Annotated in this window: 42 protein-coding genes (2 of these 42 running past the window's edge); 26 read left to right on the forward strand and 16 right to left on the reverse strand. The window is 60.7% G+C overall.

Going from position 1 to position 41,788, the window contains the following annotated elements; all coding sequences use genetic code 11:
- Positions 1-307, forward strand: the 3' end of a protein-coding gene (locus AFERRID_RS07875) for an ADP-ribosylglycohydrolase family protein (protein WP_126604799.1). 791 nt of this gene lie to the left of the window's left edge; 307 of the gene's 1,098 nt are visible here — the last part of the coding sequence; the start codon falls outside the window, past its left edge; its stop codon occupies positions 305-307.
- Here the strand turns inward: AFERRID_RS07875 and AFERRID_RS07880 are convergent.
- From AFERRID_RS07880 to AFERRID_RS07895, 4 genes are read right to left on the reverse strand one after another with little or no spacing between them, the layout of a single operon-like run.
- On the reverse strand, positions 277-1,191 hold the full coding sequence (locus AFERRID_RS07880) for a CorA family divalent cation transporter (RefSeq protein ID WP_126604801.1): 915 nt from the start codon (positions 1,189-1,191) through the stop codon (positions 277-279). The two genes, AFERRID_RS07875 and AFERRID_RS07880, sit on opposite strands and share 31 nt — an antisense overlap.
- Before the next feature lie 15 nt (positions 1,192-1,206).
- Positions 1,207-2,106: a CorA family divalent cation transporter gene (locus AFERRID_RS07885; protein ID WP_126604803.1), complete on the reverse strand. Its 900-nt coding sequence runs from the start codon at positions 2,104-2,106 to the stop codon at positions 1,207-1,209.
- Between the two features lie 7 nt (positions 2,107-2,113).
- Complete coding sequence (locus AFERRID_RS07890) at positions 2,114-3,055, reverse strand: magnesium transporter CorA family protein (protein ID WP_113527586.1); 942 nt, start codon at positions 3,053-3,055, stop codon at positions 2,114-2,116.
- 30 nt (positions 3,056-3,085) lie between these two features.
- Positions 3,086-4,021 (reverse strand): magnesium transporter CorA family protein, encoded by a 936-nt coding sequence (locus AFERRID_RS07895; RefSeq protein WP_126604804.1) that lies wholly within the window; start codon positions 4,019-4,021, stop codon positions 3,086-3,088.
- 148 nt (positions 4,022-4,169) lie between these two features.
- Here AFERRID_RS07895 and moaB point away from each other — a divergent pair, with 148 nt between their 5' ends.
- The 20 genes from moaB to htpG all read left to right on the forward strand — a co-directional run bounded on the left by moaB (position 4,170) and on the right by htpG (position 23,278).
- Complete coding sequence (gene moaB, locus AFERRID_RS07900; RefSeq protein WP_126604806.1) at positions 4,170-4,712, forward strand: molybdenum cofactor biosynthesis protein B; 543 nt, start codon at positions 4,170-4,172, stop codon at positions 4,710-4,712.
- 6 nt (positions 4,713-4,718) lie between these two features.
- Positions 4,719-5,261, forward strand: a complete 543-nt coding sequence (locus AFERRID_RS07905) for a class I SAM-dependent methyltransferase (protein WP_225981866.1) — start codon at positions 4,719-4,721, stop codon at positions 5,259-5,261.
- Positions 5,255-5,452 carry a copper resistance protein NlpE gene (locus tag AFERRID_RS07910; RefSeq protein ID WP_225981865.1) on the forward strand — a complete coding sequence of 66 codons (198 nt, stop codon included), beginning with the start codon at positions 5,255-5,257 and terminating at the stop codon, positions 5,450-5,452. Before AFERRID_RS07905 ends, AFERRID_RS07910 begins: the two co-directional genes overlap by 7 nt.
- Before the next feature lie 41 nt (positions 5,453-5,493).
- Entirely contained in the window at positions 5,494-7,368 is a 1,875-nt protein-coding gene (mnmG, locus tag AFERRID_RS07915; RefSeq protein WP_126604808.1) for a tRNA uridine-5-carboxymethylaminomethyl(34) synthesis enzyme MnmG, read from the forward strand.
- Between the two features lie 4 nt (positions 7,369-7,372).
- Complete coding sequence (gene rsmG / locus AFERRID_RS07920) at positions 7,373-8,038, forward strand: 16S rRNA (guanine(527)-N(7))-methyltransferase RsmG (RefSeq protein ID WP_126604810.1); 666 nt, start codon at positions 7,373-7,375, stop codon at positions 8,036-8,038.
- 47 nt (positions 8,039-8,085) lie between these two features.
- Complete coding sequence (locus tag AFERRID_RS07925) at positions 8,086-8,868, forward strand: ParA family protein (protein WP_113527591.1); 783 nt, start codon at positions 8,086-8,088, stop codon at positions 8,866-8,868.
- The gene (locus AFERRID_RS07930; RefSeq protein ID WP_113527592.1) at positions 8,865-9,749 is read left to right on the forward strand and encodes a ParB/RepB/Spo0J family partition protein; all 885 of its coding nucleotides are present in this window, start codon (positions 8,865-8,867) and stop codon (positions 9,747-9,749) included. The genes AFERRID_RS07925 and AFERRID_RS07930 overlap by 4 nt, the downstream gene beginning before the upstream one ends.
- A gap of 27 nt (positions 9,750-9,776) precedes the next feature.
- Complete coding sequence (locus tag AFERRID_RS07935; RefSeq protein ID WP_225981864.1) at positions 9,777-10,175, forward strand: hypothetical protein; 399 nt, start codon at positions 9,777-9,779, stop codon at positions 10,173-10,175.
- Positions 10,176-10,177: 2 nt separating this feature from the next.
- Positions 10,178-10,927, forward strand: coding sequence for a F0F1 ATP synthase subunit A (gene atpB, locus AFERRID_RS07940; protein WP_113527593.1), 750 nt, complete (start codon positions 10,178-10,180; stop codon positions 10,925-10,927).
- Between the two features lie 41 nt (positions 10,928-10,968).
- Complete coding sequence (gene atpE, locus AFERRID_RS07945) at positions 10,969-11,223, forward strand: F0F1 ATP synthase subunit C (RefSeq protein WP_009561114.1); 255 nt, start codon at positions 10,969-10,971, stop codon at positions 11,221-11,223.
- A gap of 42 nt (positions 11,224-11,265) precedes the next feature.
- Positions 11,266-11,745, forward strand: coding sequence for a F0F1 ATP synthase subunit B (gene atpF, locus AFERRID_RS07950; protein ID WP_113527594.1), 480 nt, complete (start codon positions 11,266-11,268; stop codon positions 11,743-11,745).
- A gap of 10 nt (positions 11,746-11,755) precedes the next feature.
- The gene (locus AFERRID_RS07955) at positions 11,756-12,295 is read left to right on the forward strand and encodes a F0F1 ATP synthase subunit delta (RefSeq protein ID WP_113527595.1); all 540 of its coding nucleotides are present in this window, start codon (positions 11,756-11,758) and stop codon (positions 12,293-12,295) included.
- 16 nt (positions 12,296-12,311) lie between these two features.
- The gene (gene atpA, locus AFERRID_RS07960) at positions 12,312-13,856 is read left to right on the forward strand and encodes a F0F1 ATP synthase subunit alpha (protein WP_113527596.1); all 1,545 of its coding nucleotides are present in this window, start codon (positions 12,312-12,314) and stop codon (positions 13,854-13,856) included.
- A 9-nt stretch (positions 13,857-13,865) separates the two neighbouring features.
- Entirely contained in the window at positions 13,866-14,732 is an 867-nt protein-coding gene (gene atpG, locus AFERRID_RS07965) for a F0F1 ATP synthase subunit gamma (RefSeq protein WP_113527597.1), read from the forward strand.
- Between the two features lie 41 nt (positions 14,733-14,773).
- The gene (atpD, locus tag AFERRID_RS07970) at positions 14,774-16,183 is read left to right on the forward strand and encodes a F0F1 ATP synthase subunit beta (protein WP_113527598.1); all 1,410 of its coding nucleotides are present in this window, start codon (positions 14,774-14,776) and stop codon (positions 16,181-16,183) included.
- Between the two features lie 3 nt (positions 16,184-16,186).
- Positions 16,187-16,612: a F0F1 ATP synthase subunit epsilon gene (locus tag AFERRID_RS07975; protein ID WP_009569104.1), complete on the forward strand. Its 426-nt coding sequence runs from the start codon at positions 16,187-16,189 to the stop codon at positions 16,610-16,612.
- 129 nt (positions 16,613-16,741) lie between these two features.
- Positions 16,742-18,109, forward strand: coding sequence for a bifunctional UDP-N-acetylglucosamine diphosphorylase/glucosamine-1-phosphate N-acetyltransferase GlmU (gene glmU / locus AFERRID_RS07980; RefSeq protein ID WP_126604812.1), 1,368 nt, complete (start codon positions 16,742-16,744; stop codon positions 18,107-18,109).
- Positions 18,110-18,154: 45 nt separating this feature from the next.
- Entirely contained in the window at positions 18,155-19,990 is a 1,836-nt protein-coding gene (glmS, locus tag AFERRID_RS07985; protein ID WP_126604814.1) for a glutamine--fructose-6-phosphate transaminase (isomerizing), read from the forward strand.
- Between the two features lie 241 nt (positions 19,991-20,231).
- Complete coding sequence (locus tag AFERRID_RS07995; RefSeq protein WP_126604818.1) at positions 20,232-21,227, forward strand: 2-hydroxyacid dehydrogenase; 996 nt, start codon at positions 20,232-20,234, stop codon at positions 21,225-21,227.
- Positions 21,228-21,388: 161 nt separating this feature from the next.
- A complete protein-coding gene (gene htpG, locus AFERRID_RS08000) occupies positions 21,389-23,278 on the forward strand; it encodes a molecular chaperone HtpG (RefSeq protein WP_126604820.1) in 1,890 nt (629 codons plus the stop codon).
- Between the two features lie 65 nt (positions 23,279-23,343).
- On the opposite strand, the gene polX is transcribed toward htpG, so the two are convergent.
- Genes polX through AFERRID_RS08020 form a run of 4 tightly spaced genes read right to left on the reverse strand, consistent with a single transcriptional unit; the run spans position 23,344 to position 26,999 of the window.
- Positions 23,344-25,074 carry a DNA polymerase/3'-5' exonuclease PolX gene (gene polX / locus AFERRID_RS08005; protein WP_126604822.1) on the reverse strand — a complete coding sequence of 577 codons (1,731 nt, stop codon included), beginning with the start codon at positions 25,072-25,074 and terminating at the stop codon, positions 23,344-23,346.
- Between the two features lie 3 nt (positions 25,075-25,077).
- Entirely contained in the window at positions 25,078-25,746 is a 669-nt protein-coding gene (locus AFERRID_RS08010; RefSeq protein ID WP_126604824.1) for a phosphoribosyltransferase, read from the reverse strand.
- Entirely contained in the window at positions 25,743-26,039 is a 297-nt protein-coding gene (locus AFERRID_RS08015; protein ID WP_113527646.1) for a chaperone modulator CbpM, read from the reverse strand. The genes AFERRID_RS08010 and AFERRID_RS08015 overlap by 4 nt, the downstream gene beginning before the upstream one ends.
- Before the next feature lie 24 nt (positions 26,040-26,063).
- Positions 26,064-26,999 (reverse strand): DnaJ C-terminal domain-containing protein, encoded by a 936-nt coding sequence (locus AFERRID_RS08020; RefSeq protein WP_126604826.1) that lies wholly within the window; start codon positions 26,997-26,999, stop codon positions 26,064-26,066.
- Positions 27,000-27,115: 116 nt separating this feature from the next.
- Between AFERRID_RS08020 and AFERRID_RS08025 the strand changes: the two genes are divergently transcribed.
- Both AFERRID_RS08025 and AFERRID_RS08030 read left to right on the forward strand, forming a co-directional pair.
- The gene (locus tag AFERRID_RS08025) at positions 27,116-29,245 is read left to right on the forward strand and encodes a UvrD-helicase domain-containing protein (RefSeq protein ID WP_126604827.1); all 2,130 of its coding nucleotides are present in this window, start codon (positions 27,116-27,118) and stop codon (positions 29,243-29,245) included.
- A gap of 18 nt (positions 29,246-29,263) precedes the next feature.
- Positions 29,264-29,671, forward strand: coding sequence for a ComEA family DNA-binding protein (locus AFERRID_RS08030; RefSeq protein ID WP_126604829.1), 408 nt, complete (start codon positions 29,264-29,266; stop codon positions 29,669-29,671).
- Positions 29,672-29,681: 10 nt separating this feature from the next.
- On the opposite strand, the gene AFERRID_RS08035 is transcribed toward AFERRID_RS08030, so the two are convergent.
- Positions 29,682-30,284 carry a cytochrome b/b6 domain-containing protein gene (locus AFERRID_RS08035; protein WP_113527650.1) on the reverse strand — a complete coding sequence of 201 codons (603 nt, stop codon included), beginning with the start codon at positions 30,282-30,284 and terminating at the stop codon, positions 29,682-29,684.
- Positions 30,285-30,485: 201 nt separating this feature from the next.
- Between AFERRID_RS08035 and AFERRID_RS08040 the strand changes: the two genes are divergently transcribed.
- Positions 30,486-30,809: a hypothetical protein gene (locus AFERRID_RS08040; protein WP_113527651.1), complete on the forward strand. Its 324-nt coding sequence runs from the start codon at positions 30,486-30,488 to the stop codon at positions 30,807-30,809.
- 37 nt (positions 30,810-30,846) lie between these two features.
- On the opposite strand, the gene AFERRID_RS08045 is transcribed toward AFERRID_RS08040, so the two are convergent.
- From AFERRID_RS08045 to AFERRID_RS08055, 3 genes are read right to left on the reverse strand one after another with little or no spacing between them, the layout of a single operon-like run.
- Positions 30,847-31,779: a homoserine kinase gene (locus AFERRID_RS08045; protein WP_126604832.1), complete on the reverse strand. Its 933-nt coding sequence runs from the start codon at positions 31,777-31,779 to the stop codon at positions 30,847-30,849.
- A gap of 42 nt (positions 31,780-31,821) precedes the next feature.
- Positions 31,822-32,157: a DUF2782 domain-containing protein gene (locus AFERRID_RS08050; protein ID WP_113527653.1), complete on the reverse strand. Its 336-nt coding sequence runs from the start codon at positions 32,155-32,157 to the stop codon at positions 31,822-31,824.
- 20 nt (positions 32,158-32,177) lie between these two features.
- A complete protein-coding gene (locus AFERRID_RS08055; RefSeq protein WP_113527654.1) occupies positions 32,178-32,897 on the reverse strand; it encodes an LOG family protein in 720 nt (239 codons plus the stop codon).
- Between the two features lie 69 nt (positions 32,898-32,966).
- Between AFERRID_RS08055 and polA the strand changes: the two genes are divergently transcribed.
- On the forward strand, positions 32,967-35,666 hold the full coding sequence (gene polA, locus AFERRID_RS08060; RefSeq protein ID WP_126604834.1) for a DNA polymerase I: 2,700 nt from the start codon (positions 32,967-32,969) through the stop codon (positions 35,664-35,666).
- Positions 35,667-35,668: 2 nt separating this feature from the next.
- Here the strand turns inward: polA and kch are convergent, their stop codons facing one another.
- The 4 genes from kch to panD form a co-directional block, all read right to left on the reverse strand.
- Complete coding sequence (gene kch / locus AFERRID_RS08065) at positions 35,669-36,931, reverse strand: voltage-gated potassium channel protein (protein WP_113527656.1); 1,263 nt, start codon at positions 36,929-36,931, stop codon at positions 35,669-35,671.
- A gap of 65 nt (positions 36,932-36,996) precedes the next feature.
- Complete coding sequence (gene yihA / locus AFERRID_RS08070) at positions 36,997-37,683, reverse strand: ribosome biogenesis GTP-binding protein YihA/YsxC (protein ID WP_113527657.1); 687 nt, start codon at positions 37,681-37,683, stop codon at positions 36,997-36,999.
- Positions 37,684-37,841: 158 nt separating this feature from the next.
- Complete coding sequence (locus tag AFERRID_RS08075; protein ID WP_113527658.1) at positions 37,842-39,035, reverse strand: MFS transporter; 1,194 nt, start codon at positions 39,033-39,035, stop codon at positions 37,842-37,844.
- A 48-nt stretch (positions 39,036-39,083) separates the two neighbouring features.
- The gene (gene panD, locus AFERRID_RS08080; RefSeq protein WP_113527659.1) at positions 39,084-39,467 is read right to left on the reverse strand and encodes an aspartate 1-decarboxylase; all 384 of its coding nucleotides are present in this window, start codon (positions 39,465-39,467) and stop codon (positions 39,084-39,086) included.
- A gap of 240 nt (positions 39,468-39,707) precedes the next feature.
- Between panD and AFERRID_RS08085 the strand changes: the two genes are divergently transcribed.
- Positions 39,708-41,788: the 5' portion of a plasma-membrane proton-efflux P-type ATPase gene (locus AFERRID_RS08085; RefSeq protein WP_126604835.1), read on the forward strand. The gene runs 211 nt beyond the window's last position; only the first 2,081 of its 2,292 coding nucleotides appear in the window; the start codon lies at positions 39,708-39,710; its stop codon lies off the right edge, out of view.

Here is a 41,788-nt window from a genome sequence, read left to right on the forward strand (position 1 = left end):
TCTGGTTTACGGCATGCCCTGCGCCATTTACCACCAACTGCCTGCGGCTTACTACCTGGCCAGTCGTTTCCGGGAAGATTATGAATCAGCCGTACTGCACGCCATCAACGGGGGCGGACAAAATATGTCTCGCGCGATGTTGACGGGCGCGCTCGTGGGCGCCCAGGTAGGTCTGCAGGGAATTCCTCGTCGTTTCATCACCGGGCTGCGTGACGCCCAGCGCTATCTGGCGCTGGCGGCGGAACTGGAGCAATCGGCGGTCAGACAGGAAACGTCTCAATCCAGCTTTAGCCACCCCATGCGGTAAAACACCCCGGCCGTCAGCATCTCCACCAGCACCAGCCCGCCGGTCACCGCCGCAAAGCCGTAACGCCAGTGCGGCAAAGGTCCCAGGGGCACGTTCATGGCGACCGCTCCGGGAATGAAGAGCGGAATCGTCGCGAGAATGATCAATGCCGCCATGAATTTGAACAGGTGATTGACATTGTTGTGCACCACATAGGCATAAGATTCCAGCAGTTCGCTGAGGGTCGCCTGATCACTGTCCACCTGGTCCCGTACCTGGGACAGTTCAACCCTGGTGTCTTCGTGGAGTTCCATCAGGAACGTGTCTCCGGCGGGGAGAAAATGCGCGATTTCACTGACCACGTATTCGAGTTGCAGTAGTCCCAGATCCAACGCCAGCAGACGGTCGTTGATATCCAGTCCGCGGTACACCACATCATGGCGCTGGGCCTGGCGCAGGTCCCGCTCCACTACGGTCATCTCCCGAGTTACCGAGCGTGCGGTGGGCAGATAATTACGTGTGACTTCGGCAATGATGCGCAGGACCAGTTCCCAGCGCTTGCGCGGCTTTTGCGGATCGATCAGCCGGTTCAGGAAGGGAATCTCGCGCTCGGCCAGGGTGACGAAATAACCGGGTACGAAATACAGGCTCAGGGGCACCAGGGTAAATTGTCCTGCCGCACCCGCTTCCGGCATGGGTACCTGGAACTGCAGAGAAATCAGCCGCTCCTCCTTGATCAGGGGACGGGATGCTTCGCCCTCCAGGCGTTTGCGCAGAAAGCTCTCGGGGATGTCCAGAGTCGCTGCCGCCTGCGTCAGTTCGCTGGTGGAGGGATCGGTCAAAGCCATCCAGCTCCGCCGGTTGGCGTTCCCGGACAGCAGGGAATCGCGGATGATACGCATCATGGAGCTATCCTCCCCTTACATGGAAAAAAAGCCGTGCTTGCCGGCCCAGCGCGCGAAGAGCCAAGTCACGCCAAAGACGTAGGCGAGCAGTCCAAACCAGAGATAATGCCAGTGCTCCAAAGGCAAAGGCGTCATCATGTGCCAGGGCATAATGAAAGCGATGGGCATCATGAGCAGGGCCAGCCATACGGTCATGACCTTCATCACGGTATGGGCATTGTTCTGGATGATGCCGTTATAGGCGTTCGTCACGGCCAGATAGCGTTGGTGAATCAGATTTACGCCATCCTCTATCCGGCGTTGCTCACGTAACGCCGCGTCCAGCAGGGGGTAGACCGGTGACTCGCCGGCGGTGGCGCGCAACGCATCGCGCAGAATGAGGCCAGTTTCCCGCAGGGCAATAACCAGTTCACCAAGGTCGCGATTGAGAACCACAATTTGGCGTAGTTCCGCGTTACCCATGGCGGTTTTGAGCGCCATGCGCAGCACCTGCAGGCGTTCCACCAGCACCCGCGCCACTCGCTCGTGACTATAGATGCTGCTCAGTAGCACGCGCTGCAGCAGTTCGTCCATGGCGCTATGCCGCAAGTCCCCGAGCCAGTCCCGTTGCAGTGTAGGGATCAACGCTTCTTCACCCAGAATGGCAAGACTCCGGGGAGTATAATGCAGGGTCAGGTGCTCCATCCGTGCCACCGTACCAAACCGTGCGTCCTGCTCCAGCAACGCCACGGGCAGGCGCAGGGTGATCTCGGTGTCCCGGCAGTAAAGACGTTGTTCCGAGCAGTGCTGCAGCACCGCTTCCAGTTGCGGGCAGCGATAAACGGCTTCCGGTGTCAGCAGAAATAGGCCGTCCGCCGTATAGTGTTCGGCGGCTGTCCAGGCGCCTGCGGCCTTGTCGTAAAACTGGCAGCCCATGGCGCGCTCAGATCCAGTCTTTCTTGCGGAAAATCATGAACAGCATGCCGGATACCACAAATCCTCCCCCCATGAGCACGGGCCACGCATAGGCCCAGTGCTGCAGGGGCAGGGGCACGTTCATTCCGTAAATACTCGCCACCGTCGCGGGCGCGGCCACGACCACGGTCCAGGCTGTGATGATTTTCAGGGTGTTGCTGATGTTGTTCTGCAGCACGCCGACGTAGGCATCCATCATGTTGGTAATGGTGGAGGCGTAAATTTCGGTCATGTCCCGCGCCTGCTGCAGATCGATCAGGGCATCGGCGATATCTTCCAGATCGCCTTCGTCCTGTTTCAGCAGCGGCAGCCGCAGGGTTTGCTGGGCCACCGAGATGTCGCCTTTGAGTGCCGAAGAAAAAAGGATGAGGCTTTTGTTGAGGGCGAGGAGCCGAAAAAACTCATTGTTATTCTGGGAGTCGCGCAGTATTTTTTCGGTGGCGGCGATTTCGGCGTTGATCAGGCGCAAGGCGCGCAGATAGTCCCTGGCGATGGCCTGAAAAATCTCCGCCAGCAGCCCCCGTACGTGCAGTGCCTTGCCCCGCTGGCGCTGCCCGCGCAATTCATCCCAAAGCGCCAAGGGCTGGGTGCTCGCCGTCACCATCTGGTGGGGCAGCAACCAGAGTCCCACGGGCAGTGTCCGGAAGCGCAACTCGGCGTCGGCCTGCATGGGAGCGGGCACCTTGAGAATGATCAGCGCAATATCTCCTTCCCGCTCCAGGCGCGGGCGCTCGTCCTCATCGGAAACGTCCTGAAACAGGTAGTCGGGCACCTGCAAGTGCTTTGCGACAAAATCCAGCTCCGCAGTCGTGGGGGCCACCACCTGAATCCAGGTTGCGGTCGGCGGCCAGTGAAAATCCGCCGTGACTTCCAACGGAGCATCCGTTTTTTCGTCAAACCAGTGCAGCATCCCGATCCCTCCGTGCGCCCGTCAGTCTGTTCATATCCAGCCCTTCCGCCTGAAAAACAGTGTCAGTCCGACAGACACGCTTGTCCCCAGACCCACTATCACCCAGAATATCCAATGGGTGTTCTGAAAAGGCAGGGTCGTATTCACCCCGTAGAGGGTCGCGAGCAGGCTGGGCACGTAAAAGATCATGGCCAGCACCGTCACCACCTTCAGACCATGGTTGATATTGTTCTGTACCATGCCTGCGTAGGCGTCCATCATGGAGGTGCTGGTCCCGGCATAAACCCGCGCCCGTTCATGGGCTACCTGCAGTTCCAGCAGGGCGGTGTCGATCTGGCGGGTGGCGGGCAGGTCGTCGCGGATTTCCGGCAGACGGGAAATCTTGAATGCCGTTGCAATATTGCCGACCAGCGCGACCTCGAAGCGGGTCAGGCTCTTGCTGATCTCCAGCAGGGTAAAAAAGTCGCCGTTGCTCTGGGTCCAGTCCAGTTGCTGCTCGTTATCGTGGATGGCGGCATTGAGCTCGTGCAGGGCGTCTTCGTAACTTTGCGCCAGAATCTTGAGGATGGCGGCGAGAATTTCGACGCTTTCCGGTGGGCTGGAAAGGTGTTCCATTTGCCCGAAAAAGGGCGACAGCGGGGCAAGTTCCCGCGCCAGCACCGTGGTAATCCGGGGCCCCTGCAGGATGACGCCCAGGGGCCGTTGTTCCCAGCTATCCGCATCTGCGTCACCCCCTTTCACGGGGAACTGCAAGGTAATGAAGACGCGCCCGCCATCGCGGCGCAGCCAGGAGCGTTCATCGGGATCGAGGATATCCTGGGCAAAGTCCCAGTCATCCGCCAGTTGCCCCGCCCGTTCCCAGTCTGTCGGCCGCGGCGCCGTGAGATGCTGCCAGCCGCTCCCGTTCACCAGCGCGGAGCTCGATGCGGGGGGATGGTACGGATCTGCTGGCAGGGACACATCCATGACGCTCTCCTGGTCAGAAGCGGACTGTTTCGGGGCTGAGGTCCGGAAAATCAACGCCTATGATGATCGCCGCACGCCGTGCCCCTTGGACCGTAGGACGGAGCCTCTTATACTGGACTTTCCGTCATCCTGTAAAGGGAATACCGCCGTGAGCCGTGCGCAGCAGTCACCCGAAGGCAAAGCCTTTTTACCTCTCGCCATCGCCATCCTCACGGTTTCCGACAGTCGCACGCCGGAAACCGACAAATCCGGCGACAAAGTTGCCGAACTCGCCAGCCATGCCGGACACCAGATCGCCGCCCGTCAGATCATCGCCGATGACGCCGAAACCCTGCGCACGCAAATGCGCGACTGGATCGCCGACCCCGCCATCGACGTGATCATCGCCACCGGTGGTACCGGCATCACGGGTCGCGACGTCACTCCCGAGGCCCTCGCGCCTCTCATCAGCAAGCCCATCCCCGGTTTTGGCGAACTTTTCCGCATGCTCTCCTTTCAGGAGATCGGCACCAGCACCATCCAATCCCGTGCCGAAGCCGCCATCTGCGATGGCACCATCGTCTTTCTCCTCCCTGGTTCCACCGGCGGCGTCCGCCTCGGCATGGAGGCCATCATCATTCCGCAACTGGACATCCGGCACGGCCCCTGCAATCTGAGCGAACTGCTGCCGCGCATCCGGTACGAGCACTGAGCGGGTATGATGGCAGAGGACGAGAAGCGGGCGCGCTGGCACGCGTGCTACGCGCAGGCAGAGACACTGGCGCCGGAACCGCTGCCTTTTCTGGCGGCGCATGCGGATTGGCTGCCTGCCGGCGGTCGGGCGCTGGACCTCGCCTGCGGCCGAGGCGGGAATGCGCTGTTTCTGGCGCGACGCGGGCTGGAGACCTGGGCATGGGATTACGCGGAGAGTGCGGTGGCCGGGTTGCGGCAGCGGGCGGATGCCCTACCCTTGCGGGTGGAATGCCGGGACGTGGTCGCTCATCCTCCGGAGCCGGAATCTTTCGATGTAATCGTCGTCGCGCATTTTCTGTACCGGCCATTGTTTCCGGCCCTGGCGGCGGCATCGCGGTCGGGCGGTCTGCTGTTTTATGAGACTTGGGCGGGGGCATACGCTGGGCGCGGGCCGCAAAATCCGGAGTACCGTCTGAAGCCTGGGGAGCTGGCCGGGGCATTCCCGGCGCTGACTTTGTTGGAATTGCAGGAGGATGTGGATCGGGCGGCAGGGGTATGGCGATGCTGAGGCCGCACACCGTGTTTCTCTCTGTTGCCATCCTTCGGGGAAACGAATTCTCCTGGGTCGACGGCAACACTATTCGGCTGGAAGGCATGCGCGGTGGGACGACTCTCCACCGTGTCGGTGAAAACCAGCTCACCCAACTGGGCATGGATGGCAAGCCTTCACGGGTCCGCTGGCTGCCCGTTTTATCCTGAAAAAATTGCCAAAACCCCGGTGAAACGCAGATAATCCCGCCATGCAAAACTCATTTGACGTTATCGTGGTCGGCGGCGGTCACGCCGGGACGGAAGCGGCTGCCGCAGCCGCCCGTCTCGGTGTGCGCACGCTGCTGCTTACCCAGAATCTCGATACCATCGGCCAGATGTCCTGCAACCCGGCCATCGGCGGCATTGGCAAAGGTCATCTGGTCAAAGAAGTCGACGCGCTCGGCGGCATCATGGCGCTCGCCATCGATCAGGCGGGCATCCAGTTCCGCACCCTCAACGCCAGCAAAGGTCCGGCGGTGCGCGCCACCCGCGCCCAGGCCGATCGCAGCCTATACAAGCGCGCCGTACGCCGTTTGCTCGAAGACCTACCCGCCCTGCAACTGTTCCAGGGCATGGTCGGCGATCTGCTCATGGAAGGCGACCGGCTGGGTGGCGTCATCCTGGAAACCGGCCAGGTGCTGCGTGCTGCACAGGTCGTTCTGACCACAGGTACTTTTCTGGGTGGCAGGGTGCACATGGGTGATCAGAATTACCCCGCCGGCCGCGCCGGCGATCCGCCGTCCAACGCTCTGGCGCAACGCCTGCGGGAGATGGCCTTCCCAGTGGCGCGGCTGAAAACCGGTACCCCGCCGCGCATCGACGGCCGCAGCATCGACTATGGGGTGCTGGAGGCACAACCCGGTGATACGCCACCGCCCGCTTTTTCCTTTATGACCCGGCGCATCGACGTGCCACAACTAGCCTGCCACATCACCCACACCAACGCCCGTACTCATGAAATCATTCAGACGAACCTGCACCAGTCGGCCATGTACGGCGGTCATATCCAGTCGGTAGGGCCGCGTTACTGTCCCTCCATCGAGGACAAGGTCGTGCGCTTTGCCGATAAGGCGTCGCATCAGGTTTTTCTGGAACCGGAAGGCCTTGATACCCACGAAGTCTACCCCAACGGTATCTCCACCAGCCTGCCTTTCGGTGTCCAGGTCGAAATGGTGCGCAGCATGCGCGGTCTGGAAAACGCCGTGTTGCTGCGCCCTGGTTACGCCATCGAGTACGACTACCTCGATCCCCGCGAGCTCCGCCCCAGTCTGGAAAGCCGACGCTTGCCGGGTCTGTTCTGTGCCGGCCAGATCAACGGCACCACCGGCTACGAGGAGGCTGCGGCCCAGGGATTGCTCGCTGGTCTCAACGCCGCCCGCCGCGCGCGCGAACTCGCGGCGTGGACGCCCGGTCGCCACGAAGCCTATCTGGGGGTGATGGTGGACGATCTGGTTACCCGCGGACTCGACGAACCCTACCGCATGTTCACCAGCCGCGCCGAATATCGCCTGCAACTGCGGGAGGACAATGCCGACCTGCGTCTGACGCCACATGGCCGGGCATTGGGGCTGGTGGATGAGCGGCGCTGGACGGCTTTCAGTGCCAAGCAGGACACAGTGCAGGCGGAGCGCAGCCGCCTCGAGGGCTTGCGCATCCATCCCGGCAGCGCCATCGCCGGGCGTATTGCGGCGAAGACGGATCAACCCCTCTCCCGCGATGTCACTGCCCTTGAACTCCTCCGCCGCCCCGACTGGGATTACGCCAGCCTGCTCCAGGTGCTCGACCTCGTTCCGTGCAGCGATGCGCAGGCCCGCGAGCAACTGGAGATCGAGTGCAAGTATGCCGGCTATGTCGCCCGTCAGCACGATGAGATCACCCGCGCCGCACGCTGGGAGGGAATGGATATCCCTGCCGACATGGACTACGCAGCGGTGCGGGGTCTCTCTACCGAAGTGATGCAGCGCCTCGCCCGTCAGCGACCGCAGACCATCGGTTTGGCCAGCCGTATCCCTGGTGTGACCCCGGCTGCCGTCTCCCTGCTGCTGATTCATGTGAAACGTCGCGGTCTGCAGCAGGTAGGCTGATTCGATGGCCAAGCCGGAGGTCTCCTCGCAAGAGCTGCGTGCCCGTCTGAATGCCGGACTGGTGGCTCTCGGCCTCGACAACACGGTCGGCGCCGAGCAGCGTAACCTGCTGATCCACTATGTCGCCCTCCTGCAGCGCTGGAATGCCACCCACAACCTGACGGCGGTGCGCGATCCCCTGGAGATGGTGCCCCGCCATCTGCTGGACAGTCTGGCGGTGCTACCCTATTTGCCGGAGGGTGCGGTGGTGGATATCGGTAGCGGTGCCGGATTACCCGGCATCCCTCTCGCCATCTGCTGCCCAGCACAAGCGTTCACCCTGGTGGAACCGGCGGCCAAACGGGTCGCTTTCCTCCGTTACGCCATCGCGGATCTTGGGCTGACCAACGTGCAGGTGGCCCCACAGGGCAGCGAAGATTATCACCCCGATCTCCTGCCAGACGTCATCATCAGCCGTGCCACCGCGCCCCTCGCTCGTCTCGACGCCATGACCAGGCACCTCCAGGGTCCGCACACCTGGGTGCTCGCCCAGAAAGGTCCGGGCGTCGGGGAGGAGTTGACCGACTGGCCCCGCGCCGCAACCCTCCACATCACCCGCCAGGACCTCGCCGTTCCCGGCCTGCCGCCGCGTTTTCTGCTTTCCTGGCGCATCCCGGTCGCCACGCCCTAGCCCCCCGCACCGCTACGGGGTATCCTACGCCAAGTTATCGTCGAAGAATGGAATTCCGCCCAGTCGCCATGCGCACCGTCGCTATTGCCAATCAAAAGGGGGGGGTGGGTAAGACCACCACCGCCGTCAATCTGGCCGCTGGACTCGCCCAGAACGGCAAGCGCGTTCTCCTGATCGACCTCGATCCCCAGGCCAATGCGACCACTGGTCTGGGTCTCGGCAGCAGTGCCACGGCGACGATCTACCACGTCCTCCTTGGCGAACTGCCCCTGAGCGCGGTGTTGTTGAATGCGTTTCCGGAGGGTCTTTCCCTTGCGCCCTCCAGCCCCGATCTTGCGGGTGCGGAGGTGGAGCTTTATGGCCGGCCCGATCGTGAGCGGCGCCTGCAGGATGCCCTCGCACCGGTCGCGGGCTTCGACTATGCCCTGATCGACTGCCCGCCTGCCCTCAATATGCTCACCATAAACGCGCTGGTCGCCGCCGATAGTGTCCTGATCCCCATGCAGTGTGAATACTATGCACTGGAGGGGCTGACCCAATTGCTTGGCACGGTGCGCCGGGTCCGCGCCCAGTTGAATCCCCGTCTGGAGGTGCATGGTCTGCTGCGGACCATGTTCGATAACCGCAACCGGCTGGCTTCCGAAGTGGCACTGGAGCTGGAGCGGCATTTTCCCGACAAGCTGTACCAGGCTGTCGTCCCTCGCAATATCCGCCTCGCCGAGGCGCCCAGCTTTGGCCGTGCCGCTCTGGTCTATGATCCTGCCTGCGCCGGTTCGCGGGCTTATCAGGGCGTTGCCACCGAATTTTTGCGCCGCGAGTGGTTGAAATGAAGCGGGTCGGCCTGGGCCGGGGTCTGGACGCCCTTTTCGCCAGTGAAGGTGGTGCGGGCACGGCCATGCGCGAGGTTCCCCTCGACGTACTGCAGCGCGGGCGTTATCAGCCGCGCGGCCTGATCAGTGCCGAGTCTCTGGAAGAACTGACCGCATCCATCCGCAGTCAGGGGGTGGTGCAGCCCATCGTCATTCGTGCCATCGGTGGCGGCCGTTATGAGATCGTCGCCGGCGAGCGCCGTTGGCGCGCGGCGCAATTGGCGGGCCTCAGCCACATCCCCGCCGTGGTCCGTGAGTGTAGTGATGAACAGGCCCTTGCCATCGGCATCATCGAGAACATCCAGCGCCAGGCTCTGAATCCGCTGGAAGAAGCGCAGGCCCTGCAACGCCTGCTCGACGAGTTCGGCCTCAGCCACGAAGCGCTGGCCGAATCCCTCGGCCGTTCCCGCGCTGCGATCAGTAACCAGTTGCGCCTGCTGCGCCTCTGTCCGGACCTCCATCCCCATGTCGAAAATGGCGCGCTCAGCGCCGGTCACGCCCGTGCCCTGCTGACCCTGCCGGACGGGCGCCAGGTGCAGATTGCGGAAAGGGTGGTGCGTGAGGCCCTGAGTGTGCGGGCCACCGAGCGACTGGTCCAGGCCGAAGGCCGGATCAAGGCCCCCAAGGCGGAGCCCGACGCCAATATTGCCGCACTTTCCGCCCGGATCGCCGCGCGCCTGGGGCTGCCCGTCGACCTGCGTGCGCAGGGGCGGGGCGGTGAATTGCGGATCCGCTGGGAGGATCCGGAACAGGAGGCGGCACTTTTTCAGTGTCTGGGCGTGTCTCTGGATGATGACGAAGGTGGATATTCGGCGCTTGACGGGCTGCATCGGCGTGTTTAGACTCACCGCGTATTCAAGAATTGTCTGTTGAAGGCGCTAAAAAAACAAACCGCGATGGTCAATTTTTCGTCGTATGTGGGGCGGGTGACCGCCACTGTACTGACGTTAGCGCTGCTGATGGCTGCGGTAGCGGCCTGGGGCTGGGGGCGTGAAGAAGCCTACGCAGTGCTTTTTGCAGCATTTTTGAGTGTGGTCAACATGCTTATTTTGGGTGGTCGCCTGATCGCGCTCCCCGCCTCTGCGCAACGCGCTGCACAGCGCTTGGGTGGAGCGGTGTTGCAGCGCTGGACGATCACCATCCTCGGACTGATTTTTGCAATATTCTGGCTGCGCCTGCCGGTCATCGGGCTGGTCGCCGGATTCTTGCTGACCCATTTCGTATTTTTGGCATTTCTGGTGCGGGAACGTTCCAGACAAAGGAGTTAAGCGTGGCATCAGGCGATATCGCCCATCACCTCGTAAACTGGACGATTGGTTCCGGTTTCTGGACGTTTGATCTCGACACCATCGTCATGGGTTGGGTCCTGGCCGCCATCCTGGTGATTACCGCCATGGTGGTGGGCTCCCGTTTGCAGGCCAGCGCCCCCAGCGGGATGCAGAACTGGCTGGAGGGGGTGGTGGATTTCATCGACGATCTGGTACAAGGCAGCTTCCCGGTCAAGGATCCACTGATTGCCCCGGTCGCCATGACGGTGTTTCTCTGGATTCTGTTGATGAACAGCATGGACCTCATCCCCGCGTACCTGCCGGGGATGGTTGCACACGGGTTCGGGCTCACGGAGTTCCGCATTACCCCCACGGTCAACCTGAATACGACTCTGGGTGTCGCCGTCGCCGTGTTTCTGTTGATGATCGCCACCAATCTGCGCGTCAAGGGATTCTCCTATTTCAAGACCTACCTGACCCATCCTTTCGGTATCTTCCTGGCGCCGATAAATATCATCATGTCGCTGATCGAAGAGATCACCAAACCGTTGAGCCTGGGTCTGCGACTTTTTGGCAACATGTTTGCCGGCGAACTGGTCTTCCTGCTGCTGGCCATGCTGCCCTGGTGGGGCGGGCTGGTCATGGGCGAAGTCTGGTCACTGTTTGAGAGTTTGATCATCATCCTGCAGGCATTTATTTTCACCGTGCTGACGGTGGTTTATCTCGGCATGGCGAACATGCAGGATCACTAAGAGTTTATTATTTCACTTTGCGACACTTGTAAGGAGTTACCATGGACGCACATACCATCATTGTTGCTGCTACTGCCATTGCCGTAGGTATCATTTTCGGCGCCGCCGGTCTGGGTTCCGCCATCGGTTGGGGTCTGATCACCTCCAAGACTATTGAAGGTATCACCCGTCAGCCGGAAATGCGCCCACAGTTGTTGGTGAATACTTTCATCTTTGCCGGTCTGATGGAATCTTTCCCCTTCATTATTCTGGCCTTCGGTTTCTGGTTCCTCTTCGCCAACCCGTTCCTGGGCTGATGCTGGACCGGCTGAGCCGGCCCACTTGCAAGTGAGGTAGTCATGAATCCAGTAGGTATCAATGGAACGCTGATCGTACAGTTCGTCACCTTCGTCATCTTGGTGGCCTTGCTGTACAAGTATATGTATGGTCCTTTGCGTAAGGTCATGGATGACCGTCGCGCCAAAATCGCCGACGGCCTGGCGGCAGCGGAACGCGGTAAGGAAGAGATGGCTCTGGCGCAGAAGCGTGCGACGGAACTGCTCCGTGAAGCCAAGGAAAAGGCGGCAGAAATCATCGCCAATGCCGAGCGTCGTGGTGTGGAGTTGCGTGAAGAGGCACAGGGTAAGGCGCGCGAGGAAGCCGATCGGATCATCGCCAGCGCGCGCGCCGAAATCGACGTCGAAACCAATCGGGCGCGCGAAGTGCTGCGTGGGCAGGTGGTGGAGCTCGTGGTGAATGGCACCCAGCGCATTCTGCATCGCGAAATCGACGATCAGGCCCACCGCGACATCATCGACCGTATGGTCGGCCAATTGTGAGGAGCCTCCCATGGCGGATCTGATCACGGTGGCGCGTCCCTACGCAGAGGCGCTTTATGGGCTGGCGAAAGAGAGTGGCCAGGAACAGGCCTGGGCGGATGCGCTGCAGGCGCTTGCCGCCATGATTGCCGATGTTCAGGCGCAGGCCTTTCTCACTGATCCGGAGCGTGCTGACGCCGAAAAGGTGTCCTTGCTGACTGCGGTTCCTGTGGCGGTGGACGGCGAGGCGTGGAGGGCATTCCTGGCGCTGTTGATCCACAATGATCGCTGGCCCGCGACGGCCGAGATCGGCACGCTTTTCGCGGACGCCGTGCGCCGCGCGGAAGGCATTGTCGATGTCCTGGTCACCAGCGCCGTCGCCCTGGACGCCGGGCAGAAGACGGCTGTGCAGTCCGCGCTCGAGCGCCGCTTTACCGGCCACAAGGTGGCATTCCGGGAAGCGGTCGATGCCGCGCTGATCGGTGGCCTAGTTATTCATACGGGTGATCTCACCATAGATGCTTCCGTGCGTGGACAAGTGCAGCAGCTTGCCCGAACCCTTCGCAGCTAAGTCTTGAGGAAATGGTATGCAACAACTGAATCCATCGGAAATCAGTGAACTGATCCGCGCACGGATCGCCGGCTTTGAAGGCCGTGTCGAAACGCGCTCGCAGGGCACCATCATCAGCTTGAGTGACGGCATTCTCCGCATTCACGGTCTGGAAGACGTAATGTACGGCGAGATGCTGGAACTCCCCGGCGGCCGCTTCGGGCTGGCCATGAATCTGGAACAGGACAATGTCGGCGCAGTCGTGCTCGGCGAGTTCTCCGGTCTCCAGGAGGGCGACGTCGTCAAGTGCACCGGCAGAGTCATGCAGGTGCCCATTGGCAAGGCGCTTCTCGGTCGTGTCGTCAATGCCCTGGGCCAGCCTGTCGATGGCAAGGGTGCCATTGACGCCGAGGAGTTCGACGTCCTTGAAAAAATCGCCCCTGGCGTAATCGACCGGCAGAGTGTCGACGAGCCCATGCAGACCGGCATCAAGTCCATCGACGCCATGGTGCCGATTGGTCGTGGTCAGCGCGAACTCATCATCGGCGACCGCCAGACCGGCAAGACGGCCGTCGCGATCGATGCCATTCTCAATCAGAAAGGCAAGGATGTGCAGTGCATCTATGTTGCCATCGGCCAGAAGGCTTCCACCGTTGCCAGCGTGGTGCGCAAGCTCGAAGAATACGGCGCCATGGAGTACACCACGGTGATTGCCGCCAACGCCTCCGAATCTGCCGCCATGCAGTATCTGGCGCCCTATGCCGGTTGCACCATGGGGGAATATTTCCGCGACCGCGGTATGAATGCGCTCATCGTGTATGATGATCTTACCAAGCAGGCTTGGGCCTATCGCCAGATTTCCCTGCTGTTGCGCCGTCCGCCGGGCCGTGAAGCGTATCCGGGGGATGTGTTTTATCTGCATTCCCGTCTGCTGGAGCGCGCCGCGCGTGTCAATGCGGATTTCGTCGAGAAGTTTACCAAGGGCGAGGTGAAGGGCAAGACCGGTTCGTTGACCGCCCTGCCCATCATCGAAACCCAGGCGGGTGACGTGTCGGCCTTCGTGCCCACCAACGTGATCTCCATCACTGACGGCCAGATCTATCTGGAAACCGATCTTTTCAACGCCGGTATCCGTCCCGCCATCAACGCCGGCCTGTCGGTATCGCGGGTGGGTGGCGCGGCGCAGACCAAGCTCATCAAGAAGCTGGGCGGCGGTATTCGTCTGGATCTGGCCCAGTATCGTGAGCTGGCAGCCTTTGCGCAGTTTGCCTCCGATCTGGATGAAATTACCCGCAAGCAGATCGATCGCGGCAAGCGGGTCACGGAATTGCTGAAGCAGGATCAGTTCTCTCCGATGTCTGTGGCAGAGCAGGGCGCGGCGCTTTTTGCGGCCAGCAGTGGTGCGCTGGACGATGTCGAAGTGGCCAATGTACGACCCTTCGAGAAGGCGCTGCTCGCTTATTTGAACAGCAACTACAAAGACTTGATGGCCGGAATCGAAGAGAAGAAGGATCTGACGGACGACCTCAAGAAGCAACTCGACGCGGCGGTCAAGCAGTTCAAGTCCGGCTCGACGTACTAGGAGAGTAGCATGGCCAACGCCAAGGAAATCCGGGGGCAGATCAAGAGCGTAAAGAATACGCGCAAGATCACGCGCGCCATGGAGATGGTGGCTGCGAGCAAGATGCGGCGCGCTCAGGAGCGGATGCGCGCCGCCCGTCCCTACGCGGAGAAAATTCGCGAGGTATTGGGACATCTGGCGCAGGCCCATCCCGAGTATGAACACCCGTTGATGCAGGTGCGCCCCGTCAAAAAGGCAGGCTTTCTGGTGGTGACCACGGATCGAGGGCTTTGTGGCGGGCTCAACGTGAATGTGCTGCGTAGCGTCGTCCAAAAGATGCGCGAGCTCCACGATGGGGGGGTCGAGTCGAATCTCGCGGTGGTGGGCAACAAAGGGTTGGGCTTTTTGCGGCGCCATGGTGCGCATCTCGTGGCGGAGCTGAACGGATTGGGTGACAGCCCGCATCTGGGCGACATGATCGGACCCATCCGGGCGATGGCGGATGCTTACGCCAAGGGCGAGGTCGACGTGGTCTATCTGGTTTCCTCCCGTTTCGTGAATACGATGTTGCAGCGAGCAACGGTCGAGCAATTGCTGCCGGTCGAAAAACCGACGGCGTCCGCAGAACCGCGTGCGGAGTTGTGGGATTACATCTATGAGCCCGAAGCCCGTCCGGTGCTGGATCGTCTGATGCAGCGCTATGTGGAATCAGTGGTGTACCAGGCGGTTATCGAACACCTTGCCTGCGAACAGAGCGCGCGCATGGTTGCCATGAAAAGTGCGTCGGACAACGCCAAACGTATGGTGGATGACCTCCAGTTGGCCTACAACAAGGCGCGCCAGGCCGCCATTACTCAGGAAATCGCCGAGATCAGCGCCGGTGCGGCGGCGGTTTGACGATGTGCACAGCATTTTTTGGAATTTTTGAGGGTTAAATCATGAGCGAAGCGGTTGCTAAAGAAAACGCCGTCGGCCATATCGTCCAGGTGATCGGGCCGGTGATCGACGTCGCCTTTTCTCGTGGGCAGGTCCCCGAGATCATGGAAGCTATTGTGGTCGACGAAAACAATCTGACCATCGAGGTGCAGGCCCAGTTGGGTGACGGCGTGGCGCGCGGTATCGCCATGGGGTCCAGCGAAGGCCTCAAACGCGGGTTGGCCGTCACCCGTACCGGTGCGCCGATCAGTGTGCCGGTAGGGCATGCCACTCTGGGCCGGATCATGAACGTCCTGGGTGAGCCGGTAGATGGCAAAGGACCCGTACAGACGGAAGATCGCCAGGCCATCCATCGCCCGGCGCCGGCCTTTGACGAACTCGCGGCAAGCACCGAGGTGCTGGAGACCGGTATCAAGGTCATTGATCTGGTCTGTCCTTTCGCCAAGGGCGGTAAGGTCGGCCTCTTCGGCGGCGCCGGCGTGGGCAAGACGGTGCTCATGATGGAGTTGATCCGCAACATCGCTATCGAGCATACCGGATATTCGGTGTTCGCAGGCGTCGGCGAGCGGACTCGCGAAGGGAACGACTTTTACCATGAAATGACCGACTCCGGCGTTTTGGACAAGGTCGCCCTGGTATACGGGCAGATGAACGAGCCGCCTGGCAACCGTTTGCGCGCCGGGTTGACCGGCCTGACCATGGCGGAGCACTTCCGTGACGAAGGTCGCGACATTTTGATGTTCATCGATAACATTTTCCGCTATACGCTGGCCGGCACTGAAGTCTCGGCGCTGCTGGGGCGCATGCCTTCTGCGGTGGGCTATCAGCCAACGCTGGCTGAAGAAATGGGCCAGTTGCAGGAACGTATCACTTCCACCAAGGTAGGGTCCATCACCTCTGTGCAGGCCGTTTACGTGCCGGCGGACGATCTCACCGATCCTTCTCCGGCGACGACCTTTGCCCACTTGGACGCCACGGTGGTGTTGTCGCGGCAGATTGCGGAACTGGGCATCTACCCCGCGCTCGATCCACTCGATTCTTTCAGCCGTCAGCTCGATCCGCAGATCGTTGGCCAAGAGCACTATGATGTGGCTCGTTCCTGCCAGAAGACGTTGCAGCGCTACAAGGAATTGCAGGATATCATTGCCATTCTGGGCATGGATGAATTGTCCGAGGACGACAAACTGCTGGTGTCGCGGGCACGCAAGATTCAGCGCTATCTGTCCCAGCCTTTCTTTGTCGCTGAAGTGTTCACCGGCAGCCCCGGTACCTATGTCTCCCTGAAGGAAACGATCCGTGCGTTCAAGGCGATCGTGGCAGGAGAGTATGACCACCTGCCCGAGCAGGCCTTCTACATGGTCGGCACCATAGATGAAGCCCTTGCCAAGGCGCAAAAGCTGCAGCAAGGCTAAATCATGGCGATGACCATAGATGTGCGGGTAGTCAGCGCTGAAGGCAGCATCTACGCGGGGGTCGCCGATATGGTGGTGGCCCCCGGCGAGATGGGCGAGCTTGGCATTCTGCCCCGCCACGCGCCGTTGCTGACCGGGCTGCGCCCCGGTGAGTTGCGGATCATTCACGGCGCGGAGACGGAATATCTCTTCGTCAATGGCGGGATTCTGGAAATTCAACCCGACATGGTGACGGTGCTGGCTGACTCGGCGGAACGCGCGACAGATATCGACGAAGCCAAGGCTTTAGCGGCCAAGCAGGCTGCGGAAGCTCGGATGGCGGGACACACGGATCAGATGGAGTATGCGGCGGCCCAGGCGGAATTGCTGGAGCAGATTGCTCGCCTGAAGACGGTGCAACGCCTGCGGGAGCAGGGATTGCTGCGCTGACCGTCGCGCAATGTGTGCAGGCGCGTCGTGTAACACCACACAGACCCCAGCGGCTGAAGAGTCCCTGGGGTCTGTGTATTTTGTGGTCTGGCGTTTATGCTGACAGACAACGCAAGGCATGGAGACATCATGTTGACGGATATCGTAATCCTCGCTGCCGGGCAGGGCACGCGCATGCACTCGGCTCTACCCAAGGTGCTGCAACCGCTTGGGGGAAAACCAATGCTTGCCCACGTACTGGCTACGGCGACAGATCTGGCGGTGCGGCGTATCCACATTGTGGTCGGTTTCGGCGGCGATGCCGTGCAGGCCGTCTTCCCGGACACGCCGGCGAGCTGGTGGACTCAGGCACGGCAGCTCGGTACCGGCGATGCGCTGAAATCGGCGTTGCCGGGTTTCATGGGAGCGGACCGGGTACTGGTACTGTATGGCGACGTGCCCCTCTTGACGGCAGCGACACTGCGCGAATTTCTCCAACAAACCCCGGCGACAGCACTTGGATTGATGACGGCATCGGTAAGCGAGCCCCACGGCTACGGCCGGATTCTCCGTGATACGGACGGCCAGGTGCAGGCTATCCGTGAGCACAAGGATTGCCAGACGGACGAACAGGCCATCTGCGAGATAAATCTTGGGATGATGGTACTGCCGGTACAGCCGCTGGCGGGCTGGCTACAGGGACTGTCTGCACGCAATGCCCAGGGCGAGATGTACCTGACGGATGTGGTGGCGGCAGCGCGGGCGGACGGCTATGTCGTTTGGCCCTTTACACTGGCTGATGCGACCGAGGCTCTGGGGGTGAATGACCCCTTGCAGTTGGCGATTCTGGAGCGTGTGTTTCAGCGGCAGCAACTGCGCGCGCTGCAGATGCGGGGATTACGGGTGGCGGACCCGGCGCGGGTAGACATTCGTGGCGAGCTTACTTGCGGTCAGGACTGTTGGGTGGATGCCAACGTGTTGTTTGTCGGCGAGGTGCATCTGGGGCATCGCGTCCGCGTAGGAGCTGGCGCCGTTTTGCAGGATGCGCAGATTGGCGACGACGTGGAGATTCTACCCTACAGCCTTATCGAAGGCGCCCAAATTGGGGCCGGGGCGCGGATCGGACCTTTCGCGCGGATTCGCCCCGGAACGGAGATCGGCGAAGCCGCTCATATCGGCAACTATGTCGAGGTGAAGGCTGCCAAAATCGGCGCGGGCAGCAAGGCCAACCACCTGAGTTACATCGGGGACGCGGAGATCGGTACCGGAGTGAATGTGGGCGCCGGGACGATTACCTGCAATTATGACGGAGCGAACAAACATCGGACCATCATCGGCAATGACGTGTTCATCGGCTCCGACAGCCAGTTGGTGGCGCCAGTGCACATTGGCGACGGAGCGACCATCGGCGCGGGCAGCACCATTACCAAAGAGGTACCTCCGGGAGGACTGACGCTGAGTCGCAACCCGCAGCGTACCATTCCTCATTGGCAGCGGCCGCGGCGTGACAAAAAGTAATTCCCGATAACGCGGGATGGTCTTCGATGACAGGAGAACAGGATCATGTGCGGTATTGTCGGTGGGGTGAGCAAAACAGATCTGGTCCCGATGATTCTGGAGGGGCTGCAGCGCCTGGAGTATCGTGGCTATGACTCTGCCGGGCTGGCGATATTGGGGACCAATGCGGATTTGCTGCGGGTGCGCAGCGTCGGGCGCGTCGCCGAGCTGACTGCCGCCGTTGTCGAGCGTGGCTTGCAGGGTCAGGTGGGCATCGGCCACACGCGCTGGGCCACCCATGGCGGCGTCGCCGAATGCAATGCGCATCCCATGATCTCCCATGAACAGATCGCAGTGGTCCATAACGGTATCATCGAGAACTTTCATGCCTTGCGCGCCCGCCTGGAAGCAGCTGGGTACACCTTCACCTCCGAGACCGACACGGAGGTCATCGCGCATCTGGTGCACCATTATCGGCAGACCGCGCCGGACCTGTTCGCGGCGACTCGCCGGGCAGTGGGCGATCTGCGCGGCGCCTATGCCATCGCGGTGATCTCCAGCCGCGATCTGGAGACCGTGTGCGTGGCACGGATGGGCTGCCCGCTGCTGCTGGGCATTGCCGATGATGGGCATTACTTCGCTTCGGACGTGGCGGCCCTGCTGCCGGTGACCCGCCGCGTGTTGTATCTCGAAGACGGCGATGTGGCCATGCTGCAGCGACAGACCCTGCGGATTACGGATCAGGCCGGAGCGTCACGGCAGCGGGAAGAACACTGGAGCCAGCTCAGTGCGGCGGCTGTCGATCTGGGGCCTTACCGCCACTTCATGCAGAAGGAAATCCACGAACAGCCCCGCGCAGTTGCGGATACCCTGGAAGGTGCGCTGAACAGTCAACTGGATCTGACGGACCTCTGGGGAGATGGTGCCGCGGCCATGTTTCGCGATGTGGACCGGGTGCTGTTCCTGGCCTCTGGCACTAGCCACTACGCGACATTGGTGGGACGCCAATGGCTGGAAAGCATTGTAGGGATTCCGGCGCAGGCGGAGCTGGGGCACGAATATCGCTACCGGGACTCCATTCCCGACCCGCGCCAGTTGGTGGTGACCCTTTCGCAATCCGGCGAAACGCTGGATACTTTCGAGGCCTTGCGCCGTGCCAAGGATCTCGGTCATACGCGCACACTGGCCATCTGCAATGTCGCGGAGAGCGCTATTCCGCGGGCGTCGGCGTTGCGTTTCCTGACCCGGGCCGGCCCAGAGATCGGAGTGGCCTCGACCAAGGCGTTCACCACCCAGTTGGCGGCGCTCTATCTGCTGGCTCTGTCTTTGGCCAAGGCGCAGGGGCGTCTGAACGAAGTGCAGCAGGCTGATCACCTGGATGCCTTGCGGCAACTGCCGGGCAGTGTCCAGCAAGCCCTGAACCTGGAGCCGCAGATTCAGGGGTGGGCGGCACGTTTTGCCAGCAAGGACCATGCGCTTTTTCTGGGGCGCGGCCTGCACTACCCCATTGCGCTGGAGGGCGCGCTCAAACTCAAGGAAATCTCCTATATCCACGCCGAGGCTTATCCTGCGGGCGAATTGAAGCATGGCCCCTTGGCCCTGGTGGACCGCGACATGCCCGTGGTGGTGATCGCGCCCAATGACCGCCTCCTCGAAAAGCTCGCTGCCAACATGCAGGAAGTCCACGCCCGTGGCGGTGAGCTCTATGTTTTTGCCGATTCGGACAGCCACTTTAACGCCAGTGAGGGCGTGCATGTGATGCGTTTGCCCCGTCACGCCGGTCTGCTCTCCCCCATCGTCCACGCTATCCCGGTGCAGTTGCTGGCCTATCACGCGGCGCTGGTGAAGGGCACCGATGTGGACCGGCCGCGTAACCTCGCGAAGAGCGTGACGGTGGAGTAATGGGGCGGTTCGGTGTACCGGGTGTTGTTAACGGACAATAGAGTATCATCCCGGCGTTTCCCTGAATTTCGGGCGGCCGGACCTGCTTGGCAGACGCAGCGAACTGGGCTGTGAATGGCGCAGGCATGGTCACGGCGTGCCGGGGGAGATCTGTGAAGAGGCGCCGGCTATAGTCCGTGTCACGGGCAGCTACTTTTGCTGATCCCCCGTGTGCTGATGAATACAGAGAAGGAGAGGTGCTATGCGTTGTCTGGTTAGCAGTGCTCGCCCTTACGATGAGCAGTTCCTCAGCGCCGCTAACCACGGACGCCACGAATTGGTATTTCTTGAAACCGCATTGAGCGCGGATACGGCCTTCATTGCCCAGGGATACCCTGCCATTTGCCCCTTCGTGGATGACACGCTGGACGCAAAAACCCTGGAAACCATAGCGCGCTTGGGGACTAAACTACTGGTGTTGCGCAGCACCGGGTTCAACCATGTGGACATCCCTGCTGCCGAGAAGTATGGCATCACCGTCATGCGGGTGCGCGATTATTCTCCTTATGCGGTGGCTGAATATGCCGTCGGCCTGATGTTGACCCTGAACCGGCATTTGCATAAAGCTTATAATCGAGTGCGTGACGGTAATTTTCTCCTCGACGGCTTGCTTGGATTTGATATGCATGGCAAAACTGTCGGTATTGTTGGCACTGGAAAAATTGGTCAGGCACTCGCCCGGATTCTGCATGGTATGGGCTGCCACCTGTTGGGCTATGACACAGTCGTCAATCCCGCGTGCCTGGAACTCGGCGTTGCGTATGTACCGCTGGAAGAATTGCTCGCCAAAAGCCAAATCGTCAGCCTCCATGTGCCGCTTCTCCCGGAAACCCGGCATCTGATGAATGCGGAACGGTTCGCCTTGATGCCCGATGGTGCCGTGCTGATCAATACCAGCCGCGGTCCGCTCATCGACACCACGGCACTCATTGCGGCGCTGAAAAGCCGCCATCTGGGTGCAGTGGGTCTGGATGTCTATGAAGAAGAAGCGGAATTATATTTTAAGGATCATTGCGACGACATTATCTGCGATGACAGCTTCGAACGGTTGCTTACCTTCCCCAACGTTATCGTTACCGGCCATCAGGCCTTTTTTACCCGCGAGGCCCTAAAAACCATCGCGGACACCACGATCCAGAACCTGGATGACTACAGCGATGGAAAGGATAATCCAAATTGCGTTCGCAGCAAGGGGTGAGAACAGTTCCGATATTCCATTCGCGAGGAATCCCCATCGGCGCCAGCCTTGGATGAGGCACCTGCGGCCTTGATTTTTTCTTTGGCAGGCACCACTTTCAGCGTGCTTACATTCAACCGTTCGCTCGCTGCGCGAACCCCGTTACTTCATCAGGAGAGATAATGGCCACCGGCAAGGAAACCATGCAATTTCAAACCGAGATCAATCAGCTATTGCAGTTGATGATCCATTCGCTGTACTCCAACAAAGAAATCTTTCTGCGCGAGTTGATCTCCAATGCCTCCGACGCTTGCGACAAGCTACGTTTCGAGGCATTGGCTGACCCCGCCCTCTTGACAGGTGACAGCGAGCTCAAGGTAGAGGTGGACTTCGATCCCGAAGCCGGCACCATTACCGTGCGGGACAACGGTATTGGCATGAACCGCGACGAAGTGATTGCTAATATCGGCACCATCGCCAAATCCGGAACGCGAGAATTCTTTGAACGCCTCAGCGGCGATCAGACCAAAGACGCCAAGCTGATCGGCCAGTTCGGAGTAGGTTTTTATTCGGCATTCATCGTTGCAGATCGCGTTAGCCTGAACACTCGTCGCGCCGGCATGGAGGCCGAGCATGGCGTTCGCTGGGAGTCGGATGGTACCGGAACCTACACCCTGGAAACCCAGGATCTGCCCGCGCGCGGTACCGAAATCGTCTTGCACTTGCGTGAGGAAGAACGCCAGGACCTGCTCAGCGCATGGCGCTTGCGCAGCATCATCAACAAGTATTCGGATCACATACCCCTGTCGATCCGTATGCGCAAAATAGGCGAAGATGGCAAACCTGGTGACGAATGGGAAACGGTCAATAAGGCCTCCGCTCTCTGGCAACGATCCAAGTCCGAGATCAGCGACGACGAATACAAGGAGTTTTATCGCTATGTCAGCCACGACTATGGCGACCCTCTGGCCTGGAGCCACAACCATGTGGAAGGACGGCTGGAATACACCTCCTTACTTTTCATTCCTGCCAAAGCACCCTTTGATCTCTGGGATCACAACCATTCCCACGGTATCAAGCTCTATGTGCAGCGCGTCTTCATCATGGACGATGCCGAGCAGCTCCTTCCCCGCTATCTGCGCTTTGTGCGCGGTGTGATCGATTCCAGCGATTTGCCTCTTAACGTCTCCCGCGAGATTCTGCAAGGTAACCGAGTCATTGATCAGATGCGCTCCGGTTCGGTGAAACGAATACTGAGTCTCCTCGAGGAAATGGCCGAGAAAGAGCCTGAAAAATATCAGACGTTTTGGAATGAATTCGGACGGGCACTCAAGGAAGGGCCGGGCGAGGATTACAGCAACCGCGAACAGATCGCCAGGCTGCTGCGCTTCGCCAGCACCCACACGGACACGGACACGCAAAATGTATCGCTGGCCGATTACCTCGCGCGTATGGCCGAGGGTCAAGACAAAATTTACTACATCACTGCGGACTCCTTCCTTGCCGCCAAGAACAGCCCACAGCTGGAGTTGCTGCGCAAAAAAGGCATCGAGGTATTGCTGCTCAGTGATCGCGTGGATGAATGGCTGACCAGCCATCTGCCGGAATTTGAGGGTAAGGTACTGACGTCCGTCGCCAAAGGTGCACTTGACCTGGGCGCCATCGAAACCGAAGAAGAACGCAAATCGCAGGAAGAAACCGAAAAGGATGCCGAGGGTTTGGTGGAACGCATCAAAAACGCCTTAGGCGAGCGGGTGGAGGCTGTGCGCGTATCCCATCGCCTGACCAGTTCTCCGGCCTGTATCGTCCTGGGCGAGCGGGACATGGCCCTGTACATGCAGCAATTGCTCAAGCAGGCCGGTCACGAAATATCCAGCACCAAACCTGTCCTGGAGATCAACCCCACCCATCCCATGCTGGCACGCATAGAAGGCGAAAAAGACGATACTCGCTTCGCCGAATGGTCAGCACTGTTGCTGGATCAAGCGATTCTGGCCGAGGGGGGGCAATTGGAAGATCCCGCCGGTTTCGTCGCCCGTATCAATCAGTTGATGCTTGCGCTGGCAGGCTGAGCTTGCCTGACCAAAAACAGGAAATCCCCCGGCTATGCCGGGGTGACAGTTTTGTCCGTCAATATCTACCGGCTCATGGTCGCTGCCAGCAGGGGCCGCAACTCCTTGAGCGTTCTCGTATTGAGCACGTCCTTCATCTCCAGCCAGCCGCGCTGCGCCTGCTGCAGGCCAAAACGCAGGTTGTCGAAGTCGTGAATACTGTGGGCGTCGGAATTGACGGCCAGCAGCACCCCTTCTTCCTTGGCCGTCCGCGCATGGATATCGACGAGATCCAGCCGCTCGGGCTGAGCATTGATCTCCAGAAAGCATCCTCGCTCGCGCGCATGGCGGATGATGCGGGGCATGTCCACATCCATGGGGTTCCGGCTGCCGATGAGTCGCCCGCTGGGGTGGGCGAGGATGGTGAAATGGGGGTTGTCCATGGCCTTAAGGATGCGTGCGGTCTGTTTGCCCCTGGGCAGATCGAAGCGGTAATGCACGGCCGCCACCACCAGGTCCAGATCGGACAGGATACCGCCGGGTAAATCCAGGCTGCCGTCTTCCAGAATGTCTACCTCTATGCCCTTGAGGAGCGTGATACCGTCGAGTTCGGTATTGAGGGTATCAATCTCATCCATCTGCCGACGCAAACGCACCGGGTCGAGGCCATGGGCGACGGTCAGGTGGCGGCTGTGCTCGGTGATAGCCAGATATTCCAGACCCGCGGCCCGGGCCGCCGCAGCCATGTCTCGTATACTATAGTGGCCATCGCTGGCCTTGCTGTGGGCGTGAAGGTCACCGCGTAAATCGCCCATCGCCACCAGTTTCGGCAGATGTCCGGCGCGGGCGGCCTGGATCTCGCCGCGGTTCTCCCGCAATTCCGGCTCGATATAAGGCAGGCCGACAGCGGCGTAGACCGACTCCTCCGTATCGCCGGCAATCCGTTCCTTCCCGCGAAAAAGCCCATATTCGTTGACTTTCAGACCTATATCCTGACCCATGCGGCGGATGGCGATGTTGTGGGACTTGGAGCCGGTAAAATAATGCAGGGCGGCACCATAGGCGGATTCGTCCACGGCGCGCAGGTCCACCTGGAGCTTGTTGCGCAGGATCACGGTGGCCCGGGTGGTACCCTGGGAGAACACTTCCGCCACATCCTCATAGGCGGTGAAGCGCTCCATGACCGGACTGTCCGCAGAGGCCGTAGCCAGTATATCCAGGTCGCCCACCGTATCCCTGCCGCGCCGGAAGCTGCCGGCCACCACCACTCGCCGCACCCCGGGTACGTTCCGCAGATAGCGAACCAGGGCGGCGGCATACGGAGCGGCGACGGCGATGGGAAAACGAGGAACGGCGGCGATCTGGGCCTGAAGGGCTTCCAGAATGCGCGCTTCGGTTTTCTCGCCAAAACCGGGGATACTGCGAATGCGCCCCTCTCTGGCGGCGCGGGTGAGCTGGTCCACGGTTTCCACGTCCAGTTCGTGCCAAAGTGCCTTGACCCGCTTGGGTCCAAGACCCGGCACCTTGAGCAGCTCCGTCAGCGCTGGCGGGGTTTGTTTTTCCAGTTTTTCGAGGAAGGAGCAGTGTCCCGTGGTGACGATCTCGATAATTTTTTTGGCTAGATCCTCGCCGATGCCGGGTAGCTCGGTGAGGTCCTCGCCAGCCTCCACCATGGTTTTGAGGTCGCTGGTCAGCCCCAGCACGAGGCGGGCGGCGGTGCGGTATGCCCGCACCCGAAAGGGGTTGGCGTCCTCGATCTCCAAAAGATCGGCGATTTCGTCGAATGCGCGCGCGATGTCGGGGTTGAGAACGGGCATGACTTAGGGATGCGGCGGTTTTTGTGGCGGCGGTGTATTGCGCAATATCTCCAGCACCTCTTCGTCCTTGACTTCCCGGAAATCCGTAAAGAACTCTCCTACCGCATGAAACGGCTCCGGGGCCGACAGGTAAACCAGATCATCTGCGAGGGGATGCAAACGCGCGATGGTGTCGGGAGGGGCCACGGCAAAGGCGGCGATCAGGCGCGCGGGCCGCTGCTGGCGAAGGAGACGCAGTGCAGCCCCCAGAGTAGCACCGGTGGCGACGCCGTCGTCAACCACAATGACGATCCGGCCACGGGGATCGATGGCCGGGTGAATCGGCGTGTATTGCGCCCGTCTCGCCTTGATCACCTCCAGTTGCCGGGTGGCTTCGTCGCGAATGTATTGCTCGCCGATGCCCAGACGGCCGGCAATGGGATCCATCCATATCCGCCCGCTTTCATCGACGGCGCCTACGGCATATTCGGGGTTGCCGGGCGCCCCGATCTTGCGTACCAGAACCACGTCAAGGTCACCGTGCAGCGCGTTGGCGATGATGCGCCCCATGGGTAGTGCCCCGCGGGGAATGGCGAGCACCAGGGGATCTTTGCCATCATAAGCGGTCAGGCTGCGCGCCAGTAATTCCGCTGCCGCTTCACGGCTGGCATAATTCGGGGGATAAGTAGTCATGGTTGGAACCCCCTTAACCGCTCCAGCAAGTCCACCGCCAGCGCGGCCCCTGCCATATCGATCTCCAGATCGCGGCTGAGGCGGCGGCTGAGGCGGGCGCGATAGAGATCGAGACTGCGGAAGCGCCAGTGCTGCGGGCCGCTGCCTTCGGGACGAATGACGCCGTAATGCACCAGTTGCACGGCTTCGCCTTCGGCGCAGTGGAGCAGGGTGCAAAAGTGCGGAAAATCAAAGCAGAAATCGCCCTCTTCCAGCAACTCCGCTTCGATGACGGTGATCGGTGGTGAAACCATGGCGCATTCTCCTCGGTCTTCTCGTCAGCGGCGGGGATGGAAGTCGGACATCTCTGCCAGTTGGTTCCACAGGGCTTTCTCCGGTTCGCCGATTTTTTTGGGGACGACAATCTGGATTACGGCATACAAATCTCCAGGTGGTTTGCTGCCGGCGCCGGGCAACCCCTTTTGACTGAGCCGCAGCTTCTGCCCGCTGCTGCTGCCGGCCGGAATCTTCATGCGCACGTCGCCATCCAGGGTGGGAACTTCGACGCTGGCGCCGAGCACCGCCTCCCACGGAGTGATGTGCAGGTCATGATATAAATCACTGCCCTCTATCCGAAACCTGGGGTGTGGCAGAAACTGGATGTGCAGGTACAGATCCCCATTGGGACCGCCACCCATACCCGGCGCGCCCTGCCCGGCCATACGCAGTCGCTGTTCTTCGCGGATGCCTTTGGGGATCTTGACGGTCAGGCGCCGCGCTTCACGGCGCATACGGCCATCGGGCCCCATGGTGGGTACTTCCAGGCTGATCTCACGCTGGGCGCCCTGGGCCGCATCCTCCAGGCTGACGCGGATCGTGGCCTCGCTATCTTCGCCTTGGCTGCGGAATCCGCCCGCCCCGCCGCTACCGAACCCACCACCCTGTTGCTGGCGGAATATGGACTCGAAAAAGTCGCTGAACCCACCGCCACCCCCGCCAAAGCCACCCGCGGCCTGCTGACCCCAGCCGGGCGGGGGCCGGAACTCCTGGCCGGCGCGCCAGTTGCTGCCCAACTGGTCATAGGCGGCACGTTTCTCCGGATCCTTGAGCACCTCGTAGGCTTCCTGGAGGTCCTTGAAGCGTTCCTCCGCATCCTTTTCCTTGCTCACATCCGGGTGATATTTGCGCGCCATTTTGCGATAGGACGCTTTGATGGCATCGGCATCGGCGCTGCGTTCGACCCCCAGAATTTTGTAGTAGTCCTTGTATTCCAACTCGTCCCCCTTATCATTGGTTATAGCAGACAGCGGTCCGACTGCAAGTCTGCCTGCCACAATGCGGTCATTACGCCGTATTTTCAAGCCTGGGCGCGTGCGCGCAAGGAGTTGTCGTGTCTGAATGGTCTGCTCTCAATCCCCGCCAGATGGAGGCGGTAACCCTGCCGCCCGGTCCGGCGCTGGTGCTGGCGGGGGCAGGATCGGGAAAAACGCGGGTGCTGACCAGTCGTATCGCCCACCTGCTGGAAGGGGACGTATACCCTGGCGCAATTCTTGCGGTGACCTTCACCAACAAGGCGGCACGCGCCATGCGCGGGCGATTGGATGGCATGGTGGCCATGGACTTGCGGGCCTTGTGGATGGGCACCTTCCACGGCATCGCCCACCGTCTGTTGCGCATGCATCACGAAGTGCTGGGCCTGCCTGCAGACTTTCAGGTCCTGGATGCCGACGATAGTCAGCGCCTGCTGCGGCGGATCATGCGCGAAGCGCAGATGGATGAGAAGCAGTGGCCGCCGCGCGCCATGGCCGGGCGTATCGGCCGCTGGAAAGACGAGGGTTGGCGGCCGGAACAGGTGCAACAATATGAAGGTCCGGCAGCGGCGCCCTTCATTCCCATCTACAGCGCCTATGAAGCGGCTAAAAAGCGCTCCGGGCTGGTGGACTTCGGTGACCTGTTGCTCTACGCCCTGCGTCTTTGGGAATCGCCGGAAATCCTCGATCATTATCAGCGCCGTTTTCAGCATATTCTGGTGGATGAGTTTCAGGACACCAACGCGGTGCAGTACGCATGGCTGAAGGGGCTGGCCCGGAATGGGCAGATTTTTGCTGTCGGCGATGATGACCAGTCCATTTACGCTTGGCGGGGCGCACGAGTGGAGAATCTGCTCCGCTTCGGCGAAGACTTTGCCGGGGCGCGGGTGGTGCGCCTGGAGCAGAACTACCGTTCTACGGCACCCATCCTGCAGGCGGCGAATGCCGTGATCGCCCACAATTCCGATCGTCTCGGCAAAACCCTGTGGACGGCGGAGCGGGGCGGTGAAGCCATCCAACTCTACACCGCTTACAACGAATTTGACGAGGCGCGCTATGTGGTGGGCCGCGTTCAGCAATGGCTGGACGGTGGTGGGCGGCGTGCGGACTGCGCCATCCTCTACCGCTCCAATGCCCAGTCGCGGGCCTTTGAAGAAGTGCTGGTGCGTGAAGGGATGCCCTATCGGGTCTATGGTGGTCTGCGCTTTTTCGAGCGAGCGGAGATTAAGGATACGCTGGCCTATCTACGTCTTACCGCCAACCGTCACGATGATGCGTCTTTCGAACGGGTGGTGAACGTGCCAGCGCGGGGCATTGGTGCGGTCAGTGTCGAGCGTCTGCGGAATCTGGCCCGCGAGCGCGGCCTCTCGCTCTGGCAGGCCGCCGGCGAACTCGGTCAGCCGAAAATCAGTGCGTTCCTCAATCTGGTGGATGATCTCGCCGCACGAACGGCGGAGGTGGATCTCGGCGAGCGGGTGGAGATGGTACTGTCCCGCACCGGCCTACGTGAGTGGCACAGTCGCGAGGGCGACCGCGCCGAAGGCCGCCTGGAGAATCTGGATGAGCTGATCAATGCGGCACGCGGCTATGCCCAGGACTGGTCCGCCGACCCCAATCTCGGTGATCTTGCGCCGCAACCGGGCAATATGCTCTCGGAGTTCCTGACCCACGCTGCCCTGGAAGCCGGGGATGGCGCCGGAGACGCCTGGGAGGACTGTGTGCAGTTGATGAGCCTGCACAGCGCCAAGGGCCTGGAGTTCCCGCTGGTGTTTCTGGTGGGGCTGGAAGAGGGGCTGTTTCCCCATCAGCGCTCTCTGGAAGACCCCCAGGGGCTGGCTGAGGAACGGCGCCTGTGTTATGTCGGCATGACCCGGGCCATGCGTCTGCTGGTCATCAGCCATGCCGAGAGCCGCCGCCTGCACGGCAGTGAGCGGATGACCATGCCCTCGCGCTTTCTGCGGGAGATTCCCCAGGAACTGCTGCGGGAGCTGAGGCCCCGGGCACGGATCAGCCGACCTGTCATGCCAGTGCGAGTACAGACACCCGGAATGCCCTATCCTCTGGGGGCGCGCCTCCAGCACCCGGTCTTTGGCGAGGGAATGGTGCTGGATTATGAGGCTGGCGGTCGCCAGGGCCGGATTCAGGTGCAGTTTGCGTCGGGAAGCAAATGGCTGGCGCTGGGGGTGGTGGCTTTGGAGCGGTTACCTTAAAACAAGGAGTGGAGCGTGATGAAAATGAAACTACAGGGCGTTTTGTGCGTACTATTTCTGCTGTTTGCACCCGCCGTCTGGGCGTCGGTGAATATCAATACTGCGGATGCGACGGCGCTGGATGCGTTGCCGGGCATCGGTCCGGCCAAGGCCCAGGCGGTGCTGGAATACCGGCAGGCGCACGGGCCTTTCAGGAGCGTGGATGAGCTCGCCAGTGTTCACGGTATCGGTCCCAGGCTCCTGGAGCGGTTGCGCCCGGTGCTCAGTCTCGATGGTGCCACGACCTTGCCACAAACCGCAGCCAGACACACCGGCCATTCCCATACCGCCGTGCCGACCGGCGAGGAGCGCGTTGTCCGGCACGGCAGTCACGGATACATCCTGGAAAGCGGCCCGCAGACGAACGCTTTCTCGCTGAAGGACTAAGCGATCTGCCTCAGTCCATCAGGCGGAAAATCCCCCAGATCGGTTCGCGATGCCAGGCATGCAGGGCTGCCATGCCGACATGCCCGATCCAATAGACCCAGACCACGGTACCCAGGAATTCATGCAAGGGAACCAGCATGTGCAGGGTGCCCCCCGGCGGGGTTCCGCTCTGGGGCAGGAAAAAGAAAATGACGGAGCCGATGACCCCGGTGCAGGTCACTGCCAGCAGTCCCAGACCATGCATCAGGCCGGCCAGCCCGCAACGAGGCCCGGTTGGCGGCAGGCGGGCACGCAGCAGCATGCGGGCATCCGCCAGGATGGGCGCCCATGGCCCCCTCCAAGGAAAGATCTCACGGCGGATCTGCGGTTCGCTGGCAATCCATAACCACTGCCAGAGAATGAACAGCACCGTCATCAGGCCAATCCAGGAATGGAGGCTGAAGAGGATGCCGCCGACACTGCTATAGTTGGCATGCTTCCAGTTGGGCTCCATCCACAGCGAGGACCAGAGCTGCCAGGTGACGCCAAAGGCAATCCCTGCATGCAGCCAACGGCCCTCCCGGGGCCAGATATTACGGGGCGGTTTCGGGTTGGCTTCTGCACACATGATCATCGGGCGACGCCTCCACGTCATAAACGGACCGGATTCAGGGTGGATCGGAGCACTCTAACCCAGGCAGGCCAGACCGCCAAGATGATGCTTGAATCCCGACCTCGGCAGGATTATAAGAACACTCTGATATCCTATAACCCCGGGGCCCGGCGCGCGTGAAAGGTCGTTGGATACCGGCTGGTGCAGATAAGGGAGAGGCCCATGATCTGGTTGTACGTCATCAACACCTGCATCGCCGTAGGTATCGTCCTGGCCGTGCTCTTTCCGCGCCAGACCCAACGGCTGCTGCGCTTGCTGGGTTTGTGGAACCTGGTCAGTTCGGTCGATACCATACGGTTTCAAAAAATCATGCAGAGTCTGGGGATCTTTCTGATGGTGGCGGCGGCTGCACTCTTCGCCTCGATCCTTGCCGGTGGGCATGCGCTGGATTGGGCCTTACCGGCCAGCGAGGGCCTGTTCTTCGGGCTCGCGCTGGTGGTGCTCGCACACTGGTCGGGGAAGAAGCCACCCGATGATCAGTCGTGATACCAATGGCATGTCTCCGAGCAGCATCAGGTTTATGCTAAGCGCCTCGCTGGCGCATGAGGAGAATCCGCCGGTATTCCTCCGGGTCTTTGCATTGGGTGATGGTCCCGGGGCGGCGAAAGTGCACGGCATCCAGGCGCAGGAGCCAGAAGCGCAGGGCCGCTGCGCGCAGCAGTGGAAACCACAATGCTTCCTCGCCGGTCCGCGGAGGTCGGGTAGCCACATAGGCATCCCACAACGCCGTAACCAATGCCCGGTCGAAACGACCATCGGCTTCCGAGCACCAGGCATTGGCCACCACCGCCAGATCGTAAAGCCAGGCATCGTCCCCAGCATAGTAAAAATCGATGGTGCCGGAGATCTGGCCGTTTTCGAACAGGACATTATCGGGAAAAAGGTCCGCATGGACGACGCCACCGGGAAGATCCCTGCGATTCAGGGCGCTCTGATAGGCGATTTCATCCGCAATCACGGCGTTGTTTTCCGGGCTCAAGTGCGGCACCAGATATCTGGCCGTTTCCTGCCACCAGAGGAGTCCGGCGGGGTTTTGGTGCCGCTCCGGGAAGGCCTCTCCAGCCAGATGCATGCGCGCCAGCAAGGTGCCAAGCACACCGATTTCGGCAACAGAGGGTGCCCGCCCCACGATGGATGCGCCACTCAGACGCTGAACGATGGCCGCCGGTTTGCCGCATAACGTACTGAGACTGTTTCCTGCGGTGGTGTGCACCGGGCGTGGGCAGGGAATGCCGCGTAGGCTCAGCCATTCAGTAAGATCCAGGAAATAAGGGATTTTATTACGCGGCAGACGCTCGAATATTGTCAGGACAAAATGACCCTTTTCGGTGTCGAGGAAATAGTTGCTGTTCTCCACGCCGGCGGAGATGCCGATCAGCGCGCGGGCGCCGCCGAGGTCATAATCTCTGAGAAATTGCGCGAGTTCGGGTTCGCTGACATTGGTATAAACAGACATAAACGGCACTTTCGCTCAGAGATGGGAAGGAACGGGGCAGAATTACCAGCGGAAAATTACCCAATGCGGCACACTCAGGTGTTCAGCCGCCGTCTGCGGCACTTCGGTGAAGCGGCCGGTGCCACCCTTGTCTTCCAGATAGTAGGGAGGGAACGGTTTGGGTGGGATGACCTTGACCATGTACACCTTGCCATTGACCTTATATTCCTCGATCCGGGAGCCTTTCGGCACCTTGATCTCGGCTTTGGGTCCGGTTTTGGCCTCGGGGGCCAGCGTCGGCAGATGCAGTTTTTGGAGATTGTCCGCCGCCCATGTGGAGAGGCTGGCGCCTAACGCAAAGCAGGTACCGACAACCAGCACGAAGATACGAATGGACATGGTAATACTCCCTGGGGTCCTTAAAGGTTGAGAAGGGCCTCTGTCTCAGCGGCGGATGGTGCAAAGCCGCGTTTTTCATAGTGATTAAAAATGGCCGATACCACTTCGTCGGTGTCGTCGATCATGGTGATGAGATCGAGATCTTCCTGTCTGATGGTGCCTGCCGCAAGCATGGAGCCCTGCCACCAGTCGATCAGCCCTTTCCAGAAGCTGGACTCCACCAGGATGATGGGCATTTTGCGGGTCTTGCCCGTCTGGACCAGGGTCAGGCACTCCGCCAGTTCGTCCAGGGTTCCGAAACCGCCCGGCATCACCACGTAGGCGACCGCATATTTTACGAACATGACCTTGCGTGAGTAGAAATGCTCGAAGGATATGGAGACATCCTGGTAAGGGTTGGTGTGTTGCTCATGGGGCAGTTCGATATTGAGCCCGATGCTGTAGCCCGTGCCGCGAAAGGCGCCCTTGTTGGCAGCTTCCATCACGCCGGGACCGCCGCCGCTGATGACAGAAAACCCGGCATTGGAGAGCTTCTCGGCAATTTCCTGGGCTTTCAGATACCAGGGATGTTCCGGCTCGATGCGGGCTGAACCGAAAATGCTGACGCAGGGTTCGACGTCGGCCAGCTTTTCGTAACCATGTACAAACTCAGCGATAATCTGAAAAATTTTCCAGGCTTCGCGGGTGAGGCGCCCCTCGCCCTTGTCGCGCAGTTTTTCCGCATCAAGATGTGCCCGCATCCGTCGTTCCAGTGTCAATGGTGGTAGTTTTCCGTATTATGACGGAAATCCGCGGAGAAGTCCCAGACCATGCCCCAAGATCCCCGTATCCTCGTCGATGCCTCCAGCTTCCTCTATCGTGCCTTTCACGCGCTGCCTGACTTGCGCGCCCCGGACAATCTTCCGACCGGGGCTATTTACGGCGTCGCCAACATGCTCCGCCGCTTGCTGAAAGAGTATCCGAGTGACGAAATCATCGTCATATTCGACGCCCCCGGCGAGACGTTCCGGGACAGACTTTATCCTGAGTATAAGGCACACCGGCCCGCCATGCCGGAGGAGCTACGAGTCCAGGTTCCGCTGCTGCACGACTGGATCAGGGCCACTGGCCTGCCGCTCGTGATCGAGCCCGACGTGGAGGCGGATGACGTGATCGGCACCCTGGCCCGGGAGGCGGCGCCCAACCAGCAGGTGCTTATCGTCACCGGCGACAAGGATATGGCTCAATTGGTGAATTCGCGGGTGCGGCTTGTCGACACCATGAAAGGTATCGAAACGGATGTGGCCGGGGTTGAGGAGCGCTTTGGTGTACCGCCGGAGCGTATTGCCGACCTGCTGGCGTTGATCGGCGACAAGGTGGACAACATCCCCGGCGTGCCCGGCGTCGGACCGAAAACGGCCGCCCGGTGGTTGACGCAATATGGCGATCTGGACGGCGTGCTGGCCCACGCCGGCGACATCGGCGGCAAGGTGGGTGAGGCGCTGCGTGCCTCCGCACATTATCTGCCGTTGAGCCGCGATCTGGCGACCATTCGCTGTGGTCTGACGCTGCCTGTCGCGACTTACGCCCGCCAGGCGGCAGACGTGGTCGCCCTGCGGGCGTTGGCGCAGCGCCTGGGTTTTCAGGCCTGGCTCAGGGACTTGCCGGCGGACGATGCGGGGAAAGCGCCGGAAACGCGGAGCAGTGACATAGATCGCGCCGCCTACCAGGCCATCACCAGTGCGGAAGCGCTGGATGCGCTGCTGCTTGCCCTGAAAGCGGCCGATGTGGTCGCTTTGGACACGGAAACCACGAGCCTCGATCCACTGCATGCCGATCTGGTGGGGATTTCCTGCGCCTGGCAGGCCGGTGGCGACTATCAGGCTGTCTACGTTCCCGTTGGCCACCGCGACGCTGGTCCGCAACTGGATCGACAGGCAGTCCTCACCGCCATGCGCCCGTGGCTGGAAGACCCACAGGCCGCCAAGCTGGCCCAGAACGCTAAATACGATTGGCGGGTTTTCTGGCGACATGGCATCCACCCCGCCGGCCTGACCCGCGACACGTTGCTGGAGAGCTACGTCTTAAACAGCAGTCACAATGGTCACGATCTAGACACCCTCGCCGAGCGCTACTTGCAACATCAGAACATCCGCTACGAAGAGGTGGTCGGCAAAGGCAAGTCAGCGCGTAGTTTTGCCGATGTGCCGGTAGCGGAGGCGTTGCCCTACGCGGCAGAGGATGCCGATGTCTGTCTGCGTGTGGACGCGCAGCTCTGGCCGCGGTTCGCCAGCGAGCCGGGCTTGCGGCGCGTGTTGATGGAAATAGAAATGCCGCTGGTGCTGGTGCTGGCGCGTATGGAAGAAGCGGGCGTCAAAATCGATCGTGCCCAGCTCGAAGTGCTGAGCACGGAACTGAGTAAAGACATGGCGGACTGTGAACAGAAGGCCTTTGTTCTGGCGGGGCAATCCTTCAACCTCAACTCCCCGAAGCAGATTCAGGAAATCCTCTTCGACAAGATGCGGTTGCCGGTACTCAAGAAAACCCCCGGCGGTCAGCCGTCGACCAATGAAGACGTGCTCGCCCAGCTCGCTGTTCATGCCGATCTGCCACGCCTGATTCTTGATTATCGTGGCATGGCCAAGCTCAAAAACACCTATGCGGATGCGCTGCCGCAGATGATCAATCCCGACACCGGCCGGGTCCATACCCATTTTCAGCAGGCGGTCGCGGCCACCGGACGCCTTTCCTCCAACGATCCGAATCTGCAAAATATCCCGGTGCGTACCGAACAGGGTCGGCGTATCCGCCAGGCTTTTGTCGCCGAGGAGGGGCACTGGCTGCTGAGCGCCGATTACTCACAGATCGAACTGCGTATCCTGGCCCATCTCTCCGGGGATGCTCGCCTGTTGCAAGCCTTTGCGGAGGGCGAGGACATTCATGCGGTCACCGCCGCCGAGGTCTTTGATCTGGCCCCGGAAGATGTGGACAGTGCCGCACGTCGTGCCGCCAAGGCTATCAACTTCGGTCTGATTTACGGGCAGACGCCCTATGGCCTCGCGCAACAGTTGGGCATTGATCAGACGGCCGCGCGACAGTACATGGACCGTTACTTTGAGCGCTATCTGGGTGTTCTCGAATATATGGAGCAGACCCGTGCCCTGGCGAAAAAGCAGGGCTATGTAGAGACGCTCTTTGGCCGTCGCCTGTATGTACCGGAAATTCGCTCCAGCAACCCGGCCCGGCGTAATTATGCCGAGCGTGCGGCCATTAACGCACCGATGCAGGGCACCGCGGCGGATCTCATCAAGATGGCGATGATTGCGGTGGATACCTGGTTGCAGGAACAGCCCGAGCGTGGTCGGATGATTCTCCAGGTACACGACGAACTGATTCTGGAGGTGCCGGAGGCCGGCCTGGAGGCTGCGAAGTCGGCACTAAAGGCGCGTATGGAGGGTGTAGCGGAACTGGCGGTGCCGCTCCTCGTGGGGTTGGGTATCGGCAAGCACTGGGATGAAGCGCACGGCTGAACTCAGGCTTTCCCGGCAGTCTCCGTTCCGCTGCTGAAGCGGAACATCTTCATCACTGCATCGCTGTCCAGTTGTTCGCCATTGAGGGCCATGGCCAACAGTTCCCCGCCCAGCACCTGCGGGGCGATGATCATGTCCGGCTGCACCCGGCGGACGCGTCCCAGATTTTTGCTATCGTTGACGGCAGCTACGGTTTTGGCGGAGCCCTCCATTTCTTTGACCGCCAACACCACAAAGGCGTTTTCGGAGTCGTCGGCGCGTAGGGCAAGTACGGCCGCCGCCTGGTCGGCCCCGGCACTGCGCAGCACATCCGTGTCGCTGGAGTCGCCGATAATGAGATCTTCCGGCTGATAGATGGAGTCATCAGGCTGATGCCCCATAACCATTACCACGGGTAGATTGCGACTCTTGAGTTCGCGATAGCTGTTGCGCGCCAGCGGGGTGTCGCCCGCAATAATATAATGGCCTTTGCGGATCATGTGGCGCTTTTCTCCTTGCAGGGCGGATTGCAGGCGGTTGTTCACTGCCGGAACGATAATGGCCGAAAGCGACGTGGCAAACACCGTTATCCCCAGCACGATTAAAGATACCACAAAAAGTCGCGCTTCGTTGCTGACCGGCAGGATATCGCCGTAGCCCACGGTAGCCATGGTGACCACCGAAAAATACAGTGCCGTAGACAGGCTATGAATCTGCGGTCTGAACCCGTTCCCCAGAATATATGCGCCAAAGACGCCGTAGCTCATGACCATGATGGCGCCGACCAACGCAAACAGCGTGCCGGTGGCCAGACTGCTGCGGTTAAAACGGCCGCGAAATATCCAGAGGAAAAAGACCAGCGCGGCATTATAACAGAGCAGCACGGAAATCTGCTGAGGATGGCGGTAAATGCCAAAGGCGAGGATGGCCGTCGCCATGGTCAGGACGATAGCCCAGGCGAAACGGGAGCGGAAGACCAGGCCCAGGGACATGATCAGCAACACCACGCCCGCAGCACCCTGGGGAACGCCGCGAAAGGCATCCAGCACAAAGCTGTGCGAGACATCCGCCAGACTGTCGACGTAGCTCAGGCCCAGCAGATGCTCCAGCGCCGGGAGGATATTGAAGAGCCCGAGAAAACCTACCGCCGCCGCGATGGGAAAATGCGGATACCAGTCCTCCAGGTGGAGGACGTTCGTCCAGTGCTGCCTGCGCGCGCGCCAGCGGGCACGCCGGTCTGGCCGCAAAACATGCCAGGGATGTTGTTCACTGAACTTTTTTGGCACGCGTCACTCCAACGCTGTAGATGACCCGTTGGTTGTCTGGGTCCGGTCTACCCTCCCTGACCGGATCATGAGTTCTCCCCTCCCTTTGAGAACTCGCTATTAGCCCCGGCTTCGGCTGGGGTTTCTTTTTCTGAATCCGGTGTGAACCATCTTGCTATACGTTCATGCAACTCATCGATACCCAACCCTGACTGGGCGGAAAATAGCTGCATATCGACCCCCTGCAATTCCGGAATCCGCCGCAAGCGGGCCATTTCCTGAATCGCCGCACCGCGGCTGAGTTTGTCTGCTTTGTTGAGCAAGACATGCACCGGTCTATTGCAGCCCTCCGCGAAGGCAATGAGGTCGGCATCATGGGCAGTATAGGGGTGGCGGATATCCATGACCAGGATCAATCCGCGCAAGCTGCCGCGCCGCCGTAGATATTGTTCCAGCAGTGGCCCCCAGGAGCGCCGCAGTGCCTCGGGGACCTTGGCGTACCCGTAGCCGGGCAGGTCCACGAGGCGTTGCCCCGGATCGAGATCGAAAATATTGATGGCCTGGGTACGGCCCGGGGTGCGGCTGACCCGCGCCAGTGCGCGGCGCTCGGTCAGCATATTGAGGGTGGATGACTTACCGACATTGGAACGGCCGGCAATGGCCACTTCGGCGCCATCATCGGCGGGCAACTGGCTAGGCTGGGTCACACTCAGGCGATAGGCTGCCCGCCGTAGCGGCGCGAAACGAAAGGAATTGGGGTTGGTATGGTCCATGCCCAGAGCATAGTCGCCATGCGCCTTATCTGGCAATCGGAAGCCCAAATTTATGCCTGTCACCGCTTGGGTCTGGCCCGGTGCGGCCGTAAACGGCCCGATACGATGGTAGCCGCCGGTGGCGCCTGACCATGTCCGGCGACGGACAGCGCCACCGGCTACGCGGTTTGGTCGTGGTCCTCCGCCCGGCTAAAAAACCGCTGGAAAAAGTATAGATAAGCGCCTTGCAGCGCCCCCGCAACCAAAAAAGGTGTTACCAGCATCTCTGCCTGAAAGAACATGGCGGTAATGGTCGGGCCGATAGAGCGCGGTGCCTGTACAGACAGGCTGTTCACCGTCGCGGCCAGACCACGTTGGCTTTTGCCCACCAGCCCCAGAAAGAGGGCCTGCCGTGAGCCTATGCTCCCCTGATTCAAAGCCGCACGGGCGATGAAGAGCAGCATCGCCACCCAGAAAAACGGTGCAAACGGCAGAGCCAGCAGCAGCGCCAGCCCGAGCAGACGCATACGCAAAACCGTTCCGACCAGGCCAAAGCGCCGAATGAGGCGCAGACCGATCAGCGACATGACAGCGGCACTGACGAAGGCGAGGGCCATCGCGCCGCCAATCGCCGCGGGCCCTACCCCAAAGCGCAGGTGAAACCAGTACGCCATCAACGGTCCCACCATGCCAATTCCCAGGCCATTCAGCGCATTGATAGTGCCAAAAGTCAGCAACACCCGCCAGATGGGCTTGCGCACCTCCGGGGGGGCAGTCTGTATCTGCTCACTTTGCACTGCGGATGCCGTATCGACTGTCGATTCTTTTGCCGCACCCAAGAACAGCAGACAGATAAGCGAACCCAGCAAGACAACCAGGAAGAGCAGTCTGTAGGCCTCGGTACCCGGCAATACGCCCGCTAATATGCCGGGTAAGGTTGCCAGCGTAGCGCCGGCGGCCATCCCCAGAAGCCCGATGCTGGTATTCAAATGGAACACCTGCCCCCATTGCCCGCGGGTTACACTCCGGGACATCCAGGATTGCTCCGCTGGTGCGAAGGGCCCTGCCCCGCCGTTGGCGCCGCGACCGAACCCGCCCAATACGGCTGCCAGAGTGAGCCAGACGGGCTGGGCGGTACTCAGCGCAATGGACGCCGCGATGAGTTGAACTGCCTCGTAGCCCAGCAGAAAGCCTTTGGCACCATATTGATCGCTCAGGGGGCCCACCAGCAGTGTCGCCACAGCGCCGACCAGCAGGCTGGCCGAGTACAGGAGGCCGATAGTCAATGCCGACCAATGCAGGGCATGCAGATAGAGTGCAAAGTCGACGACCAGCGCACCCTGCCCCACGCTGCGCGCAGCTCGTGCACCCATCAGCAGTCGCGCAGTACGGGGGACCCCTTTCAGCAAGGGGGGTGTCGTTCAGGCAGGGGCGGAGTCAATGTGCTGATTGCGCGGTATGATGCGATTGTGCTCGTCTACATATACCAGTTGCGGCCGGAAACCGGCCACGGCATCTGCGGTGGCCTGCGCGTAGGCGGCGATGATCAGCACATCTCCCAGGGACACTCTGCGCGCCGCCGCACCATTGACCGAAATGATGCCCGACCCCGCTGACGCGCTGATCGCGTAGGTACTGAATCGGTCACCGTTATTCACATCGTAAATGTGTATCTGCTCATAAGGATGAATGCCCGCCGCAGCCAACAGGTCGCTGTCGATCGCACAGGAACCCTCGTATTCCAGTTCGACAGCCGTGACCCGCACCCGATGCAGTTTGCCCTTCAGGAGGGTTAACAGAATCATCGCCGACCCTCTTCCCGGGGCGGGCGGCTGGTCAGCCGGATTGCCCCCCGGGCGACAGACGCCAGGGCAGCCGGCATCCCTGCCTCAATCACCATTTTTCCCAGAAGGTTTAACATGACGCCATGCTCCCCATACAACGCGATCTGCGCAGTTTACTACCAGCATGGCCTGTGGGGGAACCTTCGCAGGTCTCGGGGTTCTATACTTGGAAAAACGTAAAAGATATCAGGATAACGGAATATGCCGGAAAACACCTGTAGCGGACTGGGTAGTGATGAAGCGCGGCAACGGCTTGCCCAATATGGCCCCAATGCAGTCACCGAAGAAAAACCCAAAAACTGGCTTCTCTTTCTCCACAAGTTCTGGGCACCGGTACCTTGGATGCTGGAAGGCACCCTGATTCTGGAAACCATATTGGGTAGGTGGCCAGAAGCGATCATCATCACTTTGCTCCTCATTTTTAATGGAGTGCTCGGTTTCAGCCAGGAACGCAAGGCGCAGAGCGCGCTGGAACTGCTGAAAGAGAGATTGCGGATTCAGGCCCGCGCCTGTCGCGATGGACGATGGCAAAGTATCCCGGCCGCCGACCTTGTGCCAGGCGATCTGGTTCATGTACGGGTTGGGGATATGGTTCCCGCCGATCTGTGTCTCAGCGATGGCGGCATATTGGTGGACCAATCCGCCCTGACGGGGGAATCCATGCCCGTGGAGCGGGCGGCGGGCGACACCCTCTATTCCGCCTCGGTCGTCCGTCGCGGCGAAGCTTCGGGGGAAGTTACGGCCACGGGGGCCAAAAGTTATTTTGGCAAGACCGCTGAACTGGTGCGCGGCGCCGGTGCCAAAAGTCACCTGGAAGAACTGGTGCTTTCCATCGTCCGCTATCTGGTAATGATGGACGTCATTCTCGTCGCCGCGATCCTGATTTACGCAGCCGCCAGTCACGTCCCTCTTGCGGAAATATTGCCTTTTGCGCTCATCCTGCTGGTTGCTTCGGTACCAGTGGCGCTGCCCGCCACTTTCACCCTGGCTACGGCCATCTCCTCCCTGCATCTGGTGCATCGGGGTGTGCTGGTTACCCGCCTGGCCGCCGTGGAAGAAGCCGCTGCCATGAGCGACCTCTGTAGTGACAAAACCGGCACTCTCACGCAGAACCGTCTCAGCCTCAGTCAGGCAAAGGGTTGGCCCGGCGTGGAAGAGGCGGAGCTTCTGAAGATGGCGGCCATCGCCAGCGACAGCGCCACTCAGGATCCCATTGATCTCGCCGTTCTCCAGGCGTCGCTAGCCCAGACCCCCCACCTCCCTGATCGTCAGCAGTTCGTGCCTTTTGATCCCGCTACCAAGCGTTCGGAGGGGGTTTTCATGCAGGACGGCGCATCCTGGCGCGCACTCAAAGGCTCACCCCAGATCATCGCCAAACTCTGCGGCAATACGGACTGGGAACAGGCGACAACGGATCTCGCCGCCGGTGGCGCAAGGGTGCTCGCCGTGGCAGCGGGCCCGGATGGCCAACCACGATTTTTCGGTCTGCTTGCGCTCGCTGATCCGATCCGCCCGGATGCGGCCCAAGTCGTTCAACAATTGCAGGAACTGGGCGTGCAGGTGCGCATGGTCACCGGTGACAGTCCGCAGACCGCAAAAAATGTTGCCACAGCGCTGGGTATCATGGGCAGCGTTTGTGACGGCAAGGCCCTGGCGGAGGACTGTGGCGTGTATGCCGGGGTTTTCCCCGCTGACAAGTTTCATCTGGTACAAGGTTTGCAGAAAAAAGGCCGGATCGTCGGAATGACGGGCGACGGGGTCAACGACGCCCCCGCCCTCAAACAGGCAGAGATGGGCGTCGCCGTGGAAAGCGCCACCGATGTTGCCAAGGCGGCGGCCAGCCTCGTGCTCACCACGCCCGGTCTGCAGGGGGTGTTTGATGCGGTGGTCACCGGCCGGCGCGTCTATCAGCGCATGCTCACCTATACCCTCAATAAAATTGTCAAAGTTTTTCAGGTCGCCCTGTTCCTGAGCCTGGGCTTCCTGCTGTTCCGCAGCTTTGTGGTTACCCCACTGCTGGTTCTTCTGCTGCTCTTCGCCAATGATTTCGTGACCATGTCCCTGGCGGAGGACAACGTGCGCCCCTCGCCAAAACCGGATCGCTGGGACATACATACCCTGGTATTTTCCTCGCTGGTCGTTGCCTTCGCCTGGCTGATTTATATCTTCGCCGTGTATGGTGTGGGCCGGTCGCTGGGGCTGTCGTTGGCATCGGTGCAGACCCTGGATTTCCTTGGCCTGGTATTTTCCGGCCTGGCCAATGTCTTTTTGGTGCGGGAGCG

Origin of the sequence: Acidithiobacillus ferridurans, assembly GCF_003966655.1 — a bacterium.
GTDB classification, from domain to species: Bacteria; Pseudomonadota; Gammaproteobacteria; order Acidithiobacillales; family Acidithiobacillaceae; genus Acidithiobacillus; species Acidithiobacillus ferridurans.

Excerpts from the sequence above, each read along its gene's own strand:
- AFERRID_RS07880 (WP_126604801.1), bottom strand. The coding sequence starts at position 1,191 with ATGATGCGTATCATCCGCGATTCCCTGCTGTCCGGGAACGCCAACCGG.
- AFERRID_RS07885 (WP_126604803.1), bottom strand. The coding sequence starts at position 2,106 with ATGGGCTGCCAGTTTTACGACAAGGCCGCAGGCGCCTGGACAGCCGCC.
- AFERRID_RS07890 (WP_113527586.1), bottom strand. The coding sequence starts at position 3,055 with ATGCTGCACTGGTTTGACGAAAAAACGGATGCTCCGTTGGAAGTCACG.
- AFERRID_RS07895 (WP_126604804.1), bottom strand. The coding sequence starts at position 4,021 with ATGGATGTGTCCCTGCCAGCAGATCCGTACCATCCCCCCGCATCGAGC.
- AFERRID_RS07905 (WP_225981866.1), top strand. The coding sequence starts at position 4,719 with ATGATGGCAGAGGACGAGAAGCGGGCGCGCTGGCACGCGTGCTACGCG.
- AFERRID_RS07910 (WP_225981865.1), top strand. The coding sequence starts at position 5,255 with ATGCTGAGGCCGCACACCGTGTTTCTCTCTGTTGCCATCCTTCGGGGA.
- mnmG (WP_126604808.1), top strand. The coding sequence starts at position 5,494 with ATGCAAAACTCATTTGACGTTATCGTGGTCGGCGGCGGTCACGCCGGG.
- rsmG (WP_126604810.1), top strand. The coding sequence starts at position 7,373 with ATGGCCAAGCCGGAGGTCTCCTCGCAAGAGCTGCGTGCCCGTCTGAAT.
- AFERRID_RS07925 (WP_113527591.1), top strand. The coding sequence starts at position 8,086 with ATGGAATTCCGCCCAGTCGCCATGCGCACCGTCGCTATTGCCAATCAA.
- AFERRID_RS07930 (WP_113527592.1), top strand. The coding sequence starts at position 8,865 with ATGAAGCGGGTCGGCCTGGGCCGGGGTCTGGACGCCCTTTTCGCCAGT.
- atpE (WP_009561114.1), top strand. The coding sequence starts at position 10,969 with ATGGACGCACATACCATCATTGTTGCTGCTACTGCCATTGCCGTAGGT.
- atpF (WP_113527594.1), top strand. The coding sequence starts at position 11,266 with ATGAATCCAGTAGGTATCAATGGAACGCTGATCGTACAGTTCGTCACC.
- AFERRID_RS07955 (WP_113527595.1), top strand. The coding sequence starts at position 11,756 with ATGGCGGATCTGATCACGGTGGCGCGTCCCTACGCAGAGGCGCTTTAT.
- atpA (WP_113527596.1), top strand. The coding sequence starts at position 12,312 with ATGCAACAACTGAATCCATCGGAAATCAGTGAACTGATCCGCGCACGG.
- atpG (WP_113527597.1), top strand. The coding sequence starts at position 13,866 with ATGGCCAACGCCAAGGAAATCCGGGGGCAGATCAAGAGCGTAAAGAAT.
- atpD (WP_113527598.1), top strand. The coding sequence starts at position 14,774 with ATGAGCGAAGCGGTTGCTAAAGAAAACGCCGTCGGCCATATCGTCCAG.
- AFERRID_RS07975 (WP_009569104.1), top strand. The coding sequence starts at position 16,187 with ATGGCGATGACCATAGATGTGCGGGTAGTCAGCGCTGAAGGCAGCATC.
- glmU (WP_126604812.1), top strand. The coding sequence starts at position 16,742 with ATGTTGACGGATATCGTAATCCTCGCTGCCGGGCAGGGCACGCGCATG.
- glmS (WP_126604814.1), top strand. The coding sequence starts at position 18,155 with ATGTGCGGTATTGTCGGTGGGGTGAGCAAAACAGATCTGGTCCCGATG.
- AFERRID_RS07995 (WP_126604818.1), top strand. The coding sequence starts at position 20,232 with ATGCGTTGTCTGGTTAGCAGTGCTCGCCCTTACGATGAGCAGTTCCTC.
- htpG (WP_126604820.1), top strand. The coding sequence starts at position 21,389 with ATGGCCACCGGCAAGGAAACCATGCAATTTCAAACCGAGATCAATCAG.
- polX (WP_126604822.1), bottom strand. The coding sequence starts at position 25,074 with ATGCCCGTTCTCAACCCCGACATCGCGCGCGCATTCGACGAAATCGCC.
- AFERRID_RS08010 (WP_126604824.1), bottom strand. The coding sequence starts at position 25,746 with ATGACTACTTATCCCCCGAATTATGCCAGCCGTGAAGCGGCAGCGGAA.
- AFERRID_RS08015 (WP_113527646.1), bottom strand. The coding sequence starts at position 26,039 with ATGGTTTCACCACCGATCACCGTCATCGAAGCGGAGTTGCTGGAAGAG.
- AFERRID_RS08030 (WP_126604829.1), top strand. The coding sequence starts at position 29,264 with ATGAAAATGAAACTACAGGGCGTTTTGTGCGTACTATTTCTGCTGTTT.
- AFERRID_RS08035 (WP_113527650.1), bottom strand. The coding sequence starts at position 30,284 with ATGATCATGTGTGCAGAAGCCAACCCGAAACCGCCCCGTAATATCTGG.
- AFERRID_RS08040 (WP_113527651.1), top strand. The coding sequence starts at position 30,486 with ATGATCTGGTTGTACGTCATCAACACCTGCATCGCCGTAGGTATCGTC.
- AFERRID_RS08045 (WP_126604832.1), bottom strand. The coding sequence starts at position 31,779 with ATGTCTGTTTATACCAATGTCAGCGAACCCGAACTCGCGCAATTTCTC.
- AFERRID_RS08050 (WP_113527653.1), bottom strand. The coding sequence starts at position 32,157 with ATGTCCATTCGTATCTTCGTGCTGGTTGTCGGTACCTGCTTTGCGTTA.
- AFERRID_RS08055 (WP_113527654.1), bottom strand. The coding sequence starts at position 32,897 with ATGCGGGCACATCTTGATGCGGAAAAACTGCGCGACAAGGGCGAGGGG.
- polA (WP_126604834.1), top strand. The coding sequence starts at position 32,967 with ATGCCCCAAGATCCCCGTATCCTCGTCGATGCCTCCAGCTTCCTCTAT.
- yihA (WP_113527657.1), bottom strand. The coding sequence starts at position 37,683 with ATGGACCATACCAACCCCAATTCCTTTCGTTTCGCGCCGCTACGGCGG.
- AFERRID_RS08075 (WP_113527658.1), bottom strand. The coding sequence starts at position 39,035 with ATGGGTGCACGAGCTGCGCGCAGCGTGGGGCAGGGTGCGCTGGTCGTC.
- panD (WP_113527659.1), bottom strand. The coding sequence starts at position 39,467 with ATGATTCTGTTAACCCTCCTGAAGGGCAAACTGCATCGGGTGCGGGTC.